Origin of the sequence: Bradyrhizobium sp. HKCCYLS3070 (assembly GCF_051167575.1) — a bacterium.
Taxonomy (GTDB): Bacteria; Pseudomonadota; Alphaproteobacteria; order Rhizobiales; family Xanthobacteraceae; genus Bradyrhizobium.
The window spans coordinates 851418-907042 of record NZ_JBNPTI010000001.1 but is presented as its reverse complement, the minus strand read 5'-3'; the positions used below and the strand labels follow the sequence as shown (position 1 = coordinate 907042).

The 55625-nt window shown below is 66.2% G+C and carries 56 protein-coding genes, 1 tRNA gene and 1 pseudogene (2 of these 58 cut by a window edge); 24 read left to right on the top strand and 34 right to left on the bottom strand.

The window, feature by feature from the left end; genetic code table 11:
* Positions 1 to 1104 carry the 3' portion of an MFS transporter gene (locus ACQR03_RS04135; protein WP_315749931.1) on the top strand. Its footprint begins 402 nt before the window's first position, so the window shows 1104 of its 1506 coding nt (coding positions 403-1506); its start codon lies off the left edge, out of view; its stop codon occupies positions 1102 to 1104.
* A 14-nt stretch (positions 1105 to 1118) separates the two neighbouring features.
* Here the strand turns inward: ACQR03_RS04135 and ACQR03_RS04130 are convergent, their stop codons facing one another.
* Both ACQR03_RS04130 and ACQR03_RS04125 read right to left on the bottom strand, forming a co-directional pair.
* On the bottom strand, positions 1119 to 1937 hold the full coding sequence (locus tag ACQR03_RS04130) for an LssY C-terminal domain-containing protein (protein ID WP_315749930.1): 819 nt from the start codon (positions 1935 to 1937) through the stop codon (positions 1119 to 1121).
* A gap of 199 nt (positions 1938 to 2136) precedes the next feature.
* On the bottom strand, positions 2137 to 2424 hold the full coding sequence (locus ACQR03_RS04125; protein WP_409998620.1) for a hypothetical protein: 288 nt from the start codon (positions 2422 to 2424) through the stop codon (positions 2137 to 2139).
* A 270-nt stretch (positions 2425 to 2694) separates the two neighbouring features.
* Between ACQR03_RS04125 and ACQR03_RS04120 the strand changes: the two genes are divergently transcribed.
* From ACQR03_RS04120 to ACQR03_RS04100, 5 genes are all read left to right on the top strand, one after another.
* Positions 2695 to 3420, top strand: coding sequence for a sulfite exporter TauE/SafE family protein (locus ACQR03_RS04120; protein WP_315712457.1), 726 nt, complete (start codon positions 2695 to 2697; stop codon positions 3418 to 3420).
* Positions 3421 to 3439: 19 nt separating this feature from the next.
* Positions 3440 to 4930 (top strand): DNA repair protein RadA, encoded by a 1491-nt coding sequence (gene radA / locus ACQR03_RS04115; RefSeq protein WP_315749927.1) that lies wholly within the window; start codon positions 3440 to 3442, stop codon positions 4928 to 4930.
* Between the two features lie 174 nt (positions 4931 to 5104).
* Positions 5105 to 5731: a CvpA family protein gene (locus ACQR03_RS04110; RefSeq protein WP_315712460.1), complete on the top strand. Its 627-nt coding sequence runs from the start codon at positions 5105 to 5107 to the stop codon at positions 5729 to 5731.
* A 23-nt stretch (positions 5732 to 5754) separates the two neighbouring features.
* Positions 5755 to 7287 carry an amidophosphoribosyltransferase gene (purF, locus tag ACQR03_RS04105; RefSeq protein WP_315712462.1) on the top strand — a complete coding sequence of 511 codons (1533 nt, stop codon included), beginning with the start codon at positions 5755 to 5757 and terminating at the stop codon, positions 7285 to 7287.
* A 282-nt stretch (positions 7288 to 7569) separates the two neighbouring features.
* Positions 7570 to 8313 (top strand): SDR family NAD(P)-dependent oxidoreductase, encoded by a 744-nt coding sequence (locus tag ACQR03_RS04100; protein WP_315750040.1) that lies wholly within the window; start codon positions 7570 to 7572, stop codon positions 8311 to 8313.
* A gap of 42 nt (positions 8314 to 8355) precedes the next feature.
* Here the strand turns inward: ACQR03_RS04100 and ACQR03_RS04095 are convergent, their stop codons facing one another.
* The 5 genes from ACQR03_RS04095 to ACQR03_RS04075 all read right to left on the bottom strand — a co-directional run bounded on the left by ACQR03_RS04095 (position 8356) and on the right by ACQR03_RS04075 (position 12298).
* Positions 8356 to 8745 (bottom strand): 4Fe-4S binding protein, encoded by a 390-nt coding sequence (locus ACQR03_RS04095; RefSeq protein ID WP_316192653.1) that lies wholly within the window; start codon positions 8743 to 8745, stop codon positions 8356 to 8358.
* Between the two features lie 24 nt (positions 8746 to 8769).
* Positions 8770 to 9663 (bottom strand): VOC family protein, encoded by an 894-nt coding sequence (locus ACQR03_RS04090; protein ID WP_316192654.1) that lies wholly within the window; start codon positions 9661 to 9663, stop codon positions 8770 to 8772.
* Between the two features lie 159 nt (positions 9664 to 9822).
* A complete protein-coding gene (locus ACQR03_RS04085) occupies positions 9823 to 10119 on the bottom strand; it encodes a hypothetical protein (protein WP_315749924.1) in 297 nt (98 codons plus the stop codon).
* A 23-nt stretch (positions 10120 to 10142) separates the two neighbouring features.
* Positions 10143 to 11384: a patatin-like phospholipase family protein gene (locus ACQR03_RS04080; protein WP_315712470.1), complete on the bottom strand. Its 1242-nt coding sequence runs from the start codon at positions 11382 to 11384 to the stop codon at positions 10143 to 10145.
* The gene (locus tag ACQR03_RS04075; protein ID WP_434840975.1) at positions 11381 to 12298 is read right to left on the bottom strand and encodes a DUF3313 family protein; all 918 of its coding nucleotides are present in this window, start codon (positions 12296 to 12298) and stop codon (positions 11381 to 11383) included. The genes ACQR03_RS04080 and ACQR03_RS04075 overlap by 4 nt, the downstream gene beginning before the upstream one ends.
* A 161-nt stretch (positions 12299 to 12459) precedes the next feature.
* On the opposite strand from ACQR03_RS04075, the gene ACQR03_RS04070 reads away from it, so the two are divergent.
* The 3 genes from ACQR03_RS04070 to ACQR03_RS04060 all read left to right on the top strand — a co-directional run bounded on the left by ACQR03_RS04070 (position 12460) and on the right by ACQR03_RS04060 (position 15709).
* Positions 12460 to 13098: a TetR/AcrR family transcriptional regulator gene (locus ACQR03_RS04070; protein WP_315749921.1), complete on the top strand. Its 639-nt coding sequence runs from the start codon at positions 12460 to 12462 to the stop codon at positions 13096 to 13098.
* Between the two features lie 100 nt (positions 13099 to 13198).
* Entirely contained in the window at positions 13199 to 14338 is a 1140-nt protein-coding gene (locus ACQR03_RS04065; RefSeq protein ID WP_315739364.1) for a hypothetical protein, read from the top strand.
* A gap of 144 nt (positions 14339 to 14482) precedes the next feature.
* The gene (locus ACQR03_RS04060; protein ID WP_315712474.1) at positions 14483 to 15709 is read left to right on the top strand and encodes an ABC transporter substrate-binding protein; all 1227 of its coding nucleotides are present in this window, start codon (positions 14483 to 14485) and stop codon (positions 15707 to 15709) included.
* A gap of 99 nt (positions 15710 to 15808) precedes the next feature.
* On the opposite strand, the gene ACQR03_RS04055 is transcribed toward ACQR03_RS04060, so the two are convergent.
* The 9 genes from ACQR03_RS04055 to ACQR03_RS04015 form a co-directional block, all read right to left on the bottom strand.
* The gene (locus tag ACQR03_RS04055) at positions 15809 to 17029 is read right to left on the bottom strand and encodes a PLP-dependent aminotransferase family protein (RefSeq protein WP_315749917.1); all 1221 of its coding nucleotides are present in this window, start codon (positions 17027 to 17029) and stop codon (positions 15809 to 15811) included.
* A gap of 137 nt (positions 17030 to 17166) precedes the next feature.
* Entirely contained in the window at positions 17167 to 18420 is a 1254-nt protein-coding gene (locus ACQR03_RS04050) for a TCR/Tet family MFS transporter (protein ID WP_315826770.1), read from the bottom strand.
* 29 nt (positions 18421 to 18449) lie between these two features.
* Positions 18450 to 19820: a ribosome biogenesis GTPase Der gene (gene der, locus ACQR03_RS04045; protein WP_315749914.1), complete on the bottom strand. Its 1371-nt coding sequence runs from the start codon at positions 19818 to 19820 to the stop codon at positions 18450 to 18452.
* 82 nt (positions 19821 to 19902) lie between these two features.
* The gene (locus tag ACQR03_RS04040) at positions 19903 to 20433 is read right to left on the bottom strand and encodes a hypothetical protein (protein ID WP_315749912.1); all 531 of its coding nucleotides are present in this window, start codon (positions 20431 to 20433) and stop codon (positions 19903 to 19905) included.
* 45 nt (positions 20434 to 20478) lie between these two features.
* Positions 20479 to 21132, bottom strand: coding sequence for a tetratricopeptide repeat protein (locus tag ACQR03_RS04035; protein ID WP_315749910.1), 654 nt, complete (start codon positions 21130 to 21132; stop codon positions 20479 to 20481).
* 177 nt (positions 21133 to 21309) lie between these two features.
* Positions 21310 to 22902, bottom strand: coding sequence for a class I adenylate-forming enzyme family protein (locus tag ACQR03_RS04030; protein ID WP_315749909.1), 1593 nt, complete (start codon positions 22900 to 22902; stop codon positions 21310 to 21312).
* 167 nt (positions 22903 to 23069) lie between these two features.
* Positions 23070 to 23894: a 3-methyl-2-oxobutanoate hydroxymethyltransferase gene (panB, locus tag ACQR03_RS04025; protein ID WP_315749907.1), complete on the bottom strand. Its 825-nt coding sequence runs from the start codon at positions 23892 to 23894 to the stop codon at positions 23070 to 23072.
* A 2-nt stretch (positions 23895 to 23896) separates the two neighbouring features.
* Positions 23897 to 24484 (bottom strand): NnrU family protein, encoded by a 588-nt coding sequence (locus ACQR03_RS04020; protein WP_315712484.1) that lies wholly within the window; start codon positions 24482 to 24484, stop codon positions 23897 to 23899.
* A gap of 189 nt (positions 24485 to 24673) precedes the next feature.
* Positions 24674 to 25267 carry a hypothetical protein gene (locus ACQR03_RS04015; protein ID WP_315826769.1) on the bottom strand — a complete coding sequence of 198 codons (594 nt, stop codon included), beginning with the start codon at positions 25265 to 25267 and terminating at the stop codon, positions 24674 to 24676.
* 161 nt (positions 25268 to 25428) lie between these two features.
* On the opposite strand from ACQR03_RS04015, the gene ACQR03_RS04010 reads away from it, so the two are divergent.
* From ACQR03_RS04010 to ACQR03_RS04000, 3 genes are all read left to right on the top strand, one after another.
* Positions 25429 to 26160, top strand: coding sequence for an aspartate/glutamate racemase family protein (locus tag ACQR03_RS04010; protein ID WP_315712486.1), 732 nt, complete (start codon positions 25429 to 25431; stop codon positions 26158 to 26160).
* Between the two features lie 97 nt (positions 26161 to 26257).
* Positions 26258 to 27124, top strand: a complete 867-nt coding sequence (locus ACQR03_RS04005; RefSeq protein ID WP_315826767.1) for a S1C family serine protease — start codon at positions 26258 to 26260, stop codon at positions 27122 to 27124.
* Positions 27121 to 27528, top strand: coding sequence for a response regulator transcription factor (locus ACQR03_RS04000; RefSeq protein WP_315749903.1), 408 nt, complete (start codon positions 27121 to 27123; stop codon positions 27526 to 27528). Before ACQR03_RS04005 ends, ACQR03_RS04000 begins: the two co-directional genes overlap by 4 nt.
* A 42-nt stretch (positions 27529 to 27570) precedes the next feature.
* Here the strand turns inward: ACQR03_RS04000 and ACQR03_RS03995 are convergent, their stop codons facing one another.
* The 10 genes from ACQR03_RS03995 to ACQR03_RS03950 form a co-directional block, all read right to left on the bottom strand.
* Positions 27571 to 28104, bottom strand: a complete 534-nt coding sequence (locus tag ACQR03_RS03995; protein ID WP_315826766.1) for a GDSL-type esterase/lipase family protein — start codon at positions 28102 to 28104, stop codon at positions 27571 to 27573.
* A gap of 251 nt (positions 28105 to 28355) precedes the next feature.
* Entirely contained in the window at positions 28356 to 29975 is a 1620-nt protein-coding gene (locus tag ACQR03_RS03990; RefSeq protein ID WP_315749901.1) for a peptide chain release factor 3, read from the bottom strand.
* A gap of 140 nt (positions 29976 to 30115) precedes the next feature.
* A complete protein-coding gene (locus ACQR03_RS03985; RefSeq protein ID WP_315826765.1) occupies positions 30116 to 31123 on the bottom strand; it encodes an inorganic phosphate transporter in 1008 nt (335 codons plus the stop codon).
* A gap of 14 nt (positions 31124 to 31137) precedes the next feature.
* A complete protein-coding gene (locus tag ACQR03_RS03980) occupies positions 31138 to 31782 on the bottom strand; it encodes a DUF47 domain-containing protein (RefSeq protein ID WP_315712494.1) in 645 nt (214 codons plus the stop codon).
* A gap of 143 nt (positions 31783 to 31925) precedes the next feature.
* Complete coding sequence (locus ACQR03_RS03975) at positions 31926 to 32894, bottom strand: branched-chain amino acid ABC transporter permease (RefSeq protein WP_315712495.1); 969 nt, start codon at positions 32892 to 32894, stop codon at positions 31926 to 31928.
* Position 32895: 1 nt separating this feature from the next.
* Positions 32896 to 33759, bottom strand: a complete 864-nt coding sequence (locus tag ACQR03_RS03970) for a branched-chain amino acid ABC transporter permease (RefSeq protein WP_315712496.1) — start codon at positions 33757 to 33759, stop codon at positions 32896 to 32898.
* A 79-nt stretch (positions 33760 to 33838) separates the two neighbouring features.
* On the bottom strand, positions 33839 to 35062 hold the full coding sequence (locus tag ACQR03_RS03965; RefSeq protein WP_434840974.1) for an ABC transporter substrate-binding protein: 1224 nt from the start codon (positions 35060 to 35062) through the stop codon (positions 33839 to 33841).
* Between the two features lie 125 nt (positions 35063 to 35187).
* On the bottom strand, positions 35188 to 35934 hold the full coding sequence (locus tag ACQR03_RS03960; RefSeq protein WP_315712498.1) for an ABC transporter ATP-binding protein: 747 nt from the start codon (positions 35932 to 35934) through the stop codon (positions 35188 to 35190).
* A complete protein-coding gene (locus ACQR03_RS03955; RefSeq protein WP_315712499.1) occupies positions 35927 to 36682 on the bottom strand; it encodes an ABC transporter ATP-binding protein in 756 nt (251 codons plus the stop codon). The genes ACQR03_RS03960 and ACQR03_RS03955 overlap by 8 nt, the downstream gene beginning before the upstream one ends.
* 275 nt (positions 36683 to 36957) lie before the next feature.
* The gene (locus ACQR03_RS03950; RefSeq protein WP_315712500.1) at positions 36958 to 37314 is read right to left on the bottom strand and encodes an ArsC family reductase; all 357 of its coding nucleotides are present in this window, start codon (positions 37312 to 37314) and stop codon (positions 36958 to 36960) included.
* Positions 37315 to 37533: 219 nt separating this feature from the next.
* Between ACQR03_RS03950 and ACQR03_RS03945 the strand changes: the two genes are divergently transcribed.
* The gene (locus ACQR03_RS03945; RefSeq protein ID WP_316173857.1) at positions 37534 to 37728 is read left to right on the top strand and encodes a hypothetical protein; all 195 of its coding nucleotides are present in this window, start codon (positions 37534 to 37536) and stop codon (positions 37726 to 37728) included.
* A gap of 46 nt (positions 37729 to 37774) precedes the next feature.
* Here the strand turns inward: ACQR03_RS03945 and ACQR03_RS03940 are convergent.
* Positions 37775 to 38123, bottom strand: a pseudogene (locus ACQR03_RS03940) (helicase-related protein); the annotation flags it as partial.
* Positions 38120 to 38713, bottom strand: coding sequence for a histidine phosphatase family protein (locus tag ACQR03_RS03935; protein WP_316184835.1), 594 nt, complete (start codon positions 38711 to 38713; stop codon positions 38120 to 38122). The pseudogene ACQR03_RS03940 and the gene ACQR03_RS03935, both read right to left, overlap by 4 nt.
* Positions 38714 to 38820: 107 nt before the next feature.
* On the opposite strand from ACQR03_RS03935, the gene ACQR03_RS03930 reads away from it, so the two are divergent.
* Both ACQR03_RS03930 and ACQR03_RS03925 read left to right on the top strand, forming a co-directional pair.
* Entirely contained in the window at positions 38821 to 40449 is a 1629-nt protein-coding gene (locus ACQR03_RS03930; protein WP_434840973.1) for a tyrosinase family protein, read from the top strand.
* Complete coding sequence (locus ACQR03_RS03925) at positions 40446 to 40850, top strand: hypothetical protein (protein WP_434840972.1); 405 nt, start codon at positions 40446 to 40448, stop codon at positions 40848 to 40850. The genes ACQR03_RS03930 and ACQR03_RS03925 overlap by 4 nt, the downstream gene beginning before the upstream one ends.
* A gap of 30 nt (positions 40851 to 40880) precedes the next feature.
* Here the strand turns inward: ACQR03_RS03925 and ACQR03_RS03920 are convergent, their stop codons facing one another.
* Entirely contained in the window at positions 40881 to 41861 is a 981-nt protein-coding gene (locus ACQR03_RS03920; RefSeq protein WP_434840971.1) for an oxygenase MpaB family protein, read from the bottom strand.
* Positions 41858 to 42562 (bottom strand): glutathione S-transferase family protein, encoded by a 705-nt coding sequence (locus ACQR03_RS03915; RefSeq protein WP_434840970.1) that lies wholly within the window; start codon positions 42560 to 42562, stop codon positions 41858 to 41860. Before ACQR03_RS03915 ends, ACQR03_RS03920 begins: the two co-directional genes overlap by 4 nt.
* Before the next feature lie 124 nt (positions 42563 to 42686).
* On the opposite strand from ACQR03_RS03915, the gene ACQR03_RS03910 reads away from it, so the two are divergent.
* Positions 42687 to 43061 (top strand): hypothetical protein, encoded by a 375-nt coding sequence (locus ACQR03_RS03910; RefSeq protein WP_434840969.1) that lies wholly within the window; start codon positions 42687 to 42689, stop codon positions 43059 to 43061.
* A gap of 2 nt (positions 43062 to 43063) precedes the next feature.
* Here the strand turns inward: ACQR03_RS03910 and ACQR03_RS03905 are convergent, their stop codons facing one another.
* Entirely contained in the window at positions 43064 to 43291 is a 228-nt protein-coding gene (locus ACQR03_RS03905) for a hypothetical protein (protein WP_316164666.1), read from the bottom strand.
* Between the two features lie 79 nt (positions 43292 to 43370).
* Positions 43371 to 44450, bottom strand: a complete 1080-nt coding sequence (locus tag ACQR03_RS03900) for an Acg family FMN-binding oxidoreductase (RefSeq protein ID WP_434840968.1) — start codon at positions 44448 to 44450, stop codon at positions 43371 to 43373.
* Positions 44451 to 45592: 1142 nt separating this feature from the next.
* On the opposite strand from ACQR03_RS03900, the gene ACQR03_RS03895 reads away from it, so the two are divergent.
* Both ACQR03_RS03895 and ACQR03_RS03890 read left to right on the top strand, forming a co-directional pair.
* Positions 45593 to 45667 (top strand) — tRNA-OTHER (locus ACQR03_RS03895).
* Between the two features lie 176 nt (positions 45668 to 45843).
* Positions 45844 to 47184: a TROVE domain-containing protein gene (locus ACQR03_RS03890; protein WP_434840967.1), complete on the top strand. Its 1341-nt coding sequence runs from the start codon at positions 45844 to 45846 to the stop codon at positions 47182 to 47184.
* 83 nt (positions 47185 to 47267) lie between these two features.
* Here the strand turns inward: ACQR03_RS03890 and ACQR03_RS03885 are convergent, their stop codons facing one another.
* Positions 47268 to 48248 (bottom strand): glycerophosphodiester phosphodiesterase family protein, encoded by a 981-nt coding sequence (locus ACQR03_RS03885; protein WP_316172350.1) that lies wholly within the window; start codon positions 48246 to 48248, stop codon positions 47268 to 47270.
* 195 nt (positions 48249 to 48443) lie between these two features.
* On the opposite strand from ACQR03_RS03885, the gene ACQR03_RS03880 reads away from it, so the two are divergent.
* The 5 genes from ACQR03_RS03880 to ACQR03_RS03860 all read left to right on the top strand — a co-directional run bounded on the left by ACQR03_RS03880 (position 48444) and on the right by ACQR03_RS03860 (position 53484).
* Positions 48444 to 49823 carry a 3' terminal RNA ribose 2'-O-methyltransferase Hen1 gene (locus ACQR03_RS03880; RefSeq protein ID WP_316202120.1) on the top strand — a complete coding sequence of 460 codons (1380 nt, stop codon included), beginning with the start codon at positions 48444 to 48446 and terminating at the stop codon, positions 49821 to 49823.
* Between the two features lie 8 nt (positions 49824 to 49831).
* The gene (locus ACQR03_RS03875; protein WP_315749879.1) at positions 49832 to 52393 is read left to right on the top strand and encodes a polynucleotide kinase-phosphatase; all 2562 of its coding nucleotides are present in this window, start codon (positions 49832 to 49834) and stop codon (positions 52391 to 52393) included.
* Between the two features lie 34 nt (positions 52394 to 52427).
* A complete protein-coding gene (locus tag ACQR03_RS03870) occupies positions 52428 to 52841 on the top strand; it encodes a hypothetical protein (RefSeq protein WP_315749877.1) in 414 nt (137 codons plus the stop codon).
* A 55-nt stretch (positions 52842 to 52896) separates the two neighbouring features.
* Entirely contained in the window at positions 52897 to 53172 is a 276-nt protein-coding gene (locus tag ACQR03_RS03865; protein WP_315749876.1) for a hypothetical protein, read from the top strand.
* A gap of 66 nt (positions 53173 to 53238) precedes the next feature.
* Positions 53239 to 53484 carry a cysteine rich repeat-containing protein gene (locus ACQR03_RS03860; RefSeq protein ID WP_315749875.1) on the top strand — a complete coding sequence of 82 codons (246 nt, stop codon included), beginning with the start codon at positions 53239 to 53241 and terminating at the stop codon, positions 53482 to 53484.
* A gap of 800 nt (positions 53485 to 54284) precedes the next feature.
* Here ACQR03_RS03860 and ACQR03_RS03855 read toward each other — a convergent pair.
* Positions 54285 to 54629 carry a Lin0512 family protein gene (locus ACQR03_RS03855; protein WP_315712523.1) on the bottom strand — a complete coding sequence of 115 codons (345 nt, stop codon included), beginning with the start codon at positions 54627 to 54629 and terminating at the stop codon, positions 54285 to 54287.
* Between the two features lie 264 nt (positions 54630 to 54893).
* Here ACQR03_RS03855 and ACQR03_RS03850 point away from each other — a divergent pair, with 264 nt between their 5' ends.
* A protein-coding gene (locus ACQR03_RS03850) for an ethanolamine ammonia-lyase subunit EutB (protein WP_315749873.1) crosses the window boundary here: on the top strand, positions 54894 to 55625 show its 5' portion. It continues 654 nt past the right edge of the window; only the first 732 of its 1386 coding nucleotides appear in the window; the start codon lies at positions 54894 to 54896; its stop codon lies off the right edge, out of view.

Below are 55625 nucleotides of genomic sequence, written 5' to 3'. Positions count from 1 at the left end.
ATCGCGATCTGGGGAGCCGTTGCGTCCAGCGGGGCGGCAGTCGGCCCCTTGGTCGGCGGTGTCCTGCTGGAATATTTCTGGTGGGGCTCGGTCTTTCTGATCAACGTGCCGCTCGTCGTCCTGGCGCTGGTCGCCGGCCTGCTGCTGATTCCTGCACCGGCCGATCGTGCTGAGCGCGACTGGGACCTCCTCGGTTCAGTGCAGGTGATGGCCGGGCTGATCGGCTTCGCCTACGTCGTCGAGGAGCTCGGCAGTCGCCAGTCTTCCTATGTCGTCCTTGCCGGCACGGCTGTCGCGACGGTCATCATGTTGACGGTGTTCGTACGCCGTCAATTGCGTCTCGAGGATCCTTTGCTCGACTTCACCCTGTTCCGAAACGTCGAGTTCACGCTCAGCGTGATCACCGCGATCGTGGCTTCGCTTGCCATTGCGGGGACGGAGCTCGCGATCAGCCAGCGCCTGCAACTCGTCCTCGGCTACTCGCCGCTGCAGGCGGCATTGTACATCCTGCCGGCCCCGCTCGGTGCATTCATCGGCGGGCCGCTCGCGAGCCTCATGCTCCGTCGCGTGGGAGCCGCCACCACGATGTCCGGCGCGCTGTTGATCGCCGGCATCGGCGCGGCCGGTTACCTGCTCTGCTACAACGCCAATCTGGCCCTGCAATTGGTCTGCATCGCGATCAACGGGCTCGGGCTCGGAGCATCCATTGCCGCCGCCTCCAACTCCGTGATGAATCACGCGCCTGAAGGCCGCGAAGGCATGGCCGCGTCGATCGAGGAGGTGTCGTTCGAGCTCGGCGGCACGATCGGCATCAGCATTTTCGGCAGCATCCTGTCCGGAGTCTATACGGCGTTCATGGTTCTGCCCGACGGCCTCGGCATTCCCGCCGTTGCGCGCGATAGCATCGACGAGGCGCTGATCGCCGCCGAGCGGCTGCCAACCGAACTCGCTGCCATCGTCACCTCGCACGCTCACCGCGCCTTCGATCAGGCGTTCCTGACGGTCGTCTGCGTTGCGATGGTCGTCCTGCTCGGCACCGCCTTCCTGGTCCGGCCCCGAGCAGAGCGAACGACATCGAAAGAGGCTCGTCAGCATGTCCATTAGACAGACGACGGCAATCATGTGCCGTCGTCCGTGGTGGAGACCAACATGCTCGCCAACGCAATGTCACCGTCCGTCACGTAGTGATTGACCCGCTCAGGGAGGCTCTGACCAGCTTTGTACAGCTCCACGATCTCGATCGATCGTGTCCTGATCAGTTCGGCCATGATGTAGTCCCGCTCGGCGTTGACATCCGGGTCGGTGGCGTGCGTGACCTGAAACGTCAATCGAGTGAACGATAGGCCGGTGTCCTTCGTGCCGGCTCCGACCCACAGAGCGGATTCATCGACCGCCGGCCGATCGGCGTTGGACCAGAAATCGCCTGCATTCCAGGTTTGCTCTGCGTGTGCCAGGCCAACAGCCCAGAACCTGACGTGATGGCGCTGTCGCGGGCTGTTGCCGATGGCTTTCTGAAAGCCGATATCCTGGCCGCGTCCGAACAGATAGAGCGTGCTGAACGGAGCGGTGGGGTAAGGCGTATCGAGGACGAAGGCGCGGATCATGGCCCAAGAGCTCGTCAGGCCCAATCGGTCCGCTTCAGACCACCCCACCGCAGCAAAGCTTGCGCGAAGCTGTTGGAGCGTCCCGACCAGGGCGAGATTGACGGGGTCGCCGGGCAATCCATCACCCGTGATCGTGTAGCTGGGCACTCGCCGCTTCTGAAGAATCCTGAGACTCAACCGGATCACGCGTGGCAGAACGACATAGGCCGCGAACGCGTAGCTGACGCCGACTGCGACAATCCAGGGCAGCCTGCGGTTCGCGGTCTCGAACACCACGAAGACGATCAGCCAGACCGTGAAGATCCCCAGCCCGGCGACCAGCACGCGTTGCATGAGGCGTATGAGCAGTCGCACTGGATCGGTCCGGCGAAAGGAAGTGAACAGCAGTCGGTGTTTTCGGGAAGGTGTCCGATCTTCATCGCGATGGCAACACCGCACCTGGACGCATGAAACCGCCCGGTCGGCGGCGTTTCGACCAGCTCGTCTGCGTTGCTCGACATCCGCAGTCCAACGCAATCGGACTGCGCGGGGCTTACGCCGACAGCCGCTCGGCGTTGGCCGCGACATAATCCCGATAGAGATCGACGACCGCCGCCGGGCTGGCGCCGGCCATCAGCTTCGCCGTCGCCTCCAGGGCTGCGGCGAGCTTTTCGCTGACCATCAGCTCCGCCTCCTCGCCCGCATCGGCTTCGCCGCGCGCGAACTTTTCCAGCCGGAGCCGGATGACCTCGCCGGCTTCCATGGCCAGCATCGCGGCCGCGAACCAGGGGAACTCCGCCTCGGCGGTTGCCGTCATGGACGGCCGCATCTGCAAGGACATTAGCGTTTTGCTCATCGTCATCGTCCGAGAACATCGGCGGACGTGCGAGGAATACGCTTCAACTTTTAATGATGCGGACGCACAATCATCGCCGATTTCGAGTCGGCTCGAACCACCCGTTAACCACCTGGGCCCTGCTTCTCTCATCCGTCATTGCGAGGAGCGAAGCGGCGAAGCAATCCAGAGTCATGCGCGCGACTCTGGATTGATTCGCTTCGCTCGCAATGACGGGAGAGAGATCTTGCCCGCCATCACGAAGGCGCGAAAATCTTGGGCTTCCTCTTCGTCCTCGCGGTCGGCCTCGTGGCCGGTACCTTGTCCGGCATCGTCGGCACCGGCTCGTCGATCATGCTGATGCCGGTGCTGGCCTACGAGTACGGCCCGAAGGAGGCCGTGCCGATCATGGCGGTCGCTGCGGTCATGGCGAACCTGTCGCGCATCCTGGCGTGGTGGCGCGAGGTCGACTGGCGCGCCTGCGCGGCCTATTCGGTCACCGGCATTCCGGCCGCCGCACTCGGCGCGCGCACCTTGCTGATCCTGCCGTCGCAGGCGGTCGATATCACGATCGGGCTGTTCCTGATGGCGATGGTGCCGGTACGGCATTGGCTGACGCGGCACGACCTCAAGGCCAACCTCTGGCATCTCGCGCTCGGCGGCGCGATCATCGGTTTCCTCACCGGCATCGTGGTCTCGACCGGACCGCTGAGCGTGCCGCTGTTCCTGTTCTACGGGCTGTCGAAGGGCGCGTTCCTCGCCACCGAGGCCGCGAGCTCGCTCGGGCTCTACGTCTCGAAATCCATCACCTTCCAGCGTTTCGGCGCGCTGACGCCGGACATTCTGCTCAAGGGCCTGATCGCCGGCGGCTCGCTGATGGCTGGCGCCTTCGTCGCCAAGCGCTTCGTGCTGCACATGAAGCCCGATGTGTTCCGCGTGGTGATGGATGGCATCATGCTGGCCGCGGGCCTAAGTATGTTATGGAACGCCACCCACTCCTGACCGCACCGATTCTCACCTCATGGCCAAGACCACGCTCTCCTTCGTCTGCCAGAACTGCGGCGCGGCCTATTCGCGCTGGCAGGGCAAGTGCGAGGCCTGCGGCGAGTGGAACACGCTGGCCGAGGAAGACACGACGGGCGCGACCTCCGCGCCGGTCTCGCTGCGCTCCAAGCGCAAGGGCCGCACCTTCCAGTTGGAATCGCTGACCGGCAAGACCATCGACGCGCCGCGGCTGTCGTCGGGCATGACCGAGCTCGACCGCGTCACCGGCGGCGGCTTCGTCCGCGGCTCGGTGCTCTTGGTCGGCGGCGATCCCGGCATCGGCAAATCGACGTTGCTGACCCAGGCGACCTCGATGCTGGCGCGCGCCGGCCATCGCGCGGTCTACATTTCCGGCGAGGAAGCTGTCGCCCAGGTGCGGCTGCGCGCCGAGCGCCTCGGGCTTGCGGATGCGCCGGTACAACTGGCGGCTGAGACGTCGGTGGAGGACATCATCGCGACCCTGTCCGAAGGCGGCGTGCCGCGACTGATCGTGATCGATTCGATCCAGACGATGTGGACCGACACCGTCGAATCGGCGCCGGGCACGGTGACGCAAGTGCGCGCCTCGGCGCAGAAGCTGATCAGGTTCGCCAAGAAATCCGGCGCCGCGATCATCCTGGTCGGCCACGTCACCAAGGACGGCCAGATCGCCGGGCCCCGCGTCGTCGAGCACATGGTCGACGCGGTGCTGTCGTTCGAGGGCGAGGGCTCGCAGCAGTTCCGCATCCTGCGCGCGGTCAAGAACCGGTTCGGCCCGACCGACGAGATCGGCGTGTTCGAAATGACCGGATTGGGTCTGCGCGAGGTCACCAACCCCTCCGAGCTGTTCCTGTCCGAGCGCGATCTCGGCAGCCCCGGCACGGCGGTCTTTGCCGGGATCGAGGGCACGCGCCCCGTGCTGGTCGAAATCCAGGCCCTGGTGGCGCCGACCTCCCTCGGCACGCCGCGCCGCGCCGTGGTCGGCTGGGATCCGAGCCGGCTGTCGATGGTGCTGGCCGTGCTGGAGGCGCATTGCGGCGTCAAGCTGTCGGGCCACGACGTCTATCTCAACGTCGCCGGCGGCCTGCGCATCAACGAGCCTGCGGCGGATCTCGCCGCGGCCGCGGCTCTGGTCTCCTCGCTGGTCAACGCTCCGCTGCCGCCCGATGCGGTCTATTTCGGCGAAATCTCGCTGTCGGGCGCGGTCCGACCGGTGGCGCAGACCTCGGCTCGGCTGAAGGAGGCTGCCAAGCTCGGCTTCGGCCGCGTGGTACTGCCGGAGCGCGCCCGCGGCGAGGCCGGCGGCGACGCCGGGCTCAGCCTCAATACCGTCGGCGGATTGACCAGCCTGGTGGCCGACATCGCCGCGCGCGGCACGCCTCGTGCCCGACACGACAGCAGCCGCGAAGACGGCGACCAGGGCCGCCGCAGCCCCAGCCATGCCGAAAAAAATGCCACACCGGCGAGATTCCGCCGCCAGGACGGCTAGCCGGACCGTGACGTTCGCGTGACTCGCCGCTATACAACGCCGCAACCGGTCGCCCACACGGGATCGTGCAGCCGTCCGGACTTGCCGGGGAACCTCGCTGTCCTCCTCCCGGAGGGGCGGTCCTCCGTCGACTCGAAGCGAACCTTGGACCTGTGAAGCGGACCTGAGCAGCCGATGCCGATAACGATCCTCGATCTCATCCTGCTCGGCGTGATGCTGGTGTCGGGGCTGCTCGCGATGGTCCGGGGCTTCATGCGCGAGGTGCTGTCGATCGCGGCCTGGGGCGCGGCCGCCCTGGTCACGCTTTATTCATTCTCCAAGCTGCTGCCGACCGCCAAGACCTATTTCAACAACGATACCGTCGCGAGCGTGGTCGTCGTCGCCGGTACTTTCGTGGGCACCCTGCTGATCGTCTCGGTGATCACGGTCAAAATCTCCGACATGATTCTCGATTCGCGCATCGGCGCGCTCGACCGCACCCTCGGATTCCTGTTCGGACTGGGCCGCGGCCTGCTGATCGTGGTCGTCGCCTTCCTGTTCTTCAGCTGGCTGGTGCCGGACAAGCAGCGCCCGGACTGGGTCACCGGTGCCAAATCCCGTGTGGTCCTGCAGGGAACCGGGGATTGGCTGATGTCGCTCTTGCCTGATGATCCTGAGAACACCATTTTAAAGAAATTCAAGAAGAACAAGCCGGACGACGACCAGACTGACACCGAGTCGCCCGGAGCGGGCGGCGATGGGTATAGCAAGCCTGCCCGCGACAGCTTGAAGAAGCTGATCGAGAAACCCGCGGCCAAGTGAGCTCAGCCCAGAAGAGAGGCGCGATGGACCTGCACCACGATTCTTCCGGCGAAGCCCAAGCGGATACTCACGCGGATCTGGACTTCGGACCTCAAGCCTACCTCAGAGACCCAGACCTTGACGGAGACACGCTGCGCGAAGAGTGCGGCGTGTTCGGCATTTATGGGCACAATGATGCCGCCGCGATCACCGCGCTCGGCCTGCACGCGCTCCAGCATCGCGGCCAGGAAGCCGCCGGCATCGTCTCCTATGACGGCACGCGCTTCCACAGCGAGCGCCGCCTGGGCCTCGTCGGCGACACCTTCTCCCGCCGCGAGGTGATCGAGCGCCTGCCCGGCAATGCCGCGATCGGTCACGTGCGCTACGCGACCACCGGCGCCACGATCCTGCGCAACGTGCAGCCGCTGTTCGCCGAGCTCAATGCCGGCGGCTTCGCTGTCGGCCACAACGGCAACCTCACCAACGGGCTCACGCTCCGCCGCGAGCTGGTGCGCGCCGGCGCCATCATGCAGTCGACCACCGACACCGAGGTGATCCTGCATCTGGTCGCGCATTCCCGCCGCACCAATTTCATCGACCGCTTCATCGAGGCGCTGCGCGCGCTCGAAGGCGCCTACTCGCTGGTCTGCATGACCAACAAGAAGCTGATCGGCGCCCGCGATCCCCTCGGCATCCGCCCGCTGGTGTATGGCGAGCTCGAGGGCTGCCCGATCCTGGCCTCGGAGACCTGCGCGCTCGACATGATCGGCGCGCGCTACATCCGCGACATCGAGCCGGGCGAGGTCGTGATCTTCGATGAAAACGGCGCCCACAGCCACAAGCCGTTCCCGCCGAAGCCGGCGCGTCCCTGCGTCTTCGAATACATCTACTTCGCCCGGCCCGACTCAGTGGTCGGCGGCCGCTCGGTCTACGAGGTCCGCAAGGCATTCGGCGCGCAGCTCGCGCGCGAGAGCCATCCCGACGTCGACGTCGTCGTGCCGGTGCCCGATTCCGGCGTGCCGGCGGCGATCGGCTACAGCCAGCATTCGGGCGTGCCGTTCGAGCTCGGCATCATCCGCAATCACTATGTCGGCCGCACCTTCATCCAGCCGACGCAGGCGATCCGCGAATCCGGCGTGCGCATGAAGCACTCGGCCAACCGCGCCGCGATCGAAGGCAAGCGCATCATCCTGATCGACGACTCGCTGGTGCGCGGCACCACTTCGCGCAAGATCGTGCGCATGATGCGCGACGCCGGCGCCACGGAGGTGCATTTCCGCCTCGCCTCACCGCCGATCCTCTACCCCGACTATTACGGCATCGACCTGCCGGACCGCGGCGGCCTGCTGGCGGCGACGCATTCGCTCGAGGAGATGCGCGAGCTGATCGGCGCCGACTCGCTGGCGTTCCTGTCGATCGACGGCATGTACCGCGCCATGGGCGAGCCGGCCCGCGACCCCGCCGCGCCGAAATACGCCGACCACTGCTTCACCGGCAGCTATCCGACCCACCTCACCGACCAGTCGCTGGTCGAGCCGACCCAGCAGCAATTGTCGCTCCTGGCGGAGGCGAGCTGAGGCTCTTTCCACATGGTGTCATTCCGGGGTGATGCGCAGCATCGAACCCGGAATCTCGAAATTGTTTTGTGCGCCTGACCTCTAGATTCCGGGTTCGAGGCCTAACGGCCTCGCCCCGGAATGACGGCGTTCGATCGGCCGTCGTCCCGGCACATGCCGGAGGCCCTGACCACCGGCCGTCGTTTGTCGGGCAGGACTAGCCACAGCCACCCAACTCCATCATAACCGCCGCGGAATATGGATCCCGGCGTTCGCCGGGACGACGGCTGAGAGATGATCGTGATGACCCTTCCCCTCGCCAATCGTATTGCCCTCGTCACCGGCGCCTCGCGCGGCATCGGCCATGCGACCGCCCGCGCGCTCGCGCGCGCCGGTGCGCATGTCGTCGCCGTCGCCCGCACCCAGGGCGGGCTGGAGGAGCTCGACGACGAGATCCGGAAAGAGACCGGCAGCGGCGCCACCCTGGTGCCGCTCAGCATGACCGACAGCGACGGCATCGCCCGGCTCGGCGCCGCGCTGCATGAGCGCCATGGCAAGCTCGACATCCTCGTCGGCAATGCCGCCGTGCCCGGCCCCTCCTCACCGCTCGGCCATATCGACCTCAAGCCGTGGAACGACGTCGTCGCGGTCAACCTCACCGCCAACTTCCAGCTGATCCGCTGCATGGAGCCGCTGCTGAAGGCCTCCGACGCCGGCCGCGCGGTGTTCCTCACCTCAGGCGCCGCTCACAAGGCGCAGGCCTATCTCGGCCCCTACGCCGTCACCAAGGCGGCGCTGGAAACGCTGGCTCGGGTGTGGGCGCACGAGACCGAGCGCACGCCGCTGCGCGTCAACCTGTTCAGCCCGGGCCCGATCCGCACCCGCATGCGCGCCACGGTGTTCCCAGGTGAAGACCCGATGACGCTCGAGACACCCGAGCAGGTCGCCGAATTCATCGTGCCGATGTGCCTGCCGTCCTGGACAGAGACCGGCAAGCTCTACGAGTACAAGACCCGCGCGCTGAAGAGCTTTCAGCCACCGGCGTAGACTATCGCGTCGACGGCACCAGGTCGGTCGCAGGCTCCATTCCTACGTCGCACTGTCACCCGCCGCGACCTCCACGAGATCAATGGCGCGCTCCGGGCAAGCCACCACGCACAGGCCGCAGGCAAGGCAGAGATAGCTCTTCGGCGTGTAGGCCGTCTTCATGCCGTGAAAGCGCACACGCATCCTGCCGAGGAAGGACAGCGCGCGGAAATCGTCGTTGCTGATCGGCGCAACGTCGAACACGTTGTAGGGGCACACCTCGACGCAGTCGCCCTTGGCCTCGCATCGGTTGCGGTCGACGACCGGCACGAAGCTGCCCGGCTCGGCCTTGCAGCCGGCGCCCGGACGTTTCGGATGCTGCGCGGCCTTGCGCACCTTGGCAGCCTTGGTGCGCTTCGAGAGCGGTGGTGTCGGCTCGGTCTGGTCGGTCACGTGTCGGCTCCATGGGCGGATGAATCAGGCTTCGGCGGTCAGCATCAGCGTGGTGCCGGCGGGATCGCGCAGCACGTACTGATCGCCCCGCACGATCACCTCGTCGTGGCCGCGCAGCGCGGCGTCGAGGCGCGCGCGGGTGTCGAAGCGGATCGAGAAGCCGCGCAGCCGCGCCACGCCTGCGGGTGCTGGCGGCGCATCGATCCCCTGCCAGACGTTCAGTGCGATACGGTGGGTGTAGGCGCCGCCGGCGCCGAGATCGGCAAACCCCAGCTGTGGCGCGAATGCGCCGGGCAGGAAGCCAAGCCGCGTGTAGAACGTGCGCGCAGCCTCGATGCGCGGGACGTGCAGATGCAGATGGCCGATCCGCGCGGCGTCGGCGAGCGGCGCCGACAGCGGCGGTCCTTTCGCCTGCGCCAGCTCATGGCGCACGTCGAGCGGGCTCCTGCCACTGCAGGGCCGGCCTTCGGCATCGAACACGGTGAAATCGGTCTCGAACGTGCCGTAGCCGCCGAACCGCTCCGGCGTCTCCAGCGTGAACTCGATGCCGAGCCCGTCAGGATCGTTGAGATAGATCGCCTTGGACATCACGTGATCGACCGGCGAGATCGGCGTGCGGCTGGCGATCAGCCGGCGCAGCATCCGCGAGAATTCCGCCTGGTCGGGCACATGGATGGCGAGATGATAGAGGCCGGAGAAGCCGCGCAGCGCCGGGCGTTTCGCACCGGGATGCAGCACCACGAGCGTCTCGCCCGCCGTGCCGAGCTCGGCCGCGCCGTTGCGCTTGCACAGGCGCAGACCTGCGGTCTCGCACCAGAAATCGATCGCGCGCTCGAGATGCGTGACCTCCAGATGCACCGGCCCGAAGGTCGCGATCTCGCTGGATGCGCCGGTTCGCGGCAAGGTCAGATGGTCCATGTGCGATCTCCGATTGGTCCGTCGTTGCGGCCGCGCCCGATGCGGCGGGGCCACGTTAGACGGCCGACGCGTCCTGATCGCCGGGCGCCCCGTTGAGGCTCGCATTCTCCGGGGTGAATGATCCGGGCCGGACAGCGCCGCTCCGCCCGCGGCCGGCGCCTATCTCGGTCCGGCAGGATCTGCCGCGGCGGGTTTGGCGGCTGCCGACTTGCCCGCAGCCGCCTTCGCCACAGCCGGCGCCTGGCGATCGCGCACCGCCATCAGCTCCTTACGCAGCTTCTCCTGCTGCTCGACCGACAACACCGGACGCTGGTCGTCATGCGGCACGTCGTTGACGGGGAGATAGTTGTAGGTGTTGTGGAACTGCGTGGTGGCGTCGGGCGGCGGCGTGGACGACGTCGCGCAGCCGCCGAGCAGCAATGGTATCAGCAGCACGGCGCGCGCAGCGGAGCTCACGACAGACCTGCAGATTCGCCAGATCATCGCGCGGCCGCCGCCATCGTGCGCGCCGGGATCTGCGCCGTGATGCCGTGCTCGTTGGACTGCAGCCCCGGCAGGCTCTTCACCCAGGGATAGCCCCGCCGTCCCATGTCGTGGCCGCGATCGAACAGCGCGGTCATGTAGGTGCGGTCGAACGGACCGTCGGCCTTGGCCTGGAAATCGGCCGGCACGCTGGCGAGGTTGAAGTCGATGCCGTTGAACTTCGCCACCGAGTAGATGCGGTAGATATCGCCGATGCCCTGGTTCTTGATCAGGGTCGACAGCGAGCGTTGCGTCACCGAGAGCACGTCGGCGCCGACGCTGTCCCATTGCGGATCGATGCGGGCGTTGCGGATGACGTAGAGATGCGCGCCGCTCACGCTCCGGCGCGGGCCGCGGCCGGAGACGAGGCGCAGCACCGACGGACCGATGAACACCTGCCGCGTCACGCCGCCGTCGACATGGAGCTCGTCGTAGTCCTTGTCGCCGATCCGCACCTTGATGCGAACCGGAGCGAAGGCGCCCGGCACGGTCGCGGACGCCAGCAGCACCTGGCGGAACAGCGCGATCGCCTCGGGCGTATCGGCGGCGGCGATGCGGCCCATGTCCCACAGCACCGGACGCTGCGCATCGAGATTGGTGGTGCCGACCAGAAGCACCCGGCCCTTGCTGCTCTCGCGCGCGACGTCGCGCAGGAACTCGCGATCGACATACTTCTCGATCAGCCGCGACAGCGGCGTGTTGTCGGCCAGCGCCGAGCCCTGCAGCAGGCCGGGAATGTTGACCGTGAAGATGTCCTTGCGCTCATAGGCGGTGAAGATCTCGCGCAGCTTGTCATCGTGCTCGCGGCCCAGGAAGACGAACGGCGCGATCAGCGCGCCCGAGCTGACGCCCGTCACCATGTCGAACGACGGCCGGTTGCCGGCCTCGCCCCAGCCGGCCAGCAGCCCGGCGCCGAACGCGCCGTTCTCGGCGCCACCGGAGATCGCGAGGAAATTCAGCGGACGCGAGATCGGGAGTTCGGCCGACGCGCGTGACATCGCGGCCTCGGCAAAGCGCGGCGCCGGCTCGTCACCCCAGTAGCGGACGTTGCGGAAGCCGACCGGGTCGGCGCTGACAGCCGCCGCCTCCGGCAACGCGTTGCGTGGCATGACGGCTGCGCACGCCGCCAGCAGCAGCGACGCGGCGCACGCGAGCAGGACACGCGGGACAAGCACGCGGAAGGAGGCGGCGGACTTCATCGCGACGCTTGCTGCTCCACGCTTGCGATCTCCGGCGACGGCTGCGGCGCGTCCGGCCTGGCTTCCTCGGCGCCCTTGTCGGTCCAGCCCGGCGGCAGACCCAGACCGGCACCGACGAAGCCCTTCAGGCCGGGGAAACGTCCGTACTGCTCACATGCGGCATATTTGGGAGCGGCGCCGAGCTTGGCCGGCACGCTCGACACCGAAGGCAGCGAGGCCAGCGACGGGACGCCTGAGAACGGCGACTCGCCGGTCGACACCAGCTTCGCGAAGTCGGCGCCGAACTCGGAAGCGAGGTCGTAGGCGTCGCCGTCATTGGCCATGCGGGCAGTCGAGACCGAGTTGGCGCCGCGCGCCCACACCATTGCGGCCTTCTGGAACCCTGCGAAGTCGCGCGCCTCGGCCTCGACGGACAGCGTGCCGAGCCCGACGGGCAGTCGGGGCACCGGCACCGGGACGCCCGGCAGCGCAACGCTCTTGGCGATGGACGCCGCCTGCGAGGCGGCCGAGGCGGTCGCGTTGGTCGCCGTGGCATGGGTGACGGTCGCCTTGACCGTCAGATCGGCCTCCTCGCGGGGGCCGACGATCTGGAATCGCTCGCTCAGCCGCAGGCACATTTCCCGGCTGATGACGTTGGCCACCAGCTTGCGCTCGCTCTCGTCGAGGGCGATGTCGGGACGCGGCGGAAACGCGGTCGGCTCGATCCGGATCGTCTTGGCCTCGAGCAGCTCCTTCTTGTTGGCCTTGATCTGCGCGCGCGTCACCAGGCCGTTGGCGTCGGCGAGATGATCGTAGTTCTTGAGCGAGCCGGCCCGCTCGAGCGGGGCGGTGGCGCAGCCGGCCGTTGCCAGCGCCAGGGAAACCAGGGTCATCGACTTCAGCGGAGCGAGACGCATCGAAACGGCCAGACCCATTGATAGACAACTCACTCTAATTAAGTCTCACAAGCCGTAGCGCTTGTCCAACTAAACTAGATCAAATTCTCTAGATTAGAGCGGCGAGAAATATTATTTTATATTACAAGCAGTTGGCGGAAACGACGAATGTGGCGAGAGTTGGCCCGGCAGGACACGCGATGAGAAAGGTCGATCCGGTCAAGCACGAGCAGAAGCGCCGGGAGATTCTCCAGGCCGCCCTGTCGTGCTTCGTCAGGAACGGATTTCACGGCGCCAGCACCACCGACATCTGCGCCGCCGCCAAGATCAGCCCGGGCCACCTCTACCATTACTTCCCCAGCAAGGAGGCGATGATCCAGGCGCTGGTCGAGCAGAATCTGAGCCACGCTGCATCGCGCCTCCAGGCAATCCTGGCCTCGCCCGACGTGATCGACGCCCTGGTGCAGGAGCTCGAGAGCACCAGCATTCACCAGCCGCAGGCCCAGGTCCTCAGCGCCGAGGCTTTGGCTGAGGCCTGCCGCAATGCCGACTTTGCAGCCATCGTCCACGCCCATGCGCGCGCGATGCGGGCGCTGCTGGTCGACTTCCTCACCAAGGCACAGGGCCGCGGCGAGGTCGATCCCGGCCTCGATCCGGAGGCGACCGCGAACATCCTGTTCGTGATCGTCGACGGCGCACGCGCGCTGCCGATCCGCAATCCGAACGTCGATATCAAGCAGAGCAGTGAGCATCTGCGGCTCATGCTGACGCGCTTTCTGCGGCCGCCCACGTTGCGGACGCCGCCGAAAAAGAAAGCGGTGGAGCAGGCGCCGGTCTGAGCCTGCCGATCGGCGTCCCCCGCGCGATTGACACTCCGCCATGCCCGCGATTGACTGCGCTCATAAGCGGATGACCGCAGCACATATCGGGGAGGACGGCATGACGCGAGCACGACGCGGACGCGCGACAAGGCCTGCCCTGGTCATTCTGCTGTTCGCCGTTGCGGCCGGCAACGTCCTCTTCTCTCGCAGCACCAGCGCCGCAGCAGAGGTGCCCGCGTTCGCCGTCGAGCCGTCCTGGCCGAAGCAGCTCCCCAACAACTGGATCCTCGGCCAGGTCGGCGGCATCACGGTTGATCACCAGGGCCACATCTGGGTCATTCACCGGCCGCGCTCGCTGACCGACGACGAGAAAGGCGCCACGCTCAATCCGCCGCGATCGAAATGCTGCATGCCGGCGCCGCCGGTGCTCGAATTCGATACCGACGGCAATCTCTTGCGCGCCTGGGGCGGCCCGGGCCCGGGCTATGAATGGGTCGGCCGCGAGCATGGCATCGAGGTCGACGAACGCGGCTTCGTCTGGATCGGCGGCAATGCCGACAATGACAACGCCATCCTGAAGTTCACGCTCGATGGCAAGTTCGTCGCTCAGATCGGAACGATGGCGCCGAGCAAGGGCTCCAACGACACCACCCAGCTCGGCAAGCCCGCGGAGACAGCGATCGACAAGGAGGCGAACGAGATCTACGTCGCCGACGGCTACGGCAACCGCCGCGTCATCGTGTTCGATGCCACCACCCTCGCCTACAAGCGGCATTGGGGCGCCTATGGCCATGTCCCTGACGATGCCAAGCAGCCACCGTATGATCCCAAGGCACCGGTCGCCCAGCAGTTCGGCAATCCCGTGCACTGCGTGAAGATCGCCGACGATGGTCTCGTCTATGTCTGCGACCGCATCAACGACCGCATCCAGGTGTTCAGGAAGGACGGGACATTCGTGACCGAATGGTTCTTCGAAAAGAACACGCTCGGCAATGGCGCGGTGTGGGACATCGCGATCTGGCCGGATCCGAAGCAGACCTACCTGCTGTCTGCCGATGGCGAGAACAACGAGATCCGCATCATCAGGCGGGATGACGGCAGCGTGGTTGGCAGCTTCGGCCACAATGGCCGCAATGCCGGCCAATTCCATTGGGTGCACGCGATGGCTGTCGACCGGCAGGGCAACGTTTATACCGCCGAGGTCGACACCGGTAAGCGCATCCAGAAATTCCGGCTGACCTCGGACGCCCTGCGTTAACGCTCAAGCGAAACGCACAAACCTTGGGCGCGTCTCGCGCCTTTTGGCGCATTGCCGCAACTCACAAGACCGGCTATCCAGGGAAACCGACGGCAAAGGGCGCCCAAGAAGCCCCGCCGTGACACGACACCAGGGAGGACTTTGATGACGACGTCTCATGCGCGGCGGATGGCTGCGCTGCTTGCCGCCACCACGCTCAGCTTTGCCGGCTCCGCCTTCGCCGACGACAAGGTCGTCAAGATCGGCGTGCTCAACGACATGTCCAGCCTCTACGCCGACATCGGCGGTCCCAACTCGGTCGCAGCCGTCAACATGGCGGTCGAGGATTCCGGCCTGAAGGCCAAGGGCTGGACCATCGAGGTCATCAGCGGCGACCACCAGAACAAGCCCGACGTCGGGGTCAATATCGGCCGGCAGTGGATCGACACGCAGAAGGTCGACGTGATCATGGACACGCCGAACTCGGGCGTGGCGCTGGCCGTCTCCAACCTGGTCAAGGAAAAGAACTCGATCCTGTTGAACTCCGGTGCCGCCACGGCGGACCTGACTGGCAAAGCGTGCAACGCAAACACCATCTCCTTCACCTACGACACCTACATGCTCGCGAACGGCACCGGCAAGGCGCTGACCAAGGCCGGCGGCGACACCTGGTTCTTCCTGACCGCCGACTATGCCTTCGGTCACGCGCTGGAGCGCGACACCTCGGCCGTGGTGACCAGCAGCGGCGGCAAGGTGCTGGGCTCGGTGAAGCACCCGCTCAACACCGCCGACTTCTCGTCCTTCCTGCTGCAGGCGCAGTCGTCGAAGGCAAAGGTCATCGGGCTTGCCAATGCCGGCGGCGACACCACCAACTCGATCAAGCAGGCCTCGGAATTCGGCATCGTCCAGGGCGGCCAGAAGCTCGCCGCACTCCTGCTGTTCGTCAACGACGTGCATGCGCTGGGGCTGAAGGTGGCGCAGGGCCTGACCTTCACCGAGTCGTTCTACTGGGATCTGAACGACCAGACCCGCGAATGGTCCAAGCGTTTCCAGAAGCTGTCGCCGAAGGGCACGATGCCGTCGATGACGGTGGCGGGCAACTACGCCGGCACGCTGCATTACCTCAAGACGCTGGAAGCGCTCGGCGGCAATCCGCATGACGGCGCCAAGGTCGTGGCCAAGATGAAGGAGATCCCGACCGACGATCCGCTGTTCGGCAAGGGCCCGCTGCGCGCCGACGGACGCCGCCTGATCCCGGCCTATCTGTTCGAGGTCAAGAAGCCCGAAGAGTCCAAATACCCGTGGGACTACTACAAGCTGATCGCCAAGATCGCGCCTGAGGATGCCGCCAAGCCGCTCGAGGCCAGCGACTGTCCGCTGGTGAAGAAGTAAGCCGATAGCTCCGATGCGGGATGCGGTGGATTAGCATCGCGTCCCGCCAGTGCCGCTGCGCAGACGATGCGACATTCGCTGCGCAGAATCACGTCATCGTCAGCGCAGCAGGCTCGCGAGGCGGCCGATGCCTTCCTCGATCACGGCCTCCTCGGGCAGCGAATAAGACAGGCGGATCGTGTTGGTGCCGCTGCCGTCGTGGAAGAAAGCTGCCCCGGGAACGAACGCCACCTGGGCCTGATTCATGGCCCGGTCGAGCAAGGCGGCACCGGACACGCCGTCCGGCAAGGTGAGCCAGACGAAGAACCCGCCGTCGGGCCGCGTCCACCTCGCTTCTGACGGCATCTGTGCCTCGAGTGCCCTCAGCATCGCATCGCGCTTGAGCCGATAATGCGCGCGCGCCCGTGCAATCAGCCCGGCATGCCCTCCGTCTTTCACGAGCCTGTGCATCACGATCTGATTGATCGCTGACACGTTGAGGTCGCTCGCCTGCTTGATGAGGACGAGACGGCTGATGATGGCGCGCGAGGCACAAACCCAGCCGATGCGCAGGCCCGGCGCGACCGTCTTCGAGAACGTTCCGAGATGGATGACGCGGGAAGCATCGAGCGAGCCGCGGCGACGGACGTCCAACGACTGCAGCGACGGCATCTCGTCGCCGTCGAAACGCAAGGCAGAATAGGCGCTGTCCTCCAACACCGGCACGTCCAGCTCGCCGGCGAGATCCAGGACTTCGGCGCGCGCCGAACGCGACAGCGTCTCACCGGTCGGATTGGCAAAGTCCGGCACGACATAGACGAACTTCACGCGCGCCCCCGCAGCTTCTTTCGCGGCTTCGTCCGCGTAGGAGGCCGGGGTGCGGTTCGCAGCGCGTGGACCGATCGAATCGTAACGCGGCTCGTAGGCCGAAAAGGCCTGCAGCGCGCCAAGATAGGTGGGAACGGTGACGAGCGCCGTATCCGCGGGCGTGAGCAGCAGCTTGCCGAGAAAATCGAGCGCCTGTTGCGATCCCGCGGTGACGAGGATGTTGTCTGGCGAGGCCGCTATGCCCTGAGCGGTCATGTGCTCGGCGATCCACTGGCGAAGCGGACCGTAGCCCTCGCTGACGGCATATTGCAGAGCAGCGGAAGCCACGTTGGGCGATGCCAGCGCATCGGCATAGACCTGCGCCGCCGCTGCTGCAGGAAACAGCGCGGGATCGGGGATGCCGCCGGCGAACGAAATCATGCCGGGCCGCTCCAGCACCTTGAGCAGCTCGCGAATCTCCGATGCCTTCATGCGATCCGCGCGGCGCGCGTAGACGGGCTTCCAGCTCACCAATATTCCTCCCCTGATCCGGATATTTATGTCAGCATTATTGACCTATTATGAAGCGTGTGCAATCCCCGTCCGCGCGAGAGCGCGAGAGCTTCATCGGTGGGGTCAGCGGATGAGAACCTTCAGGCCGGCGCGCTAGTCTAGCTGTTCTTTGTCGAGGACAGCGTCCGCACCGCAATCAGGAGAGCGACGATCAGCAACGCCGACGCCAGCAGGAACGGCGCGCCGGGCAGATGCGCCGGCGCGGCCGCTCCGATGAAATAGGCAAAGGTCAGCGTGAACAGGAAGGGACCCGCGAGCTGGGCCACGCTCTGCACGCTCGACGTTGCGCCCTGTAGCTGGCCCTGCTTGTCCGGTGGGACGAGGCGGGTCATCAAAGCCTGCATGGCCGCGCCCGACACGCCCCATAGCGCCATCACGGGGATGCCGAGCCAGCTCAGCGGTCCCGTCGGCGCCACGCCGAAAATGAAGAAGCCGACCATGCCCGCCGACAGGCCGAGCATCAACGCGCCGCGCTCGCCGAACAGGCGGACGATCAGCCCGACCGCGCCGCCCTGCACGATCATCGCGCAGACGCCGACCATCGCCAATGTGAGGCCGACGGTGCGGGTGTCCCAGCCGTAGCGGTAGGTCGCATACAGCACGAAGGTCGACGGCAGCACGACATGGGCAAGCTGGGTGATGAAGTTCACGGTCGACAGCCCCGCCAGGATGCGGTCCGATGCCAGCAGCCGCAGCGCACCGAGCGGGTTCGCCGTCCGCCACCGGAATGGACTGCGCCGTTCCGGCTTCAGCGACTCCGGCAGCACCAGGAAGCCATAGAGCGCGTTGGCGAAGCTGAGCCCCGCAGCCGCCCAGAACGGCAGCCGCGGATCGATGTCACCCAACAGTCCGCCGGTGGCGGGACCGAGCACGAACCCCGCACCGAACGCTGCGCCGATGCGGCCGAAGATCGCGGCCCGCCGATCCGGCGGCGTCAGATCGGCGATGTAGGCAAAGGCGGTGGAGATGCTGGCCGAGGTGACGCCGGAGACCAGGCGCCCAACGAACAGCCAGGCGAGCGACGGCGCCAGCGCCATCAGCACGTAGTCGGCGGCGAGGCCGAAGTTCGACAGCAGGATCACCGGTCGTCGGCCGAAGCGATCGGACAGGCTGCCGAGCACCGGCGAGAACACGAACTGCATCAGCGCCCAGGCGGTGCCGAACAGGCCGAAGATGCGGGCCGCCCGCGCGGTGTCGTTGCCGACGAAGCTCTCGATCAGCTTCGGCAGGATCGGCATGATCAGCCCGAGCGCGAGCATGTCGAGCAGGATGGTGACGAAGATGAAGGCGACCGCGCCGCGGCGCGGGGCCGGCGCATTTTCGGTCGCGACGCTCGGCGGACTTGCTTCCATGGCCGGACCGCTTCCGCTACCGCAACTGATCAGTTCGGCCGCTTGCGCTTGTGCGCGAACGGATTGGCCTTCTCGCGCAGAGTGATGCGCACCGGCGTGCCGGGCAGCTCGAAGGTCTCGCGCATCGAGTTGGTGAGATAGCGCAAGTAGGATTGCGGGATCGCGTCGGCACGCGAGCAGAACAGCACGAAACTCGGCGGCCGCGCCTTGGTTTGGGTGATGTAGTTCAGCTTGAGCCGGCGGCCCGACACCGCCGGCGGCGGATTGTCGGCGATCGCCCCCTCGAACCAGCGGTTCAGCGCCGCCGTCGGCACGCGCCGGTTCCAGACCGCGTAGGCTTCGACGATCGCCTGCATCAGCCGGTCGATGCCCTCGCCCATCAGGCCCGACACCGCCACGATCGGCGCGCCCGCGACCTGCGGCAGCCAGTGGTCGGCATCGCGGCGGAGCATCGAGATCTGGCCGGGGTTGCCGTCCATCAGGTCCCATTTGTTGACGGCGATGACCAGGGCACGCCCCTCGCGCTCGATCAGGTCGGCGATGCGCAGATCCTGCTCCTCGAAGCGGTTCTGCGCATCCATCATCAGCACGACCACCTCGGCGAAGCGCACCGCGCGCAGCGCGTCCGCCACCGACAGCTTCTCCAGCTTCTCCTCGATGCGCGAGCGCCGGCGCAGACCTGCGGTGTCGAAGATGCGGAAGCCGCGGCCCTTCCACTCGATTTCGACCGCGATCGAATCGCGCGTCGTCCCGGCCTCGGGACTCGTGAGCAGCCGCTCCTCGCCGAGCAGATGGTTGATCAGGGTCGACTTGCCGGCGTTGGGACGGCCGACGATCGCGACCCGGATCGGCCTGTTGGCGCGCTCCTCGTCGGTCTCCTCGTGCTCGTCCTCCTCATCGTCCGTGGGCGGCACGAGCTTGCTGACGGCGTCATAGAGCTCGCCCATGCCCTCGCCGTGCTCGGCCGAGATCTGGATGGGATCACCGAGACCCAGCGCATACGACTCCATGGCGCCGAGCTCGCCATGCTTGCCCTCGCTCTTGTTGGCGAGCAGCAGCACCGGCTTGTCCGCGCGGCGGGCGAAATCGGCGAAGGCGCGGTCGGCGGGCGTCAGGCCGATGCGGGCATCGATGACGAAGAACAGCGCGTCGGCGAGCGCGATCGCGGTTTCCGTCTGCTCCTGCATGCGCGCGGTCAGCGAGCCCTTCGGCCCCTCGTCGAGGCCGGCGGTGTCGATGATCGTGAAGTTGAGATCGAACAGCTTCGCTTCGCCCTCGCGGCGGTCGCGCGTGACGCCCGGCATGTCGTCGACGAGCGCCAGCTTCTGCCCGACCAGACGGTTGAACAGGGTCGACTTGCCGACGTTGGGCCGGCCGATGATGGCGATGGTGAAGGGCATGATGATCCGTGCGCGTGAGCGCGCAGCTTTAGCGCATTCGGCCGCAAAACCGAACGGGCGATCCGCCGATTCGCAGGTGAGATTAACGGCTGAAGGAGCCGCTCGGCATCGGCGCCGGGAAGCCGCCGCCGGATCGCTGGGCCGCCGGCTGCTGCGCCGGGGCAGCATCATCCGGCGGTGGTGCCGTGGTGCGGCGGCGCACGATCTTCTTGGGCTTCGGTGCCGGCGGAACGGCGGCAGCGCCCTCCTCGACCGCGGCAGCCTCGCCATCCTGCGGATCGGCCGTCGTCGGGTTGCTCACGGCCGCCTGCCGCCGGCCCTTTTTACCCTTGGGCTCCTCCACCGGAGGCGCCGGCGGCGTAGCCGCCTGAGCGCCTGGGTCGGTCACCGGCTGCTGCTGGGCACCCTTGTAGAGTTCCTTCGGCACGCCCTGCTCGAGACCCGGCACGCCCTCCGGGAACACCGGCTTGCGGTCACCCGGCAGCTTCTTCTTGGTGTCCAGGAAGTCGAGCATGTCCGAGGGGTCGAAACTTCCCCCGCTCGCGCAGCCGCCCAGCACGCCGGAAAGCGCAACGAGGACCGTGAGGGCAATGACACGTTGGGGGCGGCGCATGATCGTCGTTCCAATCAACTCGGTTCGCCGTCGCGAGGTTCGCGATCAGCTCTTGGCGACTGCAGGCAATAGCGCCTGCAGCGCTTCGGCGCGCGAGCGCAGGCCCGGCGGGGTCTCACCATCCAGCGCAATCATGTCGAGCCATTGACGGGCCGCCGCGGCATCGTTGGCCTTCCACGCCGACAGCGCCAGCAATTCGCGGGCGGCGTGGCGGAACGGCGCGCCAGGCGCCGTTTCGCCTTCGAGGCGCTGCCTGAGGTCGGCGTAAGGCGCCGTATCGGCCAGCAGGCCTGCCGCGCGCAGCCGCGCCATCGACTGCGGCTCGGCCCCGATGCTGCGGTCCGCAGCAAGCTCGTCGTAGATCTTCACGGCAGCCGCCTTGTCGCGCATGGCGGCCTCGGCAGCCTGGTGGAAGCGGGCCAGCATGCGGTATCCCGATGGGGCCCTGGCCGCGACATCGGCAAAGGCCTTCTCCGCATCGGCATGCTTGTTCTGCTCGGAGAGTTCGAGGGCCTTGTTGAAGGCTGAGCCCGCCTCGGCCGCCTTCTGGCCTTCGAGATACTGGTAGCCGCGCCAGCCGCCGACGCCGGCGATGATCAGCACGGCAAGGGCGATGATAAAGATCGAGTAGCGGTCCCACAGCTTCTTGAGCTGTTCCCGACGGACCTCCTCATCTACTTCATCAATAAATTCAGACACCTAAGGACATCCCGTCAGGTTCGCTGCGAGCGCGCGCGCATGCGTTTGAAGTGCCGCGCGAGCGGCCCGTTGCCCGCGCGCCGGCGCCGATACCGCATCGGCATGGCGGTGGCAAGGCGAGTCCAGCCGAATCAAGGCGTTACTCCCCGGTTCTGCCACAGGGTCCGAACGCGGCTATCACGCCGTCAAGGCTTCGCGCAACTGCCGTTTCATCACCTTGCCGTTGGCGTTGCGCGGCAGGGGGTCCGCGGTCACGGTCAGGGTTTCCGGAACCTTGTAATCCGAGACCCGCTCGGCACACCAGCTGCGCAGCGCTTCGGCGCTCATCGGCTCGCGGGTCACGACCACCGCATGCACGCGCTCGCCGAGCACCGGACATGGCCGGGCGATGATCGCGCTCTCGACCACCGCCGGGTGGCTCGCCAGCACCGATTCGACCTCGGCCGAGTAGATCTTCAGCCCGCCGCGGTTGATCATGTCCTTCTGCCGGTCGAACACCCGGACGAAATTGTCGGCATCGACGGAGCCGAGGTCGCCGGAATGCCAATAGCCGGCGGTGAAGCTCTCGCCGGTGGCCTTGGGATTGTTCCAGTAGCCCTTGATGACCTGGCCGCCGCCGATCCAGATCTCGCCGATCTCACCGCGCGGCAGCTCCCGCCCCTGCCCGTCCATCACCAGGATGCTGGCGCCCGGACACGGCAGCCCGACGCTGTCGATATGGCGCGCGGTCAGATCCGAGGGCATCAACGTCGCCGGCGAGGTGGTCTCAGTCGAGCCATAGGCGTTGACCAGCCGGAGGCCAGGGATCTTGGCGGCCAGCCGCTCGATGGTGGCGACCGGCATCGGCGCGCCGCCGAAGCCGCCGATCCGCCAGCATGAGAGATCATGACTGTCGAAGTCGCGCTGCAACAGGCAGAGATTGTACATCGCGGGGACCATGACCGTGTAGGTCACGCGCTCGCGCGCGGCGAGCTTCAGATATTCGCCGGCCTTGAACTCCGGCATGATGATCAAGGTGCCGGCGCAGCGCGCCATGCTGGTGATGTTGGCGACGACGCCGGTGACATGGCCGAGCGGCACGGCGGCGATCGAGCGGTCGGCCCGCGTCAGCCCCAGGCAGGTCTCGTAGACCATCGAGGAGTGGATGATGTTGCAATGGGCGAGCATCGCGCCTTTCGGCCGGCCGGTGGTTCCGGAGGTGTAGAGGATCATCGCGGTGTCCTCTTCGGCCACCTCGACGTGATTTTCGTGCGCGGCATGATCGGCCAGCGCTGCAAAATCCGACCGCGCCGGACGATCGTCGACGGCAATGCGCCCCGCCAGCTCCGGCGTTTCCGCAGCGGCCGGCAACCGGTCCGCCAACGCAGCCTCGTGCAGCAGCAGCCGGGCGCCGCAATCCTTCAGCACATAGGCGATTTCCGGCGTCTGCTGTCGCGTCGACAGGAGCACCGTGATCAGCCCGAGCTTGGCTGCGGCAAACAACGTGAGCACGAATTCGATGCGGTTGCCGAGCAGCAGCGCCAGCCGGTCGCCCTTGCGCAAGCCCCTCGCCTGCAGCCCGCCGGCGATCCGCGCGGCGGTCGCGGCGACCTCGCGCCACGACAGCCGCACGGCCCCGCAGACCAGCGCCTCGCCGTCGCCGTTGCGCTCCACCGCTTCTTCGACCATGGCCCAGAGGTTCGCGGGCCGCTCCGTGAACAACGGAACCACGCGATCGCCGAAACGGGCTTCGCGCCGCATCGGCGGCGTTACATAGGTCGACCAGTCCATGGAGTTTCCCCGAGCTTGGCTTCTTGTCGTTGTTCGCCGCGACGCGGACCAGCCTGAAACATAACCAAGGGATGACGCGCTTGGCTATCTCCGCCAGCGCCGGAGATTCATCCCGTGACGCCGCGCGCACCACGACGCCAACGGGCCGATCAAGCGAGAGGCGCCCGTCAGGTCTTTGACTTCATTCCGTAGACATGTTCCGCCGCCGGAAACGCACGGGTACGCACGTCGGCCGCGTAGCGTTCGATCGCCTCGTCGATCGCCGGACCCAGATTGCCGTAGCGGCGGACGAATTTCGGCGCCCGCGGCGACAGGCCGAGCATGTCCTCCAAAACCAGCACCTGACCGTCGCAGGCGGCGCTGGCACCGATGCCGATGGTGGGGATCGCGATCTGCTGCGTGATCTTGCGCGCCAGCGGCTCGGCCACGGCCTCGATCACCACCGAGAACGCACCGGCCTGTGCGATCGCCGCAGCGTCGTTCTCGATCGCGGCCCAATCCGCCTCGTCGCGGCCCTGCGCCCGGAACGAGCCGAGCGTGTTGATCGATTGCGGCGTCAGGCCGACATGGCCCATCACCGGGATGCCGCGCTCGCTGAGGAAGGCGACCGTCTCGGCCATCCGCGCCCCGCCCTCGAGCTTGACCGCTCCGCATTGCGTCTCCTTGAGGATCCGCACCGCCGCATGAAACGCCTGCTCCTTCGTGGCCTCGTAGCAGCCGAACGGCATGTCGACCACCACCAGCGCCTGGCGCGAGCCGCGCATCACGGCGCAGCCCTGCAGGATCATCATCTCCAGGGTCACCGGCACGGTGGTCTCGAAGCCGTGCATCACATTCCCGAGGGAATCGCCGACCAGGATCACATCGCAATGGCGATCCACCAGCGCCGCGGTATGGGCGTGGTAGGACGTCAGCATCACGATCGGCTCGCCGCCCTTGCGGGCGCGAATCTCGGGAGCCGTCTTGCGGCGGACGGTCGATTGCACCGACATCGCTACCCCCCGATGACGGGAATGCCGAGCACGACAGGATGGAACGCGAAGGCCAGCGCGAGATAGACGACGATGCCGACCACCACCGCGATCACGTCATTGCCAACGCCGCCGACCGGGATCGGCGGGCCGCCGGCGTCGGCGCGGCGCTTCAGCGAGATGCGGTCGAACACCGCCCATGCCAAGATCGAGCCGAACAGGATGATGCCGCCGAGATCGCCATTGGCGAGCAGATGCCCGAACGCCCACAGCTTCACGCCGGCCAGCATCGGATGCTTCAGCACGGTGTAGATGCGGCCGCGGATGTAGGCGGCGACGATCATGATCACCGCCGGCAGCATCAAGGCGAGATTGATGTGCTTGAGCGCCTTCGGCGGCGTCCAGACCTGGATCCAGCCGCCGTCGTGGCGGTACGCGGCAAAACCCCAGACGATCAGGGCGAGGCCGGCAAGGGCCACGACAGTATAGACGAGCTTATACGTGCCCTCGCCCAGCCGCGCGATGACCTTCGCGCGCGCCTCGCGCCGGGTCGTGAACACATGGGCGCCGAGAAACAGCACCAGCCCCACCACCATCACCAGAAGTCCCACGGCGTCCCCCTTCGCTTGCACGCGACCTGTGCGTGGGCATCGGTATCATTTCCGGGGGCCGCCTCGCAACGTGGCGCATTTCAACGTCAGGCACTCCCGCCCGCTCGCCGTCGTTCCGGGACGGCTCGAAAAGCCGAAGTGGCATGACGGGCTATGCGGTCGGGAGGTGGAGCACAGCGGACGACGCCATCACCGTTCCGACGTGTTCTTCAGATCGCGATTCTCGACATAGCGGATCGCGATCGGCCGGCCGGCGAGCGCACCGCCGAGTCCTTTTGTGAACTTCAGCGGCAGGCAGCCGTCGAGCGAGGCATTGATCGTCTTCAGATAGGTCGCGCGCGTGTCGGCCGGGGCGCCTGATGTCGTGAAGGTCACGCGTGGCGGCGCGATCATCTCGCCGGTCCGCTTGAAGCTGAAGCGCACCGTCATCTGCATCCCGGCGCGGGCGCTGTCCTCCGGCGGCGGCGTCCAGCACGCGCGCAGCGCTGAGAACAGATCGCCGATCGTGTCGAGATCGTGATCCGGCTTCTGATATTTGGCTTCCTGATCCCTGGCGGGCCGGCTCTCGATCGTGAGTTGCAGGTTCTGGCCATAGGGATAGTTCATCTCGGGAATACACGGCCACGGCCCGAAGACGCTGCAGAACGACGGCGTGCACGGCTGCTCGTCGAGCACGCTGCACGGCGTGTGCGCGAACGGCACCGGATTGATCTGCTGGCGGCGCGCGTCGGCGGCGACCGGAGCGGCCACCATCAGCAGGAGGAGCACGACGACACGGAGCATGGGACTCTCGGGCTGGGATGGACTCCAAGCTGGATCCGATCGCAGAATTCGCAAGCTCAATCCCGTTCACGTCTGCGCGTTCCGCGCCGCGAACGGCTCTCGACCGTAACAGCGGAACTCGGCTAGAACACGGCAGGATGCGACAGCAGACGGACGCGACGATGAGCCGCCACAGCGAGACCGTGATCAACGTCATCAACCCGAACATGACGGCGACGATGACCGAATTGATCGCCAAGGCGGCCCAGGCCAGCGCAAGCCCGTCGACGCGGATCGTCGGCCGCACCGCGCGGTTCGGCGCCGCCTCGATCGAGGGCCATTACGACGAGGCGATTGCCGCGGTCGGCATGCTCAAGGAGGTCGAGGCCGGAGACGCGGAAGGTTGCCACGCCCATGTGATCGCCTGCTTCGGTGATCCCGGCCTGCTCGCCGCGCGCGAATTGTCGGCTGTGCCGGTGCTCGGCATCGCCGAAGCTGCGATGCATGCGGCGAGCTTCGTCGCCACCCATTTCAGCATCGTCACGACGCTGTCGCGCACCAAGGTGATCGCCGAGCACCTCGTGCGCAATTACGGCATGGAGCAGCATTGCCGCAGGGTGCGCGCCGTCGACGTTGCCGTGCTCGACCTCGACAAGCCCGAGGCCAATGTCCGCGGCACGCTGCTCGGCGAATGCCGGGCGGCGCTGCGCGAGGACGGTATCGGCGCCATCGTGCTCGGCTGCGCCGGCATGGCCGATCTCGCGCACGACCTCTCCACCGAGCTCGGAATTCCCGTGATCGACGGCGTCGCTGCCGCGGTGCGCTTCGCCGAGGCGCTGATCGGACTGGGGCTGAAGACCTCGAAGCACGGCGACCTCGCCTTCCCGCTGCCGAAGGCGCGGACGACGCTCTGACTTCAACCTGTAGCCCGGATGAGCGTAGCCTGCCCACCTGGGGAGTTCCGCAACGACCATCGACGCGCCACATTGGGATCAACCCATGGAGCCGTCGATGCCCGATCTGTCCGCCCTCTCCTCACTGTCCTCCGCGCTGGCCGCCGCTGTTGCCGCCGCAGCGCCATCACTGGTCTCGGTCCATTCGCACCGCTCGCGCGCCTCCGGCTTCGTCTGGAAGCCGGGCCTCGTCATCACGGCGGACGAGACCCTCGCCGAGGAGGGCGAGATCGTGCTCGACTTCGCCGACGGCACGACCCGCCCCGTCACCATCGCCGGGCGTGATCACACCACCGACATCGCCCTGCTCCGCTTCCAAGGCAAGGATGTCGCGGCCGCCTCGCTTGCCGGCGGCGTGCCGCCGCTCGGCGCTCTGGCCATCCTCGTCGCCGCCGATCAGGGCAAGCCGGCCGCGGCGTTGGCGATGGTCTCGCAATCGGCAGGCGCCTGGCGCAGCCTGCGCGGCGGCGACATCGATGCGCGCATCGAGCTCGACACCAGGCTGCGGCACAGCGCCGAAGGCGGTCTCGTGCTCGACGCTGCGGGCCACGCGATCGGCATGGCCGTGCGCGGCCCGCGCCGGACGCTCGTGATACCCGCGGCCACGATCGAACGGGTCGCCAGCAAGCTCGAGACGCATGGTCGCATCGCTCGCGGCTATCTCGGTGCCGGCCTGCAGCCGGTCCGGCTCGACGATGGACTCGGTGCGATGATCATGAGCCTCGACAAGAGCGGCCCGGCCGCGGCCGCCGGCCTGCGCCAGGGTGACGTCATCACCGCTCTCAACAAGGAGCCGTTCAGGGGCATGCGCGCGATGATGCGCGAACTCGGTCCGGACAGCGTCGGCGCCGTCGTCGAGGTCGCAGCGCTGCGTGCCGGCGAGCCGGTGCAGTTCGCCCTGACCATCGGCGAGAGGCCGGCGTGAGCGAGAAGGCGCGCGCGCCGATCAGGATCGCGATCGCGGTCGACGATGCCGAGCTGGCCGACCGGCTGGCGGCGCTGCTCGGCGATGTCACGGGCCTGACGCTGGTCGCGCCCGGCGAGAGCGCCGACGTCGCCGTCGCGCCGTTGCATGGCAGTGATGAGGCGCGCAGCGGCGACGACAGGATCGACGGCCAGGCGATCGATGATTTTCAGCTCACCGCGCGCGAGCGCGACGTCCTGGCGCTGATGGCCGAGGGCTGCTCCAACAAGGAGATCGCGCGCAGCCTCGGCATCTCCGTACATACGGCGAAGTTCCACGTCGGCTCGCTGCTCGACAAGCTCGATGCAACGGGCCGGACCGATGCGGTGGCGCATGCGGCGCGGCGCGGGATCATCGAGCTGTGAGACCGCAGGCCGGCGCGGCGCGCTTCACGACCTCGCGGCGAGCTACTTCCGCAAGCCGCCCATCACGCGGGGCAGCAGCGCCGCGGCCAGCATGCGATAGCCCTCCGGGGTCAGATGCACACCGTCGACCTGATGCGGCAGGCCACGGAACATGCCGTTCTCGACCATCACGACCTTGATGCGGCGCTGCGCGGCCTTGGCCATGATGGCGCTGATGCTGCTGGCGCGCTGGTCGCCGACCCCTTTGCGGGCGTCGTTGCCGCCGGGCTGCAGCACCAGCACGCGGGTTGATCCATCGACCGCGCTGTCGAAGCGGGACAGCATCCCGGCTGTGGTATCACCGTTGATGCCGGCGTTGGCGACGCTGACCCGAACGCCCTTGCCGTGGAGCATGGCCTCGAGCTGGGCCGGAAAATCCTCGCCGCGATTGACGCCCTTGCCATAGGTGTTGCTGGCGCCCAGCGCGACCACCTCGGCGGCGTCTGCCGCTCCGATCGCCGCGAACGCCAAGCCACACACAGCTAACAGTGCCACCATCTGGCGCCGGACAAGGCGGCCCAAAGATCCCGCTGGCATTTTCTTTTCCCCCCGCTTGGTGTGAGAGGAAGCGTAGCTCACCAATCGTCTGGCGAAAAGCGCGCGGCGCTACGGGTCTCATCACGCAGCATGCGCCAAGTCGACTGTGGAAGAGTCCTGTTTCTCTCTACGCGTCATTCCGGGGCGCCCGCAGGGCGAGCCCGGAATCCATTGAGCGACAGAATAAGAGGCAAAATGGATTCCGGGCTCATCGCTTCGCGATGCCCCGGAATGACCGGAGAGCAGCAGCGTCAGGCCTTCTTCTTCACGTCCTTGACGTTGGAGAACACGATGCCTTCGGCGCGTTCCTTGGTGTAGCCGAGATAGAACTCGTTCTTGGCCAGGAACACCGGATCGCCGTCGACGTCGTCGGCGACGCCGGAATTGTTGGCGGCGATGAACGCCTCGAGCTTCTTCTTGTCGTCGCACGAGATCCAGCGCGCCAGCGAGAACTCGGAGATCTCGAATTCGACCGGCAGCGAGTACTCGGCATCGAGCCGCGCCTTGAGCACGTCGAGCTGCAGCGGTCCCACCACGCCGACCAGCGCCGGCGCACCGTCACGCGGGCGGAACACCTGCACGACGCCCTCCTCCGACATCTGCTGCAAGGCTTCCTTCAGCTTCTTGGCCTTCATCGCATCGGTGAGGCGGACGCGGCGGACGATTTCCGGGGCAAAGCTCGGCACGCCGACGAAGGTGAGATCCTCGCCCTCGGTCAGGGTGTCGCCGATACGAAGCGAGCCGTGGTTGGGAATGCCGACGACGTCACCCGCAAAGGCTTCGTCCGCGACCGAGCGGTCCTGGGCGAAGAAGAATTGCGGGCTCGACAGCGGCATGGTCTTGCCGGTGCGTACCAGCTTCGCCTTCATGCCGCGGTTGAGCTTGCCCGAGCACAGCCGCGCGAACGCGATGCGGTCGCGGTGGTTGGGGTCCATATTCGCCTGGATCTTGAACACGAAGGCGCTCATGCGCGGCTCGGCGGCGTCGACCTTGCGCAGGTTCGACTCCTGCGCGCGCGGCGACGGCGCGTAGCGGCCGAGGCCTTCGAGCAGATCGCCGACGCCGAAATTGCGCAGCGCGCTACCGAAATACACCGGCGTCAGGTGGCCCTCGCGAAATGCCTCGAGGTCGAACGGCTTGCAGGCCTCCTTGACCAGCTCCAGCTCGTCGGTGATCTGGCTCATGTCGAGATTGGCGTTGATCTTGCCGAGCTCGGCGATGTCGATCTGCTGCGCCGCGCCGGTCTTGGCGCCGCCGCCTTCGAGCAGGCGCACGCCGCCGTCGCGGATGTCATAGGTGCCGATGAAGTCGCGGCCGCGCCCCACGGGCCAGGTCATCGGCGTGGTGTCGAGCGCCAGCGTCTTCTCGATCTCGTCCAGGAGATCGAAGGTGTCGCGGCTCTCGCGGTCCATCTTGTTGATGAAGGTGATGATCGGGATGTCGCGGAGGCGGCAGACCTCGAACAGCTTGCGCGTGCGCGCCTCAATGCCCTTGGCGGCGTCGATCACCATGACGGCCGAGTCGACCGCGGTCAGCGTGCGATAGGTGTCTTCGGAAAAGTCCTCGTGGCCCGGCGTGTCCAGCAGGTTGAACACCAGCCCTTCGAACTCGAAGGTCATCACCGAGGTGACGACCGAGATGCCGCGCTCGCGCTCGATCTTCATCCAGTCCGAGCGGGTGTTGCGGCGCTCGCCCTTGGCCTTGACCTGACCGGCGAGGTTGATGGCGCCGCCGAACAGCAGCAGCTTCTCGGTCAGCGTCGTCTTGCCGGCGTCCGGGTGCGAGATGATGGCGAAGGTGCGCCGGCGCGCGACCTCGTCGGAGAGCGCGGAGCGGGACGGCTGTTCGGTCGTCAAACTTGTATCGGACATGAGGCGGCGGACGTCGTTTCGGGGCCAGAGAGCGGGCGATTTGATGGGAAAGGCGCGGGATCACGGCCGCCGCGCGCCCTCCATATAGGCGTTTTGCACCGCAACTCCAACCGGCGAGTTGCCCCCTCGCCCGCCCCGGATCAGTGCCGGAGCACCGACACCAGCCAGAACGTCAGCGCCGAGACGATGGCAGAGGCCGGAATCGTGAAGATCCAGGCGTAGACGATCGATCCGGCCACGTTCCAGCGCACCGCCGAGGCGCGGCGGGCGGCGCCGACGCCGACGATCGCGCCGGTGATGGTGTGGGTGGTCGACACCGGCACGCCGAGGAACGTCGCCAGGAACAGCGTGATGGCGCCGCCGGTCTCGGCGCAGAAGCCCTGCATCGGGTTGAGCTTGGTGATGCGCAGGCCCATGGTGCGGACGATGCGCCAGCCGCCCATCAGGGTGCCAAGCGCCATCGCGGCCTGGCACGACAGCACGACCCAGAACGGCACCGTGAACTGCTCGCCGAGACGGCCCTGCGAGTACAACAGCACGGCGATGATGCCCATCGTCTTCTGCGCGTCGTTGCCGCCATGGCCGAGCGAATAGAGCGAGGCCGAGGCGAATTGCAGGATGCGGAAGGCGCGGTCGACCGCGAACGGCGTCGAGCGTACCGAGGCCCAGGACACGATCGCGACCAGGATCATCGCCAGCACCAGCCCGACCAGCGGCGACAGCACGATCGCGAGCACGGTCTTGGACAGGCCGCTCCACACGGTGGCCGAGATGCCGGCCTTGGCGACCCCTGCCCCGACCAGCCCGCCGATCAGCGCATGCGAGCTCGACGACGGAATGCCGGCCGCCCAGGTGATCAGGTTCCAGACGATGGCGCCGACCAGGGCAGCGAAGATCACCTGCGCGTCGACGATCGCGGGATCGATGATGCCGGTGCCGATGGTCTGGGCGACGTGGAGGCCGAACACGCCGAACGCCACGAAGTTGAAGAATGCGGCCCAGAACACCGCATATTGCGGCCGCAGCACACGGGTCGAAACGATGGTCGCGATCGAGTTGGCGGCGTCGTGCAGGCCATTCAGGAAGTCGAAAGCGAGTGCGACGGCGATGAGGCCGACCAGGATCGGAAGGCCGAGTTGAGCGTCCACGGCGCGGCCCTACCCTAGACCTGTTCGATCATGATCGAATTGATCTCGTTGGCGACGTCGTCGAAGCGGTCGGCGACCTTCTCCAGATGGTCATAGATCTCGGCGCCGACGATGAAATCCATCGTGTTGGCGTTGCGGTGCTTGAGGAACAGCTCCTTCAGCCCGATGTCGTGGAGATCGTCGACCCGTCCCTCGAGCTTGGTCATCTCCTCGGTGATCGCGGTGATCATCGGCACGTTCTGACCGATCGCCTGCAACAGCGGCAACGCCTTTCCGATCAGGTTGGCGCAGTCGACCAGCAAGGTGCCCATCTCGCGCATGGTCGGCTCGAACTCCTTGACCTCGAACAGCACCACGGCCTTGGCGGTCTGCTGCATCTGGTCGATGGCGTCGTCCATCGAGGTGATCAGGTTCTTGATGTCGCCGCGGTCGAATGGGGTGATGAAAGTGCGGCGGACAGCGGTCAGCACTTCGCGGGTGATGTTGTCGGCCTCGTTCTCGAGCTGGCTGACGCGCTGGCAATGCCTGAGGATGTCGTCGCCGCCCTGCAGCATGTCCTGCAGCGCATGGGCGCCTTGAATCACCACCTTGTTGTGGCGGGCGAACAAATCGAAAAACCGCTCCTCCCGCGGGAGGACGGCGCGAAACCAGTGCAGCATGGGACGAGATCCATCCATTCCGAAACGGGCCAGGGCCGGCCCGTCACAGAACTGTCATACTCCGGATCGCGCACCAGCAGAAGCGGTGGCCGGATCATCCACCGCTTTCTGCCCTTTCGATGATCTCTTTTCAGATCAATGACTTAGAGGGATCGCTTGAACAGATGGGCGATTTCCCCGACGACGCCGCGGCGGAAGGTGAGCACGCAGGCGACGAAGATCACGCCCTGGATCACCGTCACCCACTGGCCGAACCCGGACAGATATTGCTGCATGCCGACGATCACGAACGCGCCGACGACGGGGCCGAACACGGTGCCGAGCCCACCGACCAGGGTCATGAGCACGATCTGGCCGGACATCCCGACCTCGACGTCGGTCAGCGAGGCATTCTGGGCGACGAACACCTTCAGCGCACCGGCGAGGCCCGCCAGCGTCCCCGACAGGATGAAGGCGAGCAGCTTGTAATGGTCGGTCTTGTAGCCCAGCGAGATCGCGCGCTGCTCGTTCTCACGGATCGATTTCAGCACCTCGCCGAACGGCGAGTTGATGGTGCGGAAAATCAGCAGGAAGCCGGCGAGGAAGCCGACCAGCACGACGTAATAGAGCACCGTCGGCTTGGACAGGTCGAGGATGCCGAACATCCGGCCCTGCGGAATGCCCTGGATGCCGTCCTCGCCATGGGTGAACGGCGCCTGCAGATAGATGAAGTACAGGAGCTGCGACAGCGCCAGGGTGATCATCGCGAAGTAGATGCCCTGGCGTCGGATCGAGATGTAGCCGGTGATCACCGACAGGACGAACGATCCGGCGACGCCCGTCAGGATGCCGAGCTCGGGCGGCAGCCCCCACACCTTCAGCGCGTGGGCACTGCAATAGCCGGCCGTTCCCAGGAACATCGCATGGCCGAACGACAGCAGGCCGCCATAGCCGATCAGGAGGTTGAAGGCGCAGGCCAATAGCGCGAAGCACAGCGCCTGCATGACGAAGAACGGGTACAGCCCGGTCCACGGCACGATCGCCAGCAGCGCTGTCATGATGACGAACACGATCATCTCGTCGCGCATCGCGCGCGGGGTGATCGGCAGGGTTGCGTCGGTGATGGATGTCATGTCAGGCCGCCCGTCCGGTCAGACCCGTCGGCTTCACCAGCAGCACCAGGACCATCAGAACGAAGACCACGGTGTTGGAAGCCTCGGGATAGAAATATTTGGTCAGTCCCTCGATCACGCCGAGCAGGAAGCCGGTGATGATCGAGCCCATGATCGAACCCATGCCGCCGATCACGACCACCGCGAACACCACGATGATGATGTGCTCGCCCATCAGCGGCCGCACCTGGTTGATCGGCGCCGACAACACGCCGGCCAGCGCCGCGAGCCCGACGCCGAGGCCGTAGGTCAGCGTGATCATGCGCGGCACGTTGATGCCGAACGCCCGCACCAAGGTCGGATTCTCGGTGGCGGCGCGCAGGTAGGCGCCGAGCCGGGTCCGCTCGATCAGGAACCAGGTCGCTAGACAGACGACCAGGGAGAATATGACGACCCAGCCGCGATAGACCGGCAGATACATGAAGCCGAGATTCATGCCGCCGCGGAGCTGATCCGGGATCGCATAAGGCAGGCCGGACGAGCCGAAGAAGTTCTGGAACACGCCCTGGATGATCAGCGCCAATCCGAACGTCAGCAGCAGTCCGTAGAGATGGTCGAGCCCGGCAATCCATTGCAGCATGGTGCGCTCGAGGACCATGCCGAAGATGCCGACGATGATCGGCGCCAGGAGCAGCGCCCACCAATAATTGATGCCGCCGAGGTTCAGCAGAAAATAGGCGCAGAACGCGCCCATCATGTAGAGCGCGCCATGGGCGAAATTGATGATGTTGAGCATGCCGAAGATGACGGCAAGCCCGAGACTGAGCAGCGCGTAGAACGAGCCGTTGATCAGTCCGACCAGGAGCTGTGCGTAGAGGGCCTGCATCGTCTTGTTTCTGTTTTCTCTCGGCGTTTCCCAGAAGATGGCGGCCCCGGCGACGTTCAGCCGCCGGAGCCACAGCGGTTCATTTCTTCAACAAGGCGCACGCGCTCTTGTCGAGCGGCGTGAAGGCCTGGTCGCCCGGTACCGAGCCGACCAGCTTGTAGAGATCCCACGGGCCCTTGGACTCCGAGGGCTTCTTGACCTCGAACAGATAGGCGGTGTGGATGGTGCGGCCGTTCGGCTGGATCTCGCCCTTGCCGAACAGCGCATCGTCGGTCGGGATCGACTTCATCTTGTCGACGATCTTGACGCCGTCATGCGGGTTCTCGCCGAGCGCCTCCAGCGCCTTGAAGTAATGCATCAAGCCGGCATAGACGCCCGCCTGCACCATGGTCGGCGGCGCGCCGTTCTTCATCCGCTTGGCGAACCGCTCGGAGAAGGCGCGGGTCTGGTCGTTCATGTCCCAGTAGAAGGTCTCGGTGAAGTTGAGGCCCTGCGCGATGTCGAGCCCGATCGACTTGACGTCGGTCAGGAACAACAGCAGCGCGGCAAGCTTCTGGCCGCCCTTATTGATGCCGAACTCGGCCGCCTGCTTGATCGTATTGGTGGTATCGCCGCCGGCATTGGCGAGGCCGATGACCTTGGCGTTCGACGACTGCGCCTGCAGCAGGAAGGAGGAGAAGTCGGAGGTGTTGAGCGGATGCTTGACGCCGCCGATCACCTTGCCGCCATTGGCGGTCACGACCGCCGTGGTATCGCGCTCCAGCGCGGCGCCGAAGGCGTAGTCTGCCGTCAGGAAGAACCAGGTCGAGCCGCCCGCCTTGACCAGCGCCTGGCCGGTGGTGTGCGCGAGCATGTAGGTGTCGTAGGTCCAGTGCACCGTGTTGGGCGAGCACTGCGCGTTGGTGAGATCCGAGGTCGCAGCGCCCGAATTGATGTAGACGCCGTTCTTTTCCTTGACGACGTTGTTCACCGCCAGCGCCACGCCCGAGTTCGGCACGTCGACGATGACGTCGACCTTGTCGACGTCGAACCACTGCCGCGCGATCGAGGTGCCAATATCCGGCTTGTTCTGGTGATCGCCGGAGATGACGTCGATCTTCCAGCCCTTCGCGGTGAGGCCGGAATCCTCGACCGCCATCTGCGCTGCGAGCGTCGAGCCGGGACCGCCGAGATCGGCATAAAGACCCGACTGATCGGACAGCGCGCCGATCTTGACGGTCTTGTCGCCGGCCGAAGCGATGCTGCCAGCGGCGAGAGTGAGTGCCGTTCCCAGCAACAGCGACGCGATGAATTTGCTCTTCATTTCCAACTTCCAGAACTTTCCAAGAAAACTGCCAAGAGAACCGCCAAGAGAACTGCCAAGAGATTCTACCAAGAAACCGCGAGAAACCGCGGAAGGAACTGCCAGGTCAGCGTCGCTGGCGCTGGTCAGACGCCGAGATAAGTATGCAGCTTGTCCATGTTGGCCGACAGATCGGCATTGGCAAAGCCGTCGATGACCTTGCCGTGCTCGACCACGTAGTAGCGGTCAGCGACCGTCGAGGCGAAACGGAAGTTCTGCTCGACGAGGAGAATCGTGAAGCCTTCCTTCTTCAGCCGCGCGATGGTGTGGCCGATCTGCTGGATGATCACGGGCGCGAGACCCTCGGTCGGCTCGTCCAGCATCAGGAAGCTTGCACCGGTGCGCAGGATGCGCGCGATCGCAAGCATCTGCTGCTCGCCGCCGGAAAGCTTGGTGCCCTGGCTCTTCAGCCGCTCCTTCAGATTCGGAAACAGCTCGAAGATCTGGTCGAGCGTCAGCCCGCCCGGCCGCACCACCGGCGGCAACAGCAGGTTCTCGCGCACGTCGAGGCTCGCGAAGATGCCGCGCTCCTCCGGGCACAGCGCGATGCCGAGCCGCGCGATCTTGTCGGAGGTCATGCGGATCAGCTGCTGGCCGTTGAACTGAACCGAGCCGGTGCGCTTGCCGATGATCCCCATGATCGATTTCAGCGTCGTGGTCTTGCCGGCGCCGTTGCGCCCGAGCAGGGTGACGACCTCGCCGGCATTCACGTTGAAGTTCATGCCGTGGAGAATGTGGGATTCGCCGTACCAGCTCTCGAGGTTGTTGACGTCGAGAATGGTGCTGGTCGCAGCCGCCTGCCCTGGCTTCGTGGCCGTCATCACCTCAGGCATGTCCGGCTCCCAGATAGGCTTCCTTGACGCGCTCGTCCTTGGAGAGCTCAGAATACGGCCCTTCCGTCAGCACCTGCCCGCGCGTCAGCACGGTGATGGTGTCGGAGAGGTTGGCGACGACGCTGAGATTATGCTCGACCATCAGGATCGTGTATTTGGCGGAGATGCGCTTGATCAGCGCGGCGATCTTGTCGATGTCCTCATGGCCCATGCCGGCCATCGGCTCGTCCAGCAGCATCATCTCCGGATCGAGCGCCAGCGTGGTCGCGATCTCCAGCGCACGCTTGCGCCCATAGGGCATTTCGACTGCCGGAATATTGGCGAACTCGCTGAGACCGACGTCGTCGAGCAGCTCGAGCGCCCGGCTGTTGAAGCGGTTCAGAACGCTCTTGGAGCGCCAGAAATCGAACGACGAGCCATGCTGGCGCTGCAGGGCGACGCGGACGTTCTCCAGCGCCGTCATATGCGGAAACACCGCCGAGATCTGGAACGAGCGGACTAGGCCAAGACGCGCCACGTCGGCCGGCGCGGTCGCCGTAATGTCCTGACCCTTATAGAGAATCTTGCCGGCCGACGGCGTCAGGAACTTCGTCAGCAGGTTGAAGCACGTGGTCTTGCCGGCCCCGTTCGGGCCGATCAGCGCGTGAATGGTGCCCCGGCGGATCTTGAGCGAAACATCGCGAACGGCAAAAAATCCCGCGAATTCCTTCGTCAATCCGTGGGTCTCGAGAATGAACTCGTCAGCCAAAGATTCCCCCCAAGCCGGCGCCGTCAGCGCCTGGCCCTCGCTTCTTCCTGTACGGCGGCTCTGCCGGACGGCTGGACGATTCCTCGTCGCCACCCGAGACCGCTTCGCGCCGGAATATGCCGTCAATCGAGGGAGTTAGGCAAGGCGGAAAGCTGGGCAACGACGTCGCAAGGCGGCCGGCGGACCTTGCGTTGAAATCGGCCGGTATTTCCCGCTGACATAGAAAATCATACCACCGGCATTTTCCTGCACGCGCGCGGCGATCGCGGCTCCAACTACTTCGCAGCCTTCACGTCCTTTGCGTAGAGATCCGGCTTGAAGCCCACCACGCGGCGGCCGCCGAGATCGAGCACCGGGCGTTTGATCATCGAAGGCTGCGCCAGCATGAGCGCGATCGCCTTGCTCTCGGTGAGTCCGTTCTTGTCCGCGTCGGGCAACTTCTTGAACGTCGTCCCGGCGCGATTGAGCAGCACCTCCCAGCCGAGCTCGTCGCTCCATGCCTTGAGTTTAGCTTTGTCGATTCCGGCGGTCTTGTAGTCGTGGAATTCGTAAGCGACGCCGTGATCGTCGAGCCAGGCCCGCGCCTTCTTCATCGTGTCGCAGTTCTTGATTCCGTAGATCGTGATGCTCATGCCACGCGTCCTCAAACAATCGTGTCCGACCGCGGCGGATGTCCCGCGTTGCGACAATCGGCGGTGCATTTTGTAGCGCGATTCACCCGCTTTTGATGCAGCCGACGCCGCGCGTTCCGCGGTCGGAATTCACTCTGACCTTTGCCACGAAACTGTCGGCTGAGCATTACATTTTCTTCGCATCCCCGGCGTATCTGGCGCACGAACAGGAGACCGCGAATGGGCAAGATCATGGTCCGTTGTCAGCAGACCGGCCGCAGCATCGAGACAGGGATGGAAATGGACGCCGCGCGCTTTCAGCGCATGCCCGTGTTCTTCTCGCGCGCCTACTGCCCGCACTGCCGCATCTACCATGAATGGTTCGCCGCCCATGCCTGGGTCGAGGAGACGCGCGAGCGCATTGCACTGGCGTGACCGCACAGAATAATGGATGCCACGCGCAACGCATCTCCACACGCCGTCAGGACAGCAGCGCGGCGATATCCTCCTCCGTCAGCGCCTTGCCGACATTGCCCTCGCGATCGAACAGTGAATCGGCCAGCGCCTGCTTGCGCTCACCGATCTTCTCCTCGATCGTCCCGGCGGCGACCAACCGATAGACGAAGACCGTCTTGTCCTGGCCGATGCGGTGGGCTCGATCGATCGCCTGCGCCTCCACTGCGGATTCCACCAGGGGTGGTAGATGATGACGGTGTCGGTCGCCGCAGGTTCAGCCCGCCGCCGGCCTTGAGGCTGGTCAGGAATACCGGGCTGTCGCCCTTCTGGAACGCCGTGATCGCACGCTTGCGATCGCGCGTATCGCTTGTCAGCCCCCGTCCATCGGATCGCTCTTCAGCGGCTTGTCGGAATCCCCCGGCATCAGGCAGGGATAGAGTTCGCTGAACGTGAATTCCGCCCCGCCGTCCGCGCGATCGAACCGCAGCACCACATCGAAGCGTTTGCCGGACCAGTGGGTCGGTAACTGGCTTTCATTGCTCACCGGCAGCCGCGGCAGGATGTCGGAGATGATCGCCTTGTGCTCCCACGCCACCAGCACGGTGCCGGACAGCGATAGCAGGGCTTCGACCAGCGCCGCCTCCTGCCCCTTCGCAAAGGACGTGTTCGGCTTGTCGAGGCCGACGCGCGCAGCCAAATCGAGCACCGTCTCATAGGGCCGGCGGCTCGGGTCGGAGCCGTCCTCGGTGCTGTCGGGATCGGCGGCATAGACCGCCTGCGGTGTCGGATAATCCGTGCCGCCCAGTCCGCTGCCGAACAGCGCCGTCCAGGCCCCTGCCCGCTCCCAGCCGAAGATCACCAGCGACTTGGAGTCCGGCTGGCCCTCGTGGGTCAGGCCCGGGCCTGTCGCGTCGCCGTCGGGCTTCTCGGCATGGCGGATGATCAGCAGCGTCAGCGCGTTCATCGGCAAACCTCTCAGCTGGCATCATACATCCATCACACGCAATTGCTACTTGAGATTGCAATCGCGAGACCGCATCATGGCGTTTTTCCAACCAGGATTCATTTCAGATGAGCATGGGATTGCGACAGACCCGCCGGACATTCCTGGCAACGGCCGCGATGGCGGCAGCCTCCACCGTCATCTCGCCGAGGCCGAGCCGCGCCGCCGCGAAATATCGCCGCCACAGCGTCACCAGCGCGGAAGGCCAGAAGATGCTGGCGAGCTACGCCAAAGGCGTCGCCGCCATGCTGCAGCTTCCCGCAAACCATCCGCAGAACTGGTTTCGCAACGCGTTCATCCACCTGATGGACTGCCCGCACGGCAACTGGTGGTTCTACGTCTGGCATCGCGGCTATCTCGGCTATTTCGAGCAATCGATCCGCGCCCTCAGTGGCGACGACAATTTCGCGCTGCCCTATTGGGACTGGACCGAGCTGCCGGAGATTCCCGCCGGCATGTTCGACGCCGTACTGACACCGACCGACCGGGCGTATCAGCCGTTCACCGGGAATCTCGCGGTCTTCACCTCGTTCATCAAGCCGGCGCTGACGGATTACTGGAACAGCCTGTCGAAGGATCAGCGCGGCCAGCTCGAGATCCGCGGCTACAAGTCGATCGACGATCTCTGGAACGACGTCACCGGCTTCTCGCCGTCCGCCAATGCCGGCATCTCCGGCAATGAGGCCTTCGCGACCACCTGCGCCTCACGCTATCTGTCACGCGACAATCCGAAGCTCGACGCCAAGACCACCTACGACGTCTCGCCCTTCGTGATCATGGCGGGCCTGCTGCCGACCGACTTCTACAACCCCGACAACTATCTGAGCTTCACCAGCTCGAAGACCGCCTCGCATAACACCCAGCCGAATGGCGCGACCAAGTTCTCGACCCTGGAAGGCCTGCCGCACAACAAGGTCCACAACTACATCGGCGGCGTCGGCCCCCTCGATCCCGGCCCCTACGGCAACATGACCAACTTCCTGTCGCCGGTCGATCCGATCTTCTTCCTCCACCATTCGAACATGGACCGGCTCTGGGATGTCTGGACGCGCAAGCAGCAGCGGCTCAAGCTGCCCTATCTGCCGCAGGGCGCCGACCTGAAGACGTTCTCCGACGAGCCGTTCCTGTTCTATGCCGACGGCAAGGGCGGCTACGTCGGCCCCAGCAAGGCCGGCGACTACATCTCGACCGACCGCTTCGACTACGACTATGCGCCAGGCTTCGGCGAGGACATCGTCAATCCGCCCGCGGTCGCCGCGGCGCCGCAGGCCAAGCCGCAGCAGGGCTCGGTCAAGGCCAATGTGGGCACGGTGAGGATCCCTGGCGATGCGCTCGAAGCGCATCTGGCGGCAGCGCGGCCGCAGCCGCTGATGGCGCAGATCACGCTGCCTCGCCCGAGCGGCTATTCGACCGTTCGCGAATTCGACGTCCTGGTCAACGCGCCCGCCAACGTCAGCAAGGTCACGGCTGACAGCCCGTATTATGCAGGCACCATCGCCTTTTTCGGATCGATGATGCCGGGCATGGCCATGACCACGGATGCGAGTTTCGCGGTGCCGCTGCCGACGAAGCAGGAGGCCTTCTCCGCCCTGCGGGCCGCGCCCAACCAGCCGCTGAGCATCCGCGTCGTGCCCTCGGGCGGCGTCGGCACCGCGCCGACGCTGAAAGCGCTCTCGGTCGGACCGCTGCGCCGATGAACGGCAGGCGCGCCGCGCTGCGGACCTGCGCCGTGCTGCTCTGTGCCGTGCTGCGGCCGACCTCGTCCTTGGCCGCGGAGCCGTTCAGAGCCGTCGATCTGGTCGTGCCGCGGCCATTGGATGCGAGCGAGGCTCCCGTCGTCGAGATCAGCCTGGGCGCACTGGGGCGAGGCCAGGAGGTGACGGTGACGACGGCGTCCGGGATGCCGCTCGGGACCATCTCGCCATTCGGCCTTCGCACTGGCGCGGAGGCCGGCACCTACGCGCTTCCGGTGCCGAAGGAGGCGATCAAGAGTGGACGGCTGTCGATCCGTCTCAGCATCAGCCAACCCGGCGGCAGCCGCGCGCCGACGCCGCAGGAGGTTCGCGGCATCACGCTCAAGCTTGCTCCCCGGCCATGATCCGTCGTCCGCGCCGCAAGCGCGCCGGACTCAGACCGTCCCGCTCCGCGCACGTTCTGCGCGCTGCTCGAACGGGCTCGCCATGCTGGGCTGTCCGATCCAGACGCGGTTGAGCAGCCGCGTGAACGGCGGACACGCCGTCCCCTCGATGCGCGCCATCGCCTCCTGATAGGGGCCGACGGTACGCAATCTCTCCGGCAGCATCGCATAGGCGCGCGGCAGAAACCGCCTGGCGCGCGCCGCGCTGCGGCGTTCGCGCTCGCCATAGGGCAGCACGAACGCAAGCCGCAGCCGCTCCGGCAGCATCTCGGCCGTCAACGCCGTGAACCAGCGCGGCGGTCCGATAAGGGTCGCCTCGCCGGAGAAGATGCGCTGCGCGATCTCGCGCGCCGCCGGGCCGACCGTGAGCGTCTCCGACGCCATCATCTCGGCCGTATAGGCCTTGAACGACGTCCAGTCCGGCGGCATGGCCTCGTGTGGAATTCCGAACAGGCCCGCGAACCGCGTCGCCTCGCGCCAATATTGCTCGCGCTCGGCATCGTCGAGCGGGCGGCACAGCAGGCCGTAGGACATCATCGCAGTCTCAACCAGGGTGGCATGGACCCAGCGCAGCGCGTCGACGTCATTGGCGCGATAGCGCGAGCCGGCCGTAAACGGTCCGACCGTCTCCGGCATCACGCCGTCGACCGCGGCGTGCCGGCGGTACAGCCGCCGCGCCACCGCGACCGCCTGCGCGCGCGTGCCGAACACCATGGTGTAGACGATGCTGAAGGTGCGGTGGAAACGGCCGAGCGGGTCGGCGAACACCTTGGACTGCTCGGCAATGCCCGCCGCCACCCAGGGATGGGCGAGCTGCAAAAGCAGCGCGCGGCCAGCGCCGAGAAACAGCGCGGCCTCGCGATGCACGCGCCACATCACGCTGTCGGACGGCAGCACGGCATCGCCCGGCGTGGCCGGCGCGGACAGCACCTCGGCCAAGCACCGTTCGAAATCGGCATCGCTGACGATCACGGCCGCTGCGGGATCTCCAGCCCGCGCTGTACCGCCGGCCGCGCCAGCCCGCGTTCGAGCCAGGCCGGCACGTGCTTCAGCTCATCAAAGGCGACGATGTCGCGCGCGCCGTAGAACCCGATCAGGTTGCGCACCCAGCCAAGCGTCGCGATATCGGCAATCGTGTAGTCGGCGTCCATGATCCACTGCCGGCCATCGAGCCGCGCCTCGAGCACGCCGAGCAGCCGCCTGCTCTCCGCGACATAGCGCTGCAACGGCCGCTTGTCCTCGTACTCGCGGCCGGCGAATTTGTGGAAGAAGCCGAGCTGCCCGAACATGGGACCGATGCCGCCCATCTGGAAATGCACCCACTGGATCGTCTGCCAGCGCCGCGCCGGATCGTTCGGCAGGAATTTTCCGGTCTTCTCGGCAAGGTACTGCAGGATCGCGCCGGATTCGAACAGGCCGAGCGGCTGGCCGCCGGGACCGTCGGGATCGATGATCGCGGGAATCTTGCCGTTCGGATTGAGCGAGAGGAATTCAGGGGTCTTCTGGTCGTCCTTGCCGAAATCGATCGTGTGCGGCTCGTAGGCCAGGCCGGTCTCCTCCAGCATGATCGAGACCTTCACGCCGTTCGGGGTCGGCAGTGAATAGAGCTGGATGCGGTCGGGATGCTGCGCCGGCCAGCGCGTGGTGATCGGAAATCTGGAGAGATCGGACATCGTGGCTCTTGCTCGCTTTGTCGCTGAGGCCTCAATCTAAGCCCGTGAGCCGCCGCTGCAAGGTTCGATGCGGAACCGCATGCGGCCGACGGTCTTATGTTGCTGCATCGTGCAGAAAGCCAGCATGCCGAGCCCGACCTACCAGTTGATCATGCAGGCGATGATCACGCGCCAGCCGGTGCTGTGCACGTATGGGGGCTTCGCCCGCGCGATCTGCCCGATCATCCTCGGCCACACCGCCGGCCGCGAGCGCGTGCTCGCATTCCAGTTCGCGGGCGGCGCGAGCAGCGGCCTGCCGCCGGGCGGCCAATGGAAGTGCTTCGATGTCGCTGACATCAGCGAGGTCGAGCTGCGCCAGGGGCGCTGGCATTCCGGGGGCAGCCATCGCCAGCCGCAACACTGCGTCGCCGACGTCGAGCTCGACGTCAATCCGGACAGCCCCTACGACCCGAAACGACCGATTACGCCGCAGCGCGGTGAGCTTCGGCGGAAGCGCTGACGCTACTGCGGTTCGCGCAGGCGCACGCGCAGCAGCGCCGGCAGTTTCGAGGTGGCGTCATGCTGCGCGAGCTTCGCCGCGACCCTGCGCATCAGCGACGACGCGCCCTGCTTGGCAAACAGCTTCATGCCGCGATAGCTGAAATCCACCACCACTTCGTGATGGCGCATGCCCTTGCCGCCCTTGACCAGGCCAAGGTCGCGCACCAGGCAATAATGCCCGTCGCTCATGCGTGCCAATCGGGTGTTCTCGAACATGCAGCGAAGCAATGCACCGAGTCGCAAATCCGTCAAGATTGACAGGAACGACTCATGAACCCAGCACGTCTGCGACCGGCCGCCGCGGCGCGAACGGCAGCGTAGGACCATAGCCGAAACGCAACACGAGATCCGGCCGCCGCGTCGTTCCGATCACGCGCGCCAGTTCGGGACGCAGCGCAGCCACCTCTACCGGCTGGTTGATGAAGGCGAGCTTGAGGCCTAGGCGCGTCGCCTCGAGCGCAAAGCGCTGGCACGCCTGCCCGACCCTGATCCAGTGCGAGGGATCGGCGTTCTCGGCTGCGAACACGGCAAGACCGGCAGATGAGCCGATCTGGCGCGCATATTTGTCGTTCTCTGCCGCCGCATCGAAGAGGTGGTCGAACGCGATGCCGCCGAGCGCGATCGGCAACGACGGATTGCCGCTCGCGGGTGCAAACAGGCCGTCACCCGTTGCCATCGCGCTGCGCGGATTGAAGCGCAGCCAGGACTTCAGCTCGCGCACGAACGCGGCGTCGCGCATCTGGGCGTCATTGCCGGCGACGACGAGATCGCGGATGGCCGCAATCACGGTACGATCCGCAATGAGTATGAGATCGACGCCTCGCGTGGCTGCTGCCACCTGCAACGCCGCAAGATCGCCTGACGGCACGGCGCGTCCGTCGTAGTCGGCACGTGTCGACTGTCTGCGGACGATCGCAGGCAATAGCGGATCATCATGCGGCTCGGCGTTCATAAAGCTGTAGCGCACCGTCTGCCCATCGATGGCAACCTCGCCCCTTCGGCCGCTTGCAGCCGCCGCGATCGCGAGATTGGTGGCGGCGCAGCCGAGGCTGACGAACAGATGATGGTCGTCCGGATCGACCACCGGCGTGCGGCGTGACGGATCGGGCATGATCTCGATCGCATCCTGCGTCACGCGAAAGCGCCATGGCTGCGTGTTGTGACCGTTGGCTGCGAGTGTCGCGTAACGGATGACATCGGTGATCTCGGGCGACAGCGGTGCGCGCAACCGGGCGATATAGTCGTCATAGGCGCGCATCGTGCCGGTCGCGGCGCGCCAGGTGCCGGCGCCGAGCGCGGCCACCGCAAGCGCGCTACCGCCTCCTATCAGGACCTGCCGTCGGTTCATGACTCTGCGCCCGCAATTCTCGCCGCGACCTCGATGTCCTCACGATAAGCATGTTCCGCATCGGCGCGTTGTTGCAGATCAAGGCCGCGGCAGCCGGCAAGAACATCGACTCCATGCTGTTGACAGCACCAACAAAGCGGCGTATGTCCCGCGGCCTCGCGAGCGACTGCGCCCGCGACAAACATGAGCGAGACGATGTCCTTCGGCTACGAACACTTCATCCGCACGTCCAACGGCGTCATGCCGGCGGATGGCGCACGCCATGCTCGGGGGAGCGATCTTGCTTGAGGCAAGATCAACAGTCCGCATCACACGGACCCTCCCGAGCCAGCCGCTCCGGAGGGTTTTTTGTTGCCCTCGGGCGAACCGGCTGCACGGCGAAACCAACGGAAGTCCCGGCTGTCAGCCGGAACGGGAGACCCGGATCCCGGGGCTCGCGCAGGTGATGCGCGTGCCCGAGCGCGCGGGGCCTGTCGGAGGGAACGAGGCGGCAACGCCGGACACCGATGGCAGAGCGAGCTCCAAGGAGCTCGCAACATGCGGCGCCGAAGAGCGCCGCAGACAAGCTATTTGAATTCCCGGCCGCTTGCGGCCGGGAGCTGCTGGTGGTGAAGGTGTCGGCTCCTTCGTGCCATTGGTGATGCGGGTTCGAATCCCGCCTATGGCGTCACGTACCGTGGAGGCGGCCATGCGAGGGCCGTCGAGTCGCGGGTTGCGGTTGTTCTTCTTTCGGATGACCTGCGCTGGCGTCATTGATCGCCGAGACCGCCTGTTCCCCAGCATGCCATCAACGCCACTCGGTGACCGCCGGGCGGCCAAGGCGGTGGTGAAGATGTCTGTTACTTCGTTGAAACCGAGCGCCCCATTGGGGCAGCGACAGCATCGCTTATTCCCCGCCGAACGTATCCACGAGCCGTGGTGAAGACGACTGTTACTTCGCCTTGCACGCCAGAGGTCGCGGGTTCGACTCCCGCCCGGTGTCCTGCCGGTAGCTCAGAGGTCAGAGCGCTGTCCGGTCTCTCAGCGACCGGGTCTCAGTCGTCGCCTGTTCCCGGCTCGTGGTCCATCTCAACCGGTGACCCTCATCGAACAGGCGGTCACGTCGTTACGGCGCAGCTACCTGCTGCGCCGCCTTCTTCCACGCGCCGTGGTGAAGAGTGCTGATACTTCGATTGCGGATCGAGAGGTCGTGGGTTCGACTCCCATCCGGCGTTCCATGCGCCGGTAGCTCAGCGGCAGAGCACTATCCGCTCCATGCCAGTGGAGCGGAACTCAGCATTCGCCCGTTCCCGGCGCGCGGTCCCCTGCCGCGCATGGTCTCCGAGACGAGATCATGCGTGACGGCCGGTGCTCCGGCCATTCCATCCATCATCAACCCAGAGAGGAGGCCATCATGGTCAGGCTCAACAAGTTCCTGCGCGCCTTCACCCATGAGGGTGCGCCGTCCCGGCAGCTCGCGCCCGAGCAGGCGCTGCAGCGCACGCTGATGAGCTGCCTGCTGTGGGAGGACCAGTTCTACGAGGACGGGATCGCGATCGCCGAGCGCATCAAGGCGCTGGTGCCGCTGGTCGAGCCGCGCGAGGTGGCTCAGCTCGCGGTCCGTGCACGCGAGGAGATGAAGCTGCGGCATGCGCCGCTGCTCGTCGCCCGCGAGATGGCGCGGCTGCCCACGCACCGTGCGCGGGTCGCCGAGACGCTGTCGCGCATCATCCAGCGGCCGGACGAGATGACCGAGCTGCTGGCGATCTACTGGGCGGATTCTCTGGGTCCGCAGCAGCAGCGCAAGCGGCAGCCGGTCTCGGCGCAGGTCAAGAAGGGGCTGGCGAAGGCGTTCGCCAAGTTCGACGCCTATCAGCTCGCGAAGTATGACCGCGAGGGACCGGTGCGGCTTCGCGACGTGCTGTTCCTGGTGCACGCTCGGCCCAGGGACGCCGCGCAGGAGGCGGTGTGGAAGCAGCTCGCCGATGGCGGGCTGCCGTCACCCGACACCTGGGAGGTCGCGCTCTCGGCCGGTGCGGACAAGCGCGCGAGCTTCGAGCGGCTGCTCTCAGAGAAGCGGCTCGGAGCGCTGGCGTTGCTGCGCAACCTGCGCCTGATGCAACAGGCCGGGGTGTCGCGGGCGATTATCGCGGCCGCGATCGAGACGATGCGGACGGACAGGATCCTGCCGTATCGGTTCATCACGGCGGCCCGGCACGCGCCGGACTTCGAGCCCGAGCTCGAGGCCGCGATGCTCCGGTCGATCAAGGGCTACGCGCGGCTTCCGGGCCGCACGCGGCTGCTGATCGACGTCTCCGGCTCGATGTTCGCATCGCTGTCGGCGAAGTCGGAGATGACGCGCGCGGACGCGGCGTGCGGGCTGGCGATCCTGGCCCGCGAGGTCTGCGACGAGGTGGAGATCTTCACGTTCAGCGACAAGGTCGTGAAGGTGCCGCCGCGGCGTGGCTTTGCGCTGCGCGACGCGATCCTCGGATCGCAGCCGCATTCCGGGACCTATCTCGGGCGTGCGGTGGGCGAGGTCGACCGCAAGGGAGACCGCCTGATCGTCTTCACCGACGAGCAGAGCCACGATGCGGTGCCGGCGCCCAAGGCGCGCGGGACCATGGTCAACGTGGCGTCGTACCAGCACGGGGTCGGCTACGGACCCTGGACGCGGGTCGACGGCTTCTCCGAGGCCGTGATCGCCTGGATCGCGGCGCATGAGGAGACTCTGCGCGGCGCGACCCTGCACTGACGACAACCGACCCGGACGCGTCACAGACGCGCCCGGGTCTTCCGTTTACCAGGCACATTCGGCGGCGAGTTGCGCTGCTTGCTTCAATGCGTCTGCTTCAGCAGCGGCGCCACGGTTTCGATCTCGTCGGTCATGACGCCGCCGGTAAAGTTCTTGGGCAACCTGGCGATGTCGTCCGGTGTGTCCAGCCCGGCCGAGAACGCCTCACCACTATAGGAGCCGAGGACGAAGACGCTGCTTTCGGCGCGCGTCATGCGCGCGAGGAATCGGTCCGGCCAGCCCCACAGCCACGGCGCGACATTGATCGGGACCAGCACCATCATGTTGTGGCACGCGGACGGCACCAGGCCGGTCCAGCCATAACCGAGATAACGGACCAGGCAGCTCTTCAGCATGCCGCGCGACATGACCTTGAGATCCGGCAGAGACGCCCTGAGCGTCGCGATCGGCGCGTCGCCGCCATAGACCATCAGTCGCGCCCGTCGCGCGCCAGGCAAGCGCGCCAGAGCATCCGCCAGCAGTCGGCCTTCCGCCGGATCATTGCTCTTGACGTTGATCAGGAAAGGCTTGTCCGGAAAGGCTGCGAGCACCTCGTCCAGCGACGGCATCAGGCCGACGCCCTTTCCGCGGAATGGAAACGTGCGCCCGCCATCGGCGGTGTAGCCATAACCGATGTCGAGCTGCCGCAACGCCGTCATCGCATGCTCGCGCGTGACGCCCTTGCCATCGGTGCGACAGTCGAGCGTCCAGTCATGGAACACCGCGAACTGGCCGTCGGTGGTTGGGTGCACGTCGAATTCCACGATATCGGCGCCGGCCAGAAAGCTGGCGCGCATCGAGGCGATGGTGTTCTCGAGATACTCATGCGTCGGCGGCAGCATCCGCGCCGCGGTGCAGGTTTCGCTCGTCAGGCCGGTGCGATCGAACTGCTGCGACACACCTCGATGAGCCAGGAGATGCAGCCGCCCAGCCTCCTTTGTCACCTGCAGATTGGCGTTGTTGAAAAACATGAAGCCGGCGCAGATCAGCACCAGCAGCCCGGCGATTTTCAGGACTCTGCTCATGCGATGTCAATTTCATGATGATTCGAGCCGAATTGCGTCCCTGCCCTCGTTCCCCGAAAGAGTTGTCCTGCGGAGATGGCGCACCTTTTGTCCAGCGCTCCCAGAGCCGATGCGAAAGCGAATGCGAGAAGGGCCACCGCCAAACTTTGGCTTCGAAGCACTGGATCGCTGTTTCTTCATCCGGTATCTGACCTCATGTTTCTGTCCATCGCCACCACCCATCAGCCTGCCACCGATCTCGGCTACCTGCTCAACAAGCATCCGGAGCGGCTGCACGAGCTCGAGCTCACCTATGGCAAGGCGCTGATCTTTTATCCCGAGGCCAGCGAGAGCCGCTGCGAGGCGGCGCTGGTGCTCGACGTCGACCCGATCGGCCTCGTCCGCGGCAAAGGCCAAAGCGACGGGCTGCTCGACCAATATGTCAACGACAGGCCCTATGCCGCGTCGTCGTTCCTGTCGGTCGCGCTGAACAAGGCGTTCCGGACCGCGATGAACGGCGTCAGCAGCGCGCGCCAGGAGCTCGCCGACAGCGCCATTGCACTCGAAGCGGTTGTGACACCCCTGCCCCTGCGCGGCGGCGAAGCCGTGCTGCGGCATTTGTTCGAGCCGCTCGGCTGGCAGGTCGATCTCACCGCGATCCCGGGACCGCAAGGCGATCCGTCGAGCCGCTACGTCCGGCTCACCTTGCGCGGCACCGCGCGGCTCAGCGCGCTCCTCAATCATCTCTACGTGCTGATTTCCGTCATGGACGACGCCAAGCATTATTGGGTCGGCGACGAGGAGATCGACAAGCTTCTCAAACGCGGCGAAGGCTGGCTCGACGCCCACCCCGCCAAGGAGCTGATCGTGCGCCGCTATCTGCGCCATCGCGGCGTGCTCGCGCGCGCGGCGCTGGCCCGGCTCGCGCCGGAGACGCAGGACGAGGCCATCGAGCCCGAGGCGCGCAGCGAGTCAGAAGAGACACTGGAGGCGCCGACCCGCCTCAACGACCTGCGCATGGCCGCCGTGGTCGAGGCGTTGCGGGCGAGCGGCGCCAAAATTGTCGCCGACCTCGGCTGCGGCGAAGGCAGGCTGCTGCAGCTCCTGGTCCGCGAGCGCTGGGTCGACAGGCTGATCGGGCTTGATCCCGCCGTCCGCGAGCTGGAGCGCGCGGCCAAGCGACTGAAGCTGGGCGCGCCCGGCGCACCGCCCGAGGGTCGCGTCATGCTGTTGCACGGTTCGCTCACCTATCGCGATGCGCGCTGGGCCGAGGCCGATGCGGCGGCACTGGTCGAGGTGATCGAGCACCTCGATCCCGACCGACTGCCGATGCTCGAGCGCGTGGTGTTCGGCGCAGCGCGGCCGCGCGCGGTGATCGTTACCACGCCGAACGCCGAATACAACGCACTGTTTCCGAGCCTGCCCGCCGGGCAGTTCCGCCACCGCGACCATCGCTTCGAATGGTCGCGCGCCGAGTTTGCGGACTGGGCGCAGCGGATCTGCGCAACCTTCAACTATCAGGCCGCCTTCTCCGGCATCGGTCATCACGACGAGAGCCATGGCGCGCCGACGCAGATGGCCATCTTCACCCGCTGAGCAATTCCATGAACATCGACATCCCCGATTTCGCGCTGATCGTGCTGATCGGCTCGACCGGCTCCGGCAAGTCGACCTTTGCTGCGAAGCATTTCCTGCCGACCGAGGTGATCTCCTCGGATCATTGCCGCGCGCTCGTCGCCGACGACGAGACCGACCAGGGCGTCTCCGCCGACGCGTTCGACATCGTCCGCGAGATCGCCGGCAAGCGGCTGAAGCACCGCCGGCTCGCGGTGATCGACGCCACCAATGTGCGCCCCGCCGACCGCAAGGGCTGGGTCGAGCTGGCGCGAAAATGGCATGCGCTGCCGGTCGCGATCGTGTTCGATCCCGGCATCGACGTCTGCATCGACAGAAACAAGTCGCGGCCTGAGCGCAGCTTCGGCGGCCCGGTCGTGCAGCGCATGGTCTCGGAGGTCCGCCGTGGCTTCGGTGGCCTGCAGCGCGAAGGCTTTCGTCAGGTGTGGAAGCTCGACAGCGTCGCGCGCATCGAGGCCGCCACCATCGCGCGGCAGCCGCTGTGGACGGACAAGCGGCAAGATCGCGGGCCGTTCGACATCATCGGTGACGTCCATGGCTGCGCTGATGAGTTGCAGGCGCTGCTGGCGAAGCTCGGCTATCAGGTCAGATGGCGCGATGACGACGGCCGGCGCGCCGTCAGCGTCACGCCGCCCGCAGGCCGCAAGCTCGTGTTCGTCGGCGATCTCGTCGACCGCGGCCCGCAATCGCCGGACGTGCTGCGCATCGTCATGGGCATGGTCTCGGCAGGCACTGCCTATGCCGTGCAGGGCAACCATGACCGCAAGTTCGGACGCTGGCTCGCCGGCCGCAAGGTCACGATCGCGCACGGCCTGCAGGCCACGATCGACCAGCTCATCGGCGAGGATCGAAGCTTCCGCGACAGCCTGCCCGGCTTCCTCGACGGCCTGCGCAGCCATGTCTGGCTCGATGGCGGCCGGCTCGCGGTGGCCCATGCCGGGCTGAAGGAGGAGATGATCGGCCGCGGCTCCGGCGCGGTGCGCGAGTTCGCGCTGTATGGCGAAACCACCGGCGAGATCGACGAGTTCGGCCTTCCCGTGCGCGCCGACTGGGCCGCGAACTATCGCGGACCGACCACCGTGGTCTACGGTCACACGCCCGTGCTCAATGCCGAATGGGTCAACAACACGCTGTGCATCGACACTGGTTGCGTGTTCGGCGGCCGGCTGACGGCGCTGCGCTGGCCGGAGCGTGAGCTCATCGATGTCGAGGCTGAGCGCGTCTGGTGCGAGCCGGTGCGTCCGCTCGCGCCCCGCGCCGGCAGCGCCTCCGCGCAGGCCGAGGCGGATCAGCTGCTCGATATCGATGACGTGAGCGGCCGCCGATGGATCGACACCAGGCTGCGCGGCCGCATGGTCGTGGCCGAGGAGAACGCGGCCGCTGCGCTGGAGGTGATGAGCCGTTTCGCGCTCGCGCCGCAGTGGCTGGTCTATCTGCCACCGACCATGTCGCCATCGGAGACCAGCGCGCGCGACGGCTGGCTGGAGCGCCCCGAGGAAGCGTTCGCGCATTTCCGCGCCCGCGGCGTCGAGCAGGTGGTGTGCGAGGAGAAGCACATGGGCTCGCGCGCCGTCATCGCGCTGTGCAGGAGCGCCGATATCGCCGGGGCCCGCTTCGGCGTCGCGGGCGGCGAGAGCGGCGCGATCTGGACCCGCACCGGCCGCGCGTTCTTCGACGATCCCGCAATGAGCGAGGCGCTGCTGGCACGGCTGCGCGATGCTGTCGACAGCGCCGGCCTCTGGCAGGAGCTGCAATCCGGCTGGCTGCTGCTCGACGCCGAGATCATGCCGTGGTCGGCGAAGGCCGGCAGCCTGATCGAGAGTCAGTACGCGCCGGTCGCGGCGTCATCGGTTGCAGGGCTCGAAGCGGCGGCAGACGCGTTGGCGCGCGCCGCCGCGCGCGGTCTTGATGTCGCGGCACTCGGCGATCACCTCCGCGATCGGGTGACGCGGGCGCGGCGATATGGCGAGGCATGGGCACCCTATGTCTGGCCGGTCCGCGGCATCGACGATCTCAAGGTCGCGCCGTTTCACCTGCTCGCCAGCGAGGGCCAGGTCTGGTTCGATCAGGACCATGTCTGGCACATGACGCTCGCCGATCGGCTGGCCGCCGCGTCAGCATCCGTGGTCACCCGCACGCAGTGGCGCACCGTGGCTCTGGCTGACGAAACGGCCATCGCCGACGCCATCGCATGGTGGGAGCAACTCACGGCCGGCGGCGGCGAAGGCATGGTGGTGAAGCCCAAGAACTTCGTCGCGCGCGGACCGAAGGGTCTGATCCAGCCGGCGCTGAAAGTGCGCGGCCCAGAATATTTGCGCATCATCTACGGCCCGGAATATGATGCGCCGGAGCACATCGCCCGGCTGCGCCAGCGCAAGCTCGACGGCAAGCGCAGCCTCGCTTTGCGCGAGTTCGCGCTCGGCCATGAGGCGCTGACCCGCTTCGTCGCCCGCGAGCCGCTGCGCCGCGTGCACGAATGCGTGTTCGCGGTGCTGGCGCTGGAGAGCGAGCCGATCGATCCGCGGCTGTGAGCCGCTCAAGAACCAACAAGGCCGATCTTCTGCGATGTACAAGCCGATCTTGCGTGATTGGATATGGGCCGACGGACGCGGACCAGAGCTGCGACGAGGGCACTTTTTTGGCCACGGATTGAACTTGATCGCCCTCGACTATCTGAACCCGGACTGGGCTTCCGAAGACGATATGCGACACTTGATTCTTCACAAGGCTCAAGTGCATCAAGTCACGCCAGAGGAAGTCCATGACTATTCCCGCGAAATAGTCAGTTGGGGGCCCACGATCGATCAAGCCGCCGTGGTGGACCTGGGAAAGTCGGACTGGCTGCTGAGCTTCGCCCAGCGGCATCTGGCCCGCTGCCGACATTTTCGCATCATGTTCTATGACGAATATGTCGACGTCATCTGCGAGAGTATCACAGCCGCCCATGGTGCCTACGCTCCGGGTTGCGGCACCCAGTGACGGGCGCTCTCAAGCCAAAACGTGACTTTGAGCAACCGAGTTGCGGAAGGAAGCCATGGGGTCGTTCATCACCAACCTGCACATTCGTGACGTCGCACCTCACGCGGTCATCGAGGCGCTCAAGTCTCTCCGCGTCGTTCCGGCCTATGTGCGTGGCTCGCCCGCCGATGCCTGGACCAGCATTTTCCCCCAAGCCGCGTTTCAAGATGAAGCGGGCCTGCGCGATGACCTCACCCTGGTCCGCACTGTCCATGCCAGACAGCTTCGAGTTCCCCATCCAGCGACGCACCAGACCAGCCCCACGCGGCCATGGACTCCCCCTTCGGCTTGATCCTGCGCAACGAACGGACGCACGACACACGCCACCGTGCCTACACCGCTCCCCAAGGAGGCTTGAATGAGGACGTCCGTGCAACTCGCCATCGTCATCGCCGCCACCGTGGCCATGCCCGCTTTCGCTCAGGGAACCGGGCCGGTGGCAACGCAATGCGCCGCTGACATCCAGAGCTTCTGCTCCGGCAAGCAGCACGGCGCAGGCCAGGTTCGCGCCTGCCTCGAGAGCAACCGCGAGAAAGTCTCGGCGGATTGCCGCCAGGCCCTCGACACTACGGGACCCGGCCGAGGCAAAGGCCCAAGACGCTGAGTATGCGCATCGGCTGGCCTGGCCCCGTTCCGGGTGCAAGCCAGCCGGCAACTTTCACAGCGATCGGGCCAGGCCCGGGCAAGATTGTCTGCGCCGAGACGATGCGATCTTCGGCGCCAAACGCAGAAGGTCGGCACCCGCCTGATCCCATGGTGACAATGAATCAGTCCGCGGCCGTGGCCGCGACCTCAGGGCAGCGCACCGCCGGCGGGAAAAGGCGCGCGGCGAAACACTCGTTTCAACAGCCCCTGCAATGCGATCGCGGTTCGCACGCCTGGTCCACGAAAATTTCGCTTTTGTTTTTCCGAATTCTGTGAAATACTCCGCCCGTCCCGCCTCGCCATGAGGGGCGCTTCGCGATCGTCACGAACGTGGAGGCGGGATGCGATGGGCGCAGCTCTGCCGCAGCATGGCCTTGCCGTGCGGACGAACGGCAGGATGCGCCGGCGAAATCGTGTGGTCCTGGCCTCCCGATGCTGAGGTCAAGCCGGCTGAGATGATGATCGGCCGGCGACGGGGGCAACAAAGCCCGGTCCCCGAGGAGAGCACGTATAAGCCGGAAAACCGTTGCGCAGGGAAGGCCGGGATCGTCCGGCTGAGCCTGTGGTTCCTGCCCCGTGCACTTCTTCACGCACGGGGGCCGCGGGTATCAGCGGATACCCGGCCTTCCCTGCGCCCTCTGTTCAAAGAGGGACACCGTACGATCATCACCCGGGCGCGCAACGCGCCGCGGGATCGCGATGACATGCTGTTTGACATTCATATCAGAACGCCACGCGCATGACCCCTGCACGTGAGCGTCACTTGCCGTCGTCGAGATGGACCAGCACCGCCGCGTTGGCGATGATGATGGCGTCGCTGCCGGCCTCGGCCGCAATCTCCAGCCCGCCTTTGACCGCGGTCACGGTCACCGTGCCATAGGGCAGCTCCTTGGCCACTGCAGCGGTGTCGACAGCCTCCGGGTTCGGCACGCCGATGGTGACGTCCACGAACATGTCCTGCGGCGTCTTGCCGACCATGCGGAAGAAGCCGAGGCTGGAATGGCGGATCGCGTCCGACACCGCGCGCTTGGCCGCCTTGGTGGCGTCGCGGCCGTGGACGTCGACGCCCATGCCCATCTCGGTGATACAGCGGACGCGCGCCATGTCGTGTTTCCCTCGGTTGCTTGCCTCGTACGCCATGCGACCTTAGCCAACGGCGCGGCCGACGCAAGCCGGGTGGACATCAAGCGCCCCCGCCACAGAAAATGGTCATCTGATGCCGACATATATCGTGCAAGATGATGCGCTGGACGAACCTGAGAACAAGGTCTTCGAATGATGTTCCTCCCCGTCTTTCCCGTGATGGCGATCCATCGGCCGGATCCGGCTGGCATGGCTGACCACGAGGAACATTGAAGGAGAACGCCAATGGGTTTTTCACACACGCTGGGCGGCGCGCGCTACCGGTTCGACGACCTCAGAACCTTGCTTGCGAAGGCAACGCCGTTGCGCTCGGGCGACGTGCTGGCGGGCCTCGCCGCGGAGGATGCCGCCGAACGCGTGGCGGCACGGATGGCGCTCGCCGAGCTGCCGCTGCGCCATTTCCTCAACGAGGCCGTCATCCCCTACGAGACCGACGAGGTCACGCGGCTGATCGTCGACCAGCATGACGGCAAGGCGTTCGCTCCCGTCGCAAGCCTCACGGTCGGCGACTTCCGCGAATGGCTGCTGTCGGATGCGGCCGACGCAGATGCACTCAGCGGCGTGTCGCCAGGGCTGACGCCGGAGATGGTTGCTGCGGTCTGCAAGATCATGCGGCTGCAGGACCTGGTGACGGTCGCGGCGAAATGCGAGGTCGTGACGCGCTTCCGCTGCACCATCGGCCTGCCGGGCCGGATGTCGACACGGCTGCAGCCCAACCACCCGCTCGACGATCCCAAGGGCGTCGCGGCCTCGATCCTCGACGGGCTGATGTACGGCGTCGGCGACGCGACGATCGGCATCAACCCGGCGAGCGACGACGTCGAGACGATGGTGCGGCTGCTCGACTTGATCGAGACCTTGCGGCTTGCCTCGCATGCACCGATCCAGTCCTGCGTGCTGGCCCATGTCACGACGGCGCTGAAGGCGATCGAGCGCCGCGCGCCGGTCGATCTCGTG

Coding starts and splice junctions, on each gene's coding strand:
- ACQR03_RS04130 (WP_315749930.1), bottom strand. CDS start 1,937: ATGCAACGCGTGCTGGTCGCCGGGCTGGGGATCTTCACGGTCTGGCTG.
- ACQR03_RS04125 (WP_409998620.1), bottom strand. CDS start 2,424: ATGTCCTTGCAGATGCGGCCGTCCATGACGGCAACCGCCGAGGCGGAG.
- radA (WP_315749927.1), top strand. CDS start 3,440: ATGGCCAAGACCACGCTCTCCTTCGTCTGCCAGAACTGCGGCGCGGCC.
- ACQR03_RS04110 (WP_315712460.1), top strand. CDS start 5,105: ATGCCGATAACGATCCTCGATCTCATCCTGCTCGGCGTGATGCTGGTG.
- purF (WP_315712462.1), top strand. CDS start 5,755: ATGGACCTGCACCACGATTCTTCCGGCGAAGCCCAAGCGGATACTCAC.
- ACQR03_RS04100 (WP_315750040.1), top strand. CDS start 7,570: ATGACCCTTCCCCTCGCCAATCGTATTGCCCTCGTCACCGGCGCCTCG.
- ACQR03_RS04090 (WP_316192654.1), bottom strand. CDS start 9,663: ATGGACCATCTGACCTTGCCGCGAACCGGCGCATCCAGCGAGATCGCG.
- ACQR03_RS04080 (WP_315712470.1), bottom strand. CDS start 11,384: ATGAAGTCCGCCGCCTCCTTCCGCGTGCTTGTCCCGCGTGTCCTGCTC.
- ACQR03_RS04075 (WP_434840975.1), bottom strand. CDS start 12,298: ATGGGTCTGGCCGTTTCGATGCGTCTCGCTCCGCTGAAGTCGATGACC.
- ACQR03_RS04070 (WP_315749921.1), top strand. CDS start 12,460: ATGAGAAAGGTCGATCCGGTCAAGCACGAGCAGAAGCGCCGGGAGATT.
- ACQR03_RS04065 (WP_315739364.1), top strand. CDS start 13,199: ATGACGCGAGCACGACGCGGACGCGCGACAAGGCCTGCCCTGGTCATT.
- ACQR03_RS04060 (WP_315712474.1), top strand. CDS start 14,483: ATGACGACGTCTCATGCGCGGCGGATGGCTGCGCTGCTTGCCGCCACC.
- ACQR03_RS04050 (WP_315826770.1), bottom strand. CDS start 18,420: ATGGAAGCAAGTCCGCCGAGCGTCGCGACCGAAAATGCGCCGGCCCCG.
- der (WP_315749914.1), bottom strand. CDS start 19,820: ATGCCCTTCACCATCGCCATCATCGGCCGGCCCAACGTCGGCAAGTCG.
- ACQR03_RS04040 (WP_315749912.1), bottom strand. CDS start 20,433: ATGCGCCGCCCCCAACGTGTCATTGCCCTCACGGTCCTCGTTGCGCTT.
- ACQR03_RS04030 (WP_315749909.1), bottom strand. CDS start 22,902: ATGGACTGGTCGACCTATGTAACGCCGCCGATGCGGCGCGAAGCCCGT.
- panB (WP_315749907.1), bottom strand. CDS start 23,894: ATGTCGGTGCAATCGACCGTCCGCCGCAAGACGGCTCCCGAGATTCGC.
- ACQR03_RS04015 (WP_315826769.1), bottom strand. CDS start 25,267: ATGCTCCGTGTCGTCGTGCTCCTCCTGCTGATGGTGGCCGCTCCGGTC.
- ACQR03_RS04010 (WP_315712486.1), top strand. CDS start 25,429: ATGAGCCGCCACAGCGAGACCGTGATCAACGTCATCAACCCGAACATG.
- ACQR03_RS04005 (WP_315826767.1), top strand. CDS start 26,258: ATGCCCGATCTGTCCGCCCTCTCCTCACTGTCCTCCGCGCTGGCCGCC.
- ACQR03_RS03995 (WP_315826766.1), bottom strand. CDS start 28,104: ATGCCAGCGGGATCTTTGGGCCGCCTTGTCCGGCGCCAGATGGTGGCA.
- ACQR03_RS03990 (WP_315749901.1), bottom strand. CDS start 29,975: ATGTCCGATACAAGTTTGACGACCGAACAGCCGTCCCGCTCCGCGCTC.
- ACQR03_RS03980 (WP_315712494.1), bottom strand. CDS start 31,782: ATGCTGCACTGGTTTCGCGCCGTCCTCCCGCGGGAGGAGCGGTTTTTC.
- ACQR03_RS03975 (WP_315712495.1), bottom strand. CDS start 32,894: ATGACATCCATCACCGACGCAACCCTGCCGATCACCCCGCGCGCGATG.
- ACQR03_RS03970 (WP_315712496.1), bottom strand. CDS start 33,759: ATGCAGGCCCTCTACGCACAGCTCCTGGTCGGACTGATCAACGGCTCG.
- ACQR03_RS03965 (WP_434840974.1), bottom strand. CDS start 35,062: ATGAAGAGCAAATTCATCGCGTCGCTGTTGCTGGGAACGGCACTCACT.
- ACQR03_RS03960 (WP_315712498.1), bottom strand. CDS start 35,934: ATGCCTGAGGTGATGACGGCCACGAAGCCAGGGCAGGCGGCTGCGACC.
- ACQR03_RS03950 (WP_315712500.1), bottom strand. CDS start 37,314: ATGAGCATCACGATCTACGGAATCAAGAACTGCGACACGATGAAGAAG.
- ACQR03_RS03945 (WP_316173857.1), top strand. CDS start 37,534: ATGGGCAAGATCATGGTCCGTTGTCAGCAGACCGGCCGCAGCATCGAG.
- ACQR03_RS03935 (WP_316184835.1), bottom strand. CDS start 38,713: ATGAACGCGCTGACGCTGCTGATCATCCGCCATGCCGAGAAGCCCGAC.
- ACQR03_RS03930 (WP_434840973.1), top strand. CDS start 38,821: ATGAGCATGGGATTGCGACAGACCCGCCGGACATTCCTGGCAACGGCC.
- ACQR03_RS03925 (WP_434840972.1), top strand. CDS start 40,446: ATGAACGGCAGGCGCGCCGCGCTGCGGACCTGCGCCGTGCTGCTCTGT.
- ACQR03_RS03915 (WP_434840970.1), bottom strand. CDS start 42,562: ATGTCCGATCTCTCCAGATTTCCGATCACCACGCGCTGGCCGGCGCAG.
- ACQR03_RS03910 (WP_434840969.1), top strand. CDS start 42,687: ATGCCGAGCCCGACCTACCAGTTGATCATGCAGGCGATGATCACGCGC.
- ACQR03_RS03905 (WP_316164666.1), bottom strand. CDS start 43,291: ATGAGCGACGGGCATTATTGCCTGGTGCGCGACCTTGGCCTGGTCAAG.
- ACQR03_RS03900 (WP_434840968.1), bottom strand. CDS start 44,450: ATGAACCGACGGCAGGTCCTGATAGGAGGCGGTAGCGCGCTTGCGGTG.
- ACQR03_RS03890 (WP_434840967.1), top strand. CDS start 45,844: ATGGTCAGGCTCAACAAGTTCCTGCGCGCCTTCACCCATGAGGGTGCG.
- ACQR03_RS03885 (WP_316172350.1), bottom strand. CDS start 48,248: ATGAGCAGAGTCCTGAAAATCGCCGGGCTGCTGGTGCTGATCTGCGCC.
- ACQR03_RS03880 (WP_316202120.1), top strand. CDS start 48,444: ATGTTTCTGTCCATCGCCACCACCCATCAGCCTGCCACCGATCTCGGC.
- ACQR03_RS03875 (WP_315749879.1), top strand. CDS start 49,832: ATGAACATCGACATCCCCGATTTCGCGCTGATCGTGCTGATCGGCTCG.
- ACQR03_RS03870 (WP_315749877.1), top strand. CDS start 52,428: ATGTACAAGCCGATCTTGCGTGATTGGATATGGGCCGACGGACGCGGA.
- ACQR03_RS03865 (WP_315749876.1), top strand. CDS start 52,897: ATGGGGTCGTTCATCACCAACCTGCACATTCGTGACGTCGCACCTCAC.
- ACQR03_RS03860 (WP_315749875.1), top strand. CDS start 53,239: ATGAGGACGTCCGTGCAACTCGCCATCGTCATCGCCGCCACCGTGGCC.
- ACQR03_RS03855 (WP_315712523.1), bottom strand. CDS start 54,629: ATGGCGCGCGTCCGCTGTATCACCGAGATGGGCATGGGCGTCGACGTC.